The organism is Enteractinococcus fodinae (assembly GCF_031458395.1).
GTDB classification, from domain to species: Bacteria; Actinomycetota; Actinomycetes; order Actinomycetales; family Micrococcaceae; genus Yaniella; species Yaniella fodinae.
The window spans coordinates 1091510-1148953 of the sequence record NZ_JAVDYJ010000001.1 but is presented as its reverse complement, the minus strand read 5'-3'; the positions used below and the strand labels follow the sequence as shown (position 1 = coordinate 1148953).

At 58.5% G+C, this 57444-nt stretch carries 55 protein-coding genes, 1 tRNA gene and 1 pseudogene (2 of these 57 only partly in view); 19 read left to right on the top strand and 38 right to left on the bottom strand.

The window, feature by feature from the left end:
• A protein-coding gene (locus J2S62_RS05440; RefSeq protein ID WP_310172314.1) for an AI-2E family transporter crosses the window boundary here: on the bottom strand, positions 1-1225 show its 5' portion. It extends 41 nt beyond the left edge of the window; only the first 1225 of its 1266 coding nucleotides appear in the window; the start codon lies at positions 1223-1225; its stop codon lies beyond the left edge, outside the window.
• Between the two features lie 240 nt (positions 1226-1465).
• Here J2S62_RS05440 and J2S62_RS05435 point away from each other — a divergent pair, with 240 nt between their 5' ends.
• From J2S62_RS05435 to J2S62_RS05400, 8 genes are all read left to right on the top strand, one after another.
• Positions 1466-2233: a metal ABC transporter ATP-binding protein gene (locus J2S62_RS05435; protein ID WP_310172313.1), complete on the top strand. Its 768-nt coding sequence runs from the start codon at positions 1466-1468 to the stop codon at positions 2231-2233.
• Between the two features lie 2 nt (positions 2234-2235).
• Positions 2236-3126 carry a metal ABC transporter permease gene (locus J2S62_RS05430; protein ID WP_310172309.1) on the top strand — a complete coding sequence of 297 codons (891 nt, stop codon included), beginning with the start codon at positions 2236-2238 and terminating at the stop codon, positions 3124-3126.
• Positions 3123-4049 carry a metal ABC transporter solute-binding protein, Zn/Mn family gene (locus J2S62_RS05425; RefSeq protein WP_310172306.1) on the top strand — a complete coding sequence of 309 codons (927 nt, stop codon included), beginning with the start codon at positions 3123-3125 and terminating at the stop codon, positions 4047-4049. Before J2S62_RS05430 ends, J2S62_RS05425 begins: the two co-directional genes overlap by 4 nt.
• 17 nt (positions 4050-4066) lie before the next feature.
• The gene (gene bcp, locus J2S62_RS05420) at positions 4067-4543 is read left to right on the top strand and encodes a thioredoxin-dependent thiol peroxidase (protein ID WP_310172304.1); all 477 of its coding nucleotides are present in this window, start codon (positions 4067-4069) and stop codon (positions 4541-4543) included.
• Between the two features lie 65 nt (positions 4544-4608).
• Positions 4609-4692 (top strand) — tRNA-Leu (locus J2S62_RS05415).
• Between the two features lie 32 nt (positions 4693-4724).
• On the top strand, positions 4725-6350 hold the full coding sequence (locus J2S62_RS05410; RefSeq protein WP_310172301.1) for an ABC transporter substrate-binding protein: 1626 nt from the start codon (positions 4725-4727) through the stop codon (positions 6348-6350).
• Positions 6351-6422: 72 nt separating this feature from the next.
• Positions 6423-7907 carry a malate:quinone oxidoreductase gene (locus J2S62_RS05405; RefSeq protein WP_310175732.1) on the top strand — a complete coding sequence of 495 codons (1485 nt, stop codon included), beginning with the start codon at positions 6423-6425 and terminating at the stop codon, positions 7905-7907.
• A gap of 127 nt (positions 7908-8034) precedes the next feature.
• On the top strand, positions 8035-9639 hold the full coding sequence (locus tag J2S62_RS05400) for an HNH endonuclease (protein WP_310172297.1): 1605 nt from the start codon (positions 8035-8037) through the stop codon (positions 9637-9639).
• A 7-nt stretch (positions 9640-9646) separates the two neighbouring features.
• Here the strand turns inward: J2S62_RS05400 and J2S62_RS05395 are convergent, their stop codons facing one another.
• The 4 genes from J2S62_RS05395 to J2S62_RS05380 form a co-directional block, all read right to left on the bottom strand.
• Positions 9647-9928 carry a hypothetical protein gene (locus tag J2S62_RS05395; protein WP_310172294.1) on the bottom strand — a complete coding sequence of 94 codons (282 nt, stop codon included), beginning with the start codon at positions 9926-9928 and terminating at the stop codon, positions 9647-9649.
• Positions 9929-9937: 9 nt separating this feature from the next.
• Positions 9938-11194 carry a Na/Pi symporter gene (locus J2S62_RS05390; RefSeq protein ID WP_310172291.1) on the bottom strand — a complete coding sequence of 419 codons (1257 nt, stop codon included), beginning with the start codon at positions 11192-11194 and terminating at the stop codon, positions 9938-9940.
• A gap of 392 nt (positions 11195-11586) precedes the next feature.
• Entirely contained in the window at positions 11587-14688 is a 3102-nt protein-coding gene (locus J2S62_RS05385) for an SMC family ATPase (protein WP_310172288.1), read from the bottom strand.
• Positions 14688-15842: a metallophosphoesterase family protein gene (locus J2S62_RS05380; RefSeq protein WP_310172285.1), complete on the bottom strand. Its 1155-nt coding sequence runs from the start codon at positions 15840-15842 to the stop codon at positions 14688-14690. The genes J2S62_RS05385 and J2S62_RS05380 overlap by 1 nt, the downstream gene beginning before the upstream one ends.
• 47 nt (positions 15843-15889) lie before the next feature.
• Here J2S62_RS05380 and J2S62_RS05375 point away from each other — a divergent pair, with 47 nt between their 5' ends.
• A complete protein-coding gene (locus J2S62_RS05375) occupies positions 15890-16798 on the top strand; it encodes an ADP-ribosylglycohydrolase family protein (protein ID WP_310172282.1) in 909 nt (302 codons plus the stop codon).
• On the opposite strand, the gene J2S62_RS05370 is transcribed toward J2S62_RS05375, so the two are convergent.
• Genes J2S62_RS05370 through J2S62_RS05355 form a run of 4 tightly spaced genes read right to left on the bottom strand, consistent with a single transcriptional unit; the run spans position 16799 to position 20880 of the window.
• The gene (locus J2S62_RS05370; RefSeq protein ID WP_310172279.1) at positions 16799-18571 is read right to left on the bottom strand and encodes a DUF2334 domain-containing protein; all 1773 of its coding nucleotides are present in this window, start codon (positions 18569-18571) and stop codon (positions 16799-16801) included.
• Positions 18572-18597: 26 nt separating this feature from the next.
• Positions 18598-19311, bottom strand: coding sequence for a calcium-binding protein (locus J2S62_RS05365; RefSeq protein ID WP_310172277.1), 714 nt, complete (start codon positions 19309-19311; stop codon positions 18598-18600).
• On the bottom strand, positions 19262-20620 hold the full coding sequence (locus J2S62_RS05360; RefSeq protein WP_310172274.1) for a glycosyltransferase family 2 protein: 1359 nt from the start codon (positions 20618-20620) through the stop codon (positions 19262-19264). Before J2S62_RS05360 ends, J2S62_RS05365 begins: the two co-directional genes overlap by 50 nt.
• Entirely contained in the window at positions 20617-20880 is a 264-nt protein-coding gene (locus J2S62_RS05355; protein ID WP_310172271.1) for a hypothetical protein, read from the bottom strand. Before J2S62_RS05355 ends, J2S62_RS05360 begins: the two co-directional genes overlap by 4 nt.
• A 437-nt stretch (positions 20881-21317) precedes the next feature.
• Between J2S62_RS05355 and J2S62_RS05350 the strand changes: the two genes are divergently transcribed.
• On the top strand, positions 21318-22292 hold the full coding sequence (locus J2S62_RS05350) for an SRPBCC family protein (RefSeq protein ID WP_310172268.1): 975 nt from the start codon (positions 21318-21320) through the stop codon (positions 22290-22292).
• A gap of 11 nt (positions 22293-22303) precedes the next feature.
• On the opposite strand, the gene J2S62_RS05345 is transcribed toward J2S62_RS05350, so the two are convergent.
• Genes J2S62_RS05345 through clpS form a run of 7 tightly spaced genes read right to left on the bottom strand, consistent with a single transcriptional unit; the run spans position 22304 to position 27461 of the window.
• Entirely contained in the window at positions 22304-23341 is a 1038-nt protein-coding gene (locus J2S62_RS05345; protein ID WP_310172265.1) for an exonuclease domain-containing protein, read from the bottom strand.
• Positions 23338-23958: an RdgB/HAM1 family non-canonical purine NTP pyrophosphatase gene (rdgB, locus tag J2S62_RS05340; protein WP_310172262.1), complete on the bottom strand. Its 621-nt coding sequence runs from the start codon at positions 23956-23958 to the stop codon at positions 23338-23340. Before rdgB ends, J2S62_RS05345 begins: the two co-directional genes overlap by 4 nt.
• A gap of 3 nt (positions 23959-23961) precedes the next feature.
• On the bottom strand, positions 23962-24720 hold the full coding sequence (gene rph, locus J2S62_RS05335; protein WP_310172259.1) for a ribonuclease PH: 759 nt from the start codon (positions 24718-24720) through the stop codon (positions 23962-23964).
• A gap of 11 nt (positions 24721-24731) precedes the next feature.
• Positions 24732-25541, bottom strand: coding sequence for an MBL fold metallo-hydrolase (locus J2S62_RS05330; RefSeq protein ID WP_310172257.1), 810 nt, complete (start codon positions 25539-25541; stop codon positions 24732-24734).
• A gap of 18 nt (positions 25542-25559) precedes the next feature.
• Positions 25560-26468, bottom strand: coding sequence for a glutamate racemase (murI, locus tag J2S62_RS05325; RefSeq protein ID WP_310172254.1), 909 nt, complete (start codon positions 26466-26468; stop codon positions 25560-25562).
• Positions 26465-27142: a DUF2017 family protein gene (locus tag J2S62_RS05320; protein WP_310172252.1), complete on the bottom strand. Its 678-nt coding sequence runs from the start codon at positions 27140-27142 to the stop codon at positions 26465-26467. Before J2S62_RS05320 ends, murI begins: the two co-directional genes overlap by 4 nt.
• 22 nt (positions 27143-27164) lie before the next feature.
• A complete protein-coding gene (gene clpS / locus J2S62_RS05315) occupies positions 27165-27461 on the bottom strand; it encodes an ATP-dependent Clp protease adapter ClpS (RefSeq protein WP_310172249.1) in 297 nt (98 codons plus the stop codon).
• A 101-nt stretch (positions 27462-27562) separates the two neighbouring features.
• Between clpS and J2S62_RS05310 the strand changes: the two genes are divergently transcribed.
• The 6 genes and pseudogenes from J2S62_RS05310 (at position 27563) to J2S62_RS05290 (ending at position 31998) form a co-directional block, all read left to right on the top strand.
• On the top strand, positions 27563-28885 hold the full coding sequence (locus J2S62_RS05310) for a nicotinate phosphoribosyltransferase (protein ID WP_310172246.1): 1323 nt from the start codon (positions 27563-27565) through the stop codon (positions 28883-28885).
• A 54-nt stretch (positions 28886-28939) separates the two neighbouring features.
• Positions 28940-29605, top strand: coding sequence for an isochorismatase family protein (locus tag J2S62_RS05305; RefSeq protein WP_310172245.1), 666 nt, complete (start codon positions 28940-28942; stop codon positions 29603-29605).
• Between the two features lie 181 nt (positions 29606-29786).
• Entirely contained in the window at positions 29787-30518 is a 732-nt protein-coding gene (locus J2S62_RS05300; protein ID WP_310172242.1) for a DUF222 domain-containing protein, read from the top strand.
• A 15-nt stretch (positions 30519-30533) separates the two neighbouring features.
• Positions 30534-31127 (top strand): HNH endonuclease, encoded by a 594-nt coding sequence (locus J2S62_RS05295; RefSeq protein ID WP_310172239.1) that lies wholly within the window; start codon positions 30534-30536, stop codon positions 31125-31127.
• A gap of 243 nt (positions 31128-31370) precedes the next feature.
• Positions 31371-31532: pseudogene (locus tag J2S62_RS13610) on the top strand (variant leucine-rich repeat-containing protein); the annotation flags it as partial.
• 166 nt (positions 31533-31698) lie between these two features.
• Positions 31699-31998 carry a DUF4870 domain-containing protein gene (locus J2S62_RS05290; protein WP_310175730.1) on the top strand — a complete coding sequence of 100 codons (300 nt, stop codon included), beginning with the start codon at positions 31699-31701 and terminating at the stop codon, positions 31996-31998.
• Positions 31999-32018: 20 nt separating this feature from the next.
• Here the strand turns inward: J2S62_RS05290 and J2S62_RS05285 are convergent, their stop codons facing one another.
• From J2S62_RS05285 to J2S62_RS05260, 6 genes are all read right to left on the bottom strand, one after another.
• Positions 32019-33785 (bottom strand): DEAD/DEAH box helicase, encoded by a 1767-nt coding sequence (locus J2S62_RS05285; RefSeq protein WP_310172236.1) that lies wholly within the window; start codon positions 33783-33785, stop codon positions 32019-32021.
• A gap of 96 nt (positions 33786-33881) precedes the next feature.
• The gene (locus J2S62_RS05280) at positions 33882-34232 is read right to left on the bottom strand and encodes a DUF3039 domain-containing protein (RefSeq protein WP_407649905.1); all 351 of its coding nucleotides are present in this window, start codon (positions 34230-34232) and stop codon (positions 33882-33884) included.
• Between the two features lie 57 nt (positions 34233-34289).
• A complete protein-coding gene (locus tag J2S62_RS05275) occupies positions 34290-35888 on the bottom strand; it encodes a hypothetical protein (protein WP_310172233.1) in 1599 nt (532 codons plus the stop codon).
• Positions 35873-36652: an ABC transporter ATP-binding protein gene (locus tag J2S62_RS05270; protein ID WP_310172230.1), complete on the bottom strand. Its 780-nt coding sequence runs from the start codon at positions 36650-36652 to the stop codon at positions 35873-35875. Before J2S62_RS05270 ends, J2S62_RS05275 begins: the two co-directional genes overlap by 16 nt.
• 104 nt (positions 36653-36756) lie before the next feature.
• Positions 36757-37689 carry a tetratricopeptide repeat protein gene (locus tag J2S62_RS05265; RefSeq protein ID WP_310172227.1) on the bottom strand — a complete coding sequence of 311 codons (933 nt, stop codon included), beginning with the start codon at positions 37687-37689 and terminating at the stop codon, positions 36757-36759.
• Between the two features lie 56 nt (positions 37690-37745).
• Positions 37746-39779 (bottom strand): hypothetical protein, encoded by a 2034-nt coding sequence (locus J2S62_RS05260; protein ID WP_310172222.1) that lies wholly within the window; start codon positions 39777-39779, stop codon positions 37746-37748.
• Positions 39780-39926: 147 nt separating this feature from the next.
• On the opposite strand from J2S62_RS05260, the gene J2S62_RS05255 reads away from it, so the two are divergent.
• Entirely contained in the window at positions 39927-41168 is a 1242-nt protein-coding gene (locus J2S62_RS05255) for an AI-2E family transporter (RefSeq protein ID WP_310172219.1), read from the top strand.
• On the opposite strand, the gene J2S62_RS05250 is transcribed toward J2S62_RS05255, so the two are convergent.
• Positions 41165-41497 carry a hypothetical protein gene (locus tag J2S62_RS05250; RefSeq protein WP_310172216.1) on the bottom strand — a complete coding sequence of 111 codons (333 nt, stop codon included), beginning with the start codon at positions 41495-41497 and terminating at the stop codon, positions 41165-41167. The genes J2S62_RS05255 and J2S62_RS05250 overlap by 4 nt on opposite strands.
• Positions 41498-41574: 77 nt before the next feature.
• Here J2S62_RS05250 and nucS point away from each other — a divergent pair, with 77 nt between their 5' ends.
• Entirely contained in the window at positions 41575-42270 is a 696-nt protein-coding gene (nucS, locus tag J2S62_RS05245) for an endonuclease NucS (RefSeq protein WP_310172214.1), read from the top strand.
• On the top strand, positions 42248-43189 hold the full coding sequence (locus J2S62_RS05240) for a hypothetical protein (protein ID WP_310172212.1): 942 nt from the start codon (positions 42248-42250) through the stop codon (positions 43187-43189). Before nucS ends, J2S62_RS05240 begins: the two co-directional genes overlap by 23 nt.
• 115 nt (positions 43190-43304) lie before the next feature.
• On the opposite strand, the gene J2S62_RS05235 is transcribed toward J2S62_RS05240, so the two are convergent.
• From J2S62_RS05235 to rho, 15 genes are all read right to left on the bottom strand, one after another.
• Positions 43305-43757 (bottom strand): DUF2550 family protein, encoded by a 453-nt coding sequence (locus J2S62_RS05235; RefSeq protein ID WP_310172210.1) that lies wholly within the window; start codon positions 43755-43757, stop codon positions 43305-43307.
• Complete coding sequence (locus tag J2S62_RS05230; RefSeq protein ID WP_310172207.1) at positions 43758-44027, bottom strand: F0F1 ATP synthase subunit epsilon; 270 nt, start codon at positions 44025-44027, stop codon at positions 43758-43760.
• Between the two features lie 3 nt (positions 44028-44030).
• Positions 44031-45485: a F0F1 ATP synthase subunit beta gene (gene atpD / locus J2S62_RS05225; RefSeq protein ID WP_310172205.1), complete on the bottom strand. Its 1455-nt coding sequence runs from the start codon at positions 45483-45485 to the stop codon at positions 44031-44033.
• A gap of 56 nt (positions 45486-45541) precedes the next feature.
• Positions 45542-46438 (bottom strand): F0F1 ATP synthase subunit gamma, encoded by an 897-nt coding sequence (locus J2S62_RS05220; RefSeq protein WP_310172201.1) that lies wholly within the window; start codon positions 46436-46438, stop codon positions 45542-45544.
• Positions 46439-46501: 63 nt separating this feature from the next.
• Positions 46502-48151 carry a F0F1 ATP synthase subunit alpha gene (atpA, locus tag J2S62_RS05215; RefSeq protein ID WP_310172196.1) on the bottom strand — a complete coding sequence of 550 codons (1650 nt, stop codon included), beginning with the start codon at positions 48149-48151 and terminating at the stop codon, positions 46502-46504.
• Positions 48152-48224: 73 nt separating this feature from the next.
• Positions 48225-49037: a F0F1 ATP synthase subunit delta gene (locus tag J2S62_RS05210; RefSeq protein WP_310172193.1), complete on the bottom strand. Its 813-nt coding sequence runs from the start codon at positions 49035-49037 to the stop codon at positions 48225-48227.
• Entirely contained in the window at positions 49037-49612 is a 576-nt protein-coding gene (locus tag J2S62_RS05205) for a F0F1 ATP synthase subunit B (RefSeq protein WP_310172190.1), read from the bottom strand. The genes J2S62_RS05210 and J2S62_RS05205 overlap by 1 nt, the downstream gene beginning before the upstream one ends.
• A gap of 67 nt (positions 49613-49679) precedes the next feature.
• Entirely contained in the window at positions 49680-49895 is a 216-nt protein-coding gene (atpE, locus tag J2S62_RS05200; protein ID WP_022871288.1) for an ATP synthase F0 subunit C, read from the bottom strand.
• Between the two features lie 165 nt (positions 49896-50060).
• Entirely contained in the window at positions 50061-50906 is an 846-nt protein-coding gene (gene atpB, locus J2S62_RS05195) for a F0F1 ATP synthase subunit A (RefSeq protein WP_407649902.1), read from the bottom strand.
• A 330-nt stretch (positions 50907-51236) separates the two neighbouring features.
• The gene (locus J2S62_RS05190; RefSeq protein WP_310172179.1) at positions 51237-51644 is read right to left on the bottom strand and encodes a hypothetical protein; all 408 of its coding nucleotides are present in this window, start codon (positions 51642-51644) and stop codon (positions 51237-51239) included.
• Positions 51634-52809 carry an MraY family glycosyltransferase gene (locus J2S62_RS05185; RefSeq protein ID WP_310172177.1) on the bottom strand — a complete coding sequence of 392 codons (1176 nt, stop codon included), beginning with the start codon at positions 52807-52809 and terminating at the stop codon, positions 51634-51636. The genes J2S62_RS05190 and J2S62_RS05185 overlap by 11 nt, the downstream gene beginning before the upstream one ends.
• Positions 52806-53492, bottom strand: coding sequence for an L-threonylcarbamoyladenylate synthase (locus J2S62_RS05180; RefSeq protein ID WP_310172173.1), 687 nt, complete (start codon positions 53490-53492; stop codon positions 52806-52808). The genes J2S62_RS05185 and J2S62_RS05180 overlap by 4 nt, the downstream gene beginning before the upstream one ends.
• Positions 53493-53533: 41 nt before the next feature.
• Positions 53534-54424 (bottom strand): peptide chain release factor N(5)-glutamine methyltransferase, encoded by an 891-nt coding sequence (gene prmC / locus J2S62_RS05175; protein ID WP_310172169.1) that lies wholly within the window; start codon positions 54422-54424, stop codon positions 53534-53536.
• A gap of 5 nt (positions 54425-54429) precedes the next feature.
• The gene (gene prfA, locus J2S62_RS05170; RefSeq protein ID WP_310172167.1) at positions 54430-55515 is read right to left on the bottom strand and encodes a peptide chain release factor 1; all 1086 of its coding nucleotides are present in this window, start codon (positions 55513-55515) and stop codon (positions 54430-54432) included.
• 89 nt (positions 55516-55604) lie between these two features.
• On the bottom strand, positions 55605-57444 hold the 3' portion of the coding sequence (rho, locus tag J2S62_RS05165; protein ID WP_310172165.1) for a transcription termination factor Rho. Its footprint extends 203 nt past the window's final position; 1840 of the gene's 2043 nt are visible here — the last part of the coding sequence; its start codon lies off the right edge, out of view; it ends in the stop codon at positions 55605-55607.

Here is a 57444-nt window from a genome sequence, read left to right as displayed (position 1 = left end):
CGTCCTTCTTGGCTGCTTTGGCTGCCTGCCGCTCCTGTTTGCGTTCTTCAAGTTCGCGTTCGCGGTGGGCATTAACGGCTTGGATCTGTTCTTGTGCCCGATCGACGGGATCCACCTGTAAGGGCTCATCGCGTCCGGTCCAGACTTTAATAATGCTCCACGCCACGGCGACCAGTGGCACGGCCAGCACTGCGCCGATAATGCCGGCCAGCACGGTCCCGGCGGTCAGTGCCATCAGCACGACCAGGGCGTGCAAGCTCAGCGTCTGGGCCATGACCACCGGTTGTAAGAAGTTGCCTTCCAATTGGTTGACCAGGATCACCGCTGCCAGCACAATCAATGCAACCACGGGCCCGTTCGTTACGAGCGCCACGAGCGTGGCGAGAATTCCAGCCACGGTGGCACCAACAATGGGGATAAATGCACCTAGGAACACGACGACACCCAGTGGGATGGCTAACGGCACCTGCAAGATAAGCAGTGCCAGGGTGATCCCGATGGCGTCCACGGCTGCCACGATGGCGGTCCCTCGGATGTAACCACCAAACGTTTGAAGCGCCCGATCACCCGAAGCAATCCACTGGGCACGGAAATGCTCCGGGGTCCAGGAGACGAAAAATGCCCAGATCCGGTCGCCATCTTTGAGCAGGAAGAACAAGATCACCAGGAACAGGACCAGCCCGGTGATGAAGCTTCCTGCGGCACCGATGGTGACCAGCGCACCGGTGCCGAATTCTTCGGAGGTCAAAAAGCCTGTGACCGTATCGAGGGCTGTATCTATTTGCTCTTGGTCAATCGTCAGTCCCAGCTGGCCCATGATGTTCTCAGCCCATTCGCGCAGCTGGTTGAAACCTTGCACGGCCTGTTCGACCAGTGTTTCCCACTCGTTAATGACCGCAAAGACCAGACCTGTACCGACCCCGCCCAATACGAGAAGCGACCCCAAAAACACCGTCCAAGCGGCCAACATACTAGACATCACGCGACGGCATAGACGCACCACGGGCCACAGAGCACAGGCAAGGATGATGGCAATGAGAGTTGGAATCACAACCATGGTGAGGTTCAACAGCGCCAGGACGACAAATGCGACGACCGTCCCGATAATGAGCAGCTGTAACGCTCGTATGCCCATTCGCCCCATGGTGTCGGTCCATAAGTGCGAAAGGGACCAGCGGGGTCGATTTTGTCGCGACTCGCGAAGTTCGTCCAGGGTATTTGCCACGGGGCGCCTCCAGGCTGACATCGGCAGGTACTGCTGTCTCAGGATACCCCTGCGACCTTCGAACCGGAAGTCTCCTTCGTGCACTTCATCCATAGATTCGACAGACCATATTTGAAAGTTCGTCTCGACGAACATATGATCGAGACCAAATCTTCCGGCAGGATTTCAAGTCATGCCGCGTCGATTAGTACGCCGTTGCGCGCTAGCTGCCTAAGATGCGATGTACCGGTACTACAGCGTGTGGCCACCGCCACGCCCGATGTGAAAGGCCCAACCGTGACCACTGACGTGTTGACGATCGACAATCTGCACGTGTCGTATCGTGGTGTCAAAGCCGTCGATGGTCTCACGGTTACGGTGCCTGCCGGCACGATGACGTGCATTATTGGCCCCAATGGCTCCGGAAAATCCACCACGCTCAAGGCCGTGCTGGGGTTAGTCGAAACGAGCCACGGTCGCATCCGGTTTTTTGGTCAGCGCGTCGACAAAGTCCGCAGCCGCATAGCCTATGTACCCCAGCGATCCACCACCGACTGGGATTTCCCCATCAATGTCTTCGACACGGTGCTGTTAGGTACCTATCCCAAGCTTCGGGTCTTTCAGCGCCCCGGCGCCGTCGAACGCGAAGTCGCCCGACGTGCACTGAGGCGAGTACACATGGAAGATTTCGCCGACCGTCAGGTGGCTGACCTATCGGGCGGTCAACAACAACGGGTCTTTATTGCCCGAGCGCTGGCCCAGCAAGCCGACATCCTACTGCTCGATGAGCCGCTGATGGGCATCGATGCCGCCAGCGAAGCCAACATCATAGAGATCTTGACCGAGCTGTGCCGAGCCGGCAAAACCGTGGTCATGGTCCACCACGACCTATCGAATATTGAACAGTATTTTGACTACATCATCATGTTGAACCAGCAGCTGATCGCCCAAGGACCAGTCGCCGACCAACTCACCGCTGAACACCTCACAGCGACGTTCGGCGCGAATCTGTTGGGACGTCCGGAGTAGCCGTGGAATTTTTCACCGATCTGATCAACTACCCGCACCTGACTCGCGCGGCGATTACTGCCATGGTTATCGGCATCGTCTCCGGAGTGGTGGGGTGCCTGATCATTTTGCGCGGCCTGTCGCTGATGGGAGATGCGATCTCGCACGCTGTCATGCCCGGGATCGCGGTTTCGTTCTTTTTCGGCGCTAATATTTTTGTTGGCGCACTGATTTCGGGGCTCCTCGCCGCTGCCGGTATCGGTTTTGTGAACGCCAATACTCGACTCAAACGCGACACTTCCATCGGCATTGTCTTTACGGCATTCCTCGCCGCCGGAGTGATCCTACTGGCCCGCACCGAATCCTCAGTTTCATTGCAATCGATTTTATTCGGGGATGTGCTCGCCACCCGCACCACGGATATGTGGCAATCCATTGTCATCGCGGTGGTCATTACCATCCTGGTGGTCCTGTTCTATAAACAGCTGCAAATCACCACCATGGACGCAGAAATTGCCAAGGCCTATGGCTTTCCGACGCGCGCCATTAATTACGCGGTGCTGATCGCTTTAGCAGTTGTTACCGTTTCGGCGGTCCAGACCGTGGGCGTCATTCTCGTGGTCGCCATGCTCGTCACGCCGGCAGCGACGGCTTTTCTGTTGTCCAAGAAATTTTCCACGATGATGTGGCTAGCAGCGCTGTTCGGGATGTTCTCTTCAATTGCGGGCCTGTATTTTAGCTATACCTTCCAACTGCAATCCGGACCTGCCATCGTCTTAGTCGCCTTCAGCCTGTTCGTGCTGGCGTTTTTCTTCAGTCCATCCCAGGGATTTATCTGGACCCAGGCCCATAAGCGTCGCGAACGTCGTCTGATCGCCATCCACCCCGACTCCAAGGAGCAAACAACCCTATGACCAAACCCCGGACCGCTACGCTTGCCGCTCTCGGCGCGTTCGTCTTGGCCGGCTGCGCCGACCCCGACACCGCCGACTCTAACGGGTCAGACACCGTCCAAGCCGTAGCAACCTTTACGATTCTCACCGACATCGTGGAAGAAATTGGTGGCGAACACGTCGCAGTGCACAACCTGGTCCCGGTCGGTCAAGATCCCCACGAGTATGACTCCAGACCGGCAGACACGACCGCATTGTCCGATGCCGATGTGTTTTTCGTCAACGGTTTGAATCTAGAAGGTGGCGAGCAGGGCTGGGCTGCGCGCATGGCCGACTCGGTTGAGCTGCCCGAGGAGCATCGCATTGTGACCACCGAGGGGGTGGAACCGCTGTATCTGACCGAAGGGGTCGAAGACTCCGTGAACCCCCATGCCTTCCTGGATCCCAACGTGGGCGTTATCATGGCTGAAAACGTAGCAGCCGGGTTAGTTGAAATCGACCCGGATAACGCGGAGGCCTATGAACACAATCTGTCCGAATACGTGGCACAACTCAACGCCATCCACGACCGATACCAACAACAGATCGGCGATCTCGAGGAAGATCGCCGCGTGCTGGTCACCTCCGAGCGGGCCTTTCAGTATGTGGCTGACCGTTACGACCTGCTTGAAGGCTACATTTGGGCGGTGGATACCGACGACATTGGGACTCCAGACCAGATCATCTCACTCATCGACTTCGTCGAAGAACATCAACCACCGGCACTCTTTCTCGAATCCAACGTGACGCCGGCGCCCATGGAAACAGTCTCGGATGACACCGGTGTGGAGATTCACGCCATCCTCTACTCCGACGAACTCGCACCCGAAGGTGAACCCGGTGACACTTATGTGGGCATGCTCGAAGAAAACCTCAACAGAATAGCCGACGGTCTACAGCAGTAGCCGAAGAAAGGAACCCCATGACCAACCGCCTCAAGCCCGGCGATACCGCCCCCGAGTTCTCCCTACCCGATGCCAACGGCAACACCGTGTCGTTGTCCGATTATGCCGGTCAGAAAGTCATCGTGTACTTCTACCCCAAGGCCATGACCCCGGGCTGCACCACCCAGGCCTGCGATTTCCGCGACCGCATGGAGCGGTTTTCCGCCGACGGCTACACCGTCATCGGCATCTCCCCCGACGCGGTCAAAAGCCTGGATAAATTCACCGAAAAAGAGAACCTCAACTTCCCGGTGCTGGCCGATGAAGACCACAAAGTGGCCGAAGCCTACGGCGCCTGGGGCGAGAAGAAAAACTACGGCAAAGTCTTTGAAGGCCTCATCCGCTCGACGATCGTAATTGATGAGGAAGGCAAAGTTACCGAAGCCCAGTACAACGTTAAAGCCAAAGGTCACGTCGACAAACTCCGTCGTGACCTCGGCTTAGAAGCCGCCTAACAGATCAATTAGGTAATTCGTCGTCGATGGACTAAGCTTATTCCTCGGTCCATCAAGACGAATCCGCGGGCGTGGCGGAATTGGTAGACGCGCTGGATTTAGGTTCCAGTGTCTTTAAAGACGTAAGGGTTCAAGTCCCTTCGCCCGCACAATTGTTGCAATGTGCCACGGAAGGATTTCGATGCATCTTTCCCGTCGCACGCTTCTTGCCGGTCTGGCGTCCCTGGGGCTCGTTCCACTCGGCACGCCCTCCACCGCACTTCCAGCCACGGCCACGCGCACCCCGATCCAGACAACAAATACCACGTCGGAAACATTCCGCATCGGTGTGCCGTCTCGTGCGCTGACCACGGATCCGGCCGTAACCAACGATGTCGAAACGCTGCGACTGGCCCGCCAGGTGTATCAGAACCTCATCGGCGTCGACAACGAAACCGGCGAGAACATCCCGGCGCTCGCCGCTGACTGGACCATCTCCCGAGACGGCACCGAAGTGGTGTTCGAACTCGAAGAAGACGTCACCTTCCACGACGGCACCGAACTCACCGCCGAGGTCGTGGTTGAAAATTTCGCCCGCTGGGGCACGGCCAACGAACTGTTGGGCACCCAGCGCCTCCGACAAGCCGGCCGCCTGCCGTTTTCGGTGGTCTTTGGTGGCTATGCTTCCGAAGACTCATGCCTTGTAGATTCCGTTGAAGCTACCGGCGACCACGAGGTTACGCTGACCCTGCGCGAGCCCATCCCCCAGCTCATTGCCGCCCTGACCCATCCGGCGTTTAGCATCACCTCCCCTGCGTCGTGGGCTGATTTTGATGCCGCACTGGCCGAGGGACTACCGATGATTCCGCTGGCCGGGACCGGCCCCTATCGTTGGGGTGACACCTCGGACACCACCGTCGGGCTAGCAGCCGTTGATGCCAACCACGATGTTGAAGTGCTAACCATTCCGAATCTGCACGAACGCCTCTACGGGCTTCGGACCCAACAACTCGATGTATTCGATGGGGTGGCCCCGTCGGTGCTGCGAGAACTGGTCCAGTCTGGGTATCAGGTCCTGCAGCGTGACCCACTGGCCGTGCTGTATTTGGGCATCAACCAGGCCCATCCGGTGCTGGCCGATCTGCACGTCCGCCAGGCCGTAGCCCACGCGCTCTACCGCGGCGAGATGATCGCCAGCTTGCATCTGGAGGGCTCGTACGTCGCCCACCAATTCAATCCGCCATCGCTGCTCGAACGTTCCGATGCGGTGGTCACCTATGACGCCGACGTCGAACGGGCCCGCAACCTATTGGCCGCGGCAGGCTATGACGGCGAACCCATTGAGTTTTGGTATCCCACCGGAGCCGAACGCGTCTACATGTCCCAACCCCAAAAACTTTATGCACACTTGTCCGGGCGGTTAGCTGCGGCCGGGTTTAATATCGTGGCCAAACCAATCGCGTGGGATGAAGGGCAGTACTTGTCGCAAGTCATGAGCCCCTCGACCGACCGAGGCGTGCATCTGCTGGGGCGTAACTTCTTTATCCGCGATGCGTTGTATGTGCTGGCCGAACTGTTCGAGCGACCCACGGGTGAATTCGCCTGGGCCAACCCGACCGTGATCGAGGCGTTGGCTGCCGCGCGGATCGAAGACGACCCGGATGCCCGCACCGCATTGTTAACTGCTGTCGAAGAGGCCGCCAGTCTCGATATTCCCGCGGTGCCGCTGACCTTCCCCATTACGGCGCTGGCTTCGGGCCACAATGTTGACTTCTATCCAATTTCCCCGGTGTTGGACGAGCAGTACTCCCGAGTGCAGTTGTCCTAATTTATCCTTGGCCTCTTGACAGTAGTAGAGTGGCATGGTCATCAGTCGATCAATGAGGATCAGGAGAACGACGTGCAGCAGTCAGGATCATCCCCCGCATACGATGTTGTATTGATCGGGGGTGGGATTATGTCTGCCACCCTGGGCACGATGCTGACCGAACTGGAGCCAGACTGGTCCGTCGCACTGTACGAAAACCTTCACCAGGCCGGCCAGGAGTCCTCCGACCCCTGGAATAACGCCGGTACCGGTCACGCCGCGCTGTGCGAGCTGAACTACTCGCCTTCAGGCCCCGGCGGCGTCGTGGATATCACTAAAGCCACCAATATCAACGAGCAGTACCACATGTCGTTGCAGTACTGGTCTCACCTGGTCGAAAACGGCACCCTGACTGATCCGCGCAGCTTCATCAATGCGCTGCCGCACATGTCGTTTGTGTGGGGTGACGACCACGCCAAATACTTACAGGCTCGGTACGAGACCATGGTCCCGAACCCGCTGTTCGCCGAGATGGAGCACACCGAAGATCCCGACAAGATCGCTGAGTGGGCTCCCCTCCTGGCCGAAGGCCGGGCACCCGGACAGCGCGTGGCCGCTTCCCGCTTCGAGGCCGGCACTGACGTCGACTTCGGCGCACTCACCCGCCAGCTGATCAACAAAATGGATCACGACGGCGTCGAGCTGCACTACGGCCACAAAGTCACTAGTCTGTCGCGTGACACCGACGGCCGCTGGGAAATCGCCGTCCATGATCGTCTCAATGGTCGTAAATTTAGCGTCAAAGCACGCTTTGTATTCATCGGAGCCGGGGGCGGAGCGCTTGACCTCCTGCAGTCCTCTGGAATCCCCGAGGCCAAAGGCTACGGTGGATTCCCGATCTCGGGCCAGTTCTTGCGCGCAACCAATCAGCAGGTCATCGACCGTCACCACGCGAAGGTCTACGGCCAGGCCGCCGTGGGCGCGCCACCGATGTCGGTCCCACACTTAGACACCCGGTTTGTTGATGGCCGTCGGTCGCTGATGTTCGGGCCGTACGCTGGATTCTCCACAAACTTTTTGAAAACCGGATCAATCTTTGATCTGCCGAAATCCGTGCGCCCGCACAACATCGGGACCATGCTCAACGTCGCCAAGGACAACTTCGACCTCGTCGGCTACCTCGTCTCTGAGGTAGCTAAGACGCACGGCAAAAAAGTCGATACCCTGCGTGGTTTCTACCCTGCCGCTGTCGAAGACGAATGGGAACTCATCACCGCTGGCCAGCGCGTCCAAGTCATGAAGAAGGACCCCAAGAAGGGCGGCGTGCTGCAGTTTGGTACCGAACTTGTCTCCGGTGCTGACGGTTCTATTGCCGCTTTGCTGGGCGCTTCGCCCGGGGCTTCGACTGCCGCGCCCATTATGGTCCAGCTGTTGCAGCGCAGCTTCCCGGATCGCTTCACCGGCTGGGAGTCCAAGCTGACCGAGATGATCCCGACGCTGGGTCAACGCCTGAACGAGAATCCCAAGCTCCTGGCCGAGGTCACACAGGCAACCACCAAAACGCTGCAGCTCGCCTAGATAATCGCCTCGGGTCGACACCGGCCTGAGAGTTGTTGGGGATAACGTCGTCGTTGTCCACATTCTGGCCGTTGGTGCCTGCCCGGTCGCCGTCCTACGTCACACTAGTGACCAGGAGGTGAGACCCGTGACGACGCCACTGAACGCCCCGACAGCATTGTCGCTCGATTGGGCCGCCCTGACTGCTGAGGAAATCCATGAGCAGATTCGGGCCGGACTTGAGGCCCTGGCCGACCGTGAGCCCGACGCGCCCAGCAACGGGGCACTGCAGCGTTCGATGTTGCTGGAAGCAACCCTGCGGAGGGCAACCGCTGTGCAATACCAGTACACCGGGCTGCTCAAGGATGCGTTCAACGATCCCAAGCTGCGCCACACACTGGGCTTACCCGAGGGCAAGACCGCGTTCCGTGACGCCACCGATCTACTGGCTAAAACCCACGGGATTCGCGCTAACGAGGCGGCCGGCCGGATGCGACTTGCAGCGGCCATGACTCCCGCACGGGCATCCGATCCAGACCGTGCCGGCAGCATCGGGCACACGCGACTGCCGCTCCTGGGCGCCCTGCAGGGGCGCGTCAATCCCTCGAAGTTGTCGTCTGCGTTAGCGATGATTGATGAGGTTGAAGCCAACGCGGAGGCTGCGGGGAAAGATGAAGCGTTTCGAACAAAGCTGCGTAAGGTTATTGAAAAAGACTTCGCTGAGAAAATCGAACACACCACACCCGAGGAGTTCAGCCGATACGTCGGGCAACGCAAGAAAGACCTCTTGGCCTCGATCGACCCGTCAGATAAGCAATTTACCGCACGCCAGACCGAAGCGATGCATGATGTGCGCCGCATTGGGTTGGTCCGAGGTAATAAAAATGCGGTCGAATGGCGACTGATTACCGACGCCGAGGGCGATGAGCGGTTACAAACATTGCTGGCCGCTGCGCTCAACCCGCGTGGAAAAAATGATGGTTCTTTTGAAACCCGCAGTCGCGGTCAACGTCGGATGCATGTGCTCCGTGATGCGCTGAGCTTTGTGCTGGCGAACTTTGACAAGGCCGGTTTCCGCGGAGCCAGCGGTGCCCACACGCAGATGCTGGTGATAACCGACTATGCAACGCTCCTAGAAGGCTTACGCCGCGAGTTCGCAGACTTGCTTCCCGAGTTGCAAGTGAGCCAACGTGAAGCCCTATTGCAGGCACATGCTGAGTCCCACACCGGTGAGGCGGAGGTCGAGGTTCGGCAGTTGCCGAGTTTGCCCTCGGCTCAGACCACCCGCGTGGATGAACTGTTAGAGGACCAGAACCTGGATCGGTTGCAACAGCGCATTTCGCAAGGCATCTACAACAATTACATTCCGCCCGATGTTATTCTGCGCATGCGTTGCGATGTTGGGCTGACTCCGGTCACGCTTACGGGCCAGCGACAGGTCTTATCGGTTGGCCGGCAACAACGGCAATTCAATGATGCACTTCGACGCGCCATTATGGCTCGCGATCGCGGGTGTGCTGTGCCGGGCTGTCATATGCCAGCTTCAATGTGCGAAGTGCATCACGTGACATACTGGTCACGTGGCGGAGAAACCAGTACCGAAAACGGCGTACTCTTATGCTCGCACCACCACCAGGCGGTGCACGCCGGAGCGCTAAAAATTTCTCGAGTCGACGGCGAGTTCCGGTTTATTCTGCATCCGCTACTCGACCCAGACCAAGTGCCCCGTAAGAACTACTTCTATCAGACCTGATCACGCGTTAACGCTGACTGTTCCAGGGATCTTGCGACTCGACGATACTCTCCCGAAAGAAGTCACGAACTCTTTGCCAGTCGACTTTCGCTTGGTCTAAGTGCTCAACCATCCGCGAGATTTCTGCGTGCTGTTGCTGCCGGTGTTCAATCGCCGCTCGGTACTGCATGCGCCGGCGGATCTCATGATGGAGGTCCTCTAGCCGGAGATCGGTTGCGGTGAGTTCCTCCAACAGTTCCCGATCGGTAAGCTCTTGGAGCTCATTACCGGAAGAGTCTGGAGTCGTCATGACTCTAGCTTAGATGATCGCGCTCACGCCGATAACAAGTCCTGGGATGACCACGAAGAGCCCGGCCAGCCAGGCGACAACGTAGAGTTTATTCTTCGCTCCCAGGTTACCCAACCAGCTGGCCCCGATGACGGGCAGCGGGCGCAGGAATGGGATCAGGAAGATCAATGCGGCGGCTATGAGGTTGTAGAACAGGTGTACTGCGGCGGCTGTCATCGCGGCGGTGGCTTCGAAGCCGGAGAACCCGAATGCTGCGATCATGGCGGTCATCGTCGTACCGATGTTCGCCCCGACCGTGAATGGGTAGATCTGCCACAGCGAGAATTTTCCGGAAGCTGCCAGTGGGACGGCCAAGGATGTGGTGGTCGTGGAGGACTGAACCATAACGGTAATCAACAGTCCGGAGAAAATGCCGGAAAGTGGGCCACGGCCGATGGCTTTGTGGAAGGTTTTTTCTACATTGCCCACCAGCAACACTTTGAGCATGCTGGAGATGAATTTGATGACCATGAGGATCAACGCCACACCGATAGCGATCATGGCGATACCAGCCCATACCGGGGACAGAACCGCCATCGCGGTCGCTTCTACCAGGTCTGCTCCGGGATCGGTTACGGCGCTGACGCCGTTACCCAAGCCGGTAAAGACCGTGGCGACTACGCCGCCGTCGGAACCGGTGGTGATGCCCGCAAACCAGGTCCCGATCCGCTCGAGGAGTCCGAAGGCCCACTCCAGCGGGAAGAAGATGGCTACTGAGAGCAGGTTGTACATGTCATGAACTGACGCTGCAGAGAAGGCGCGTCGGAACTGATTACGATCCCCTGCTGCTCCCAGGGAGACCAGCGTGGAGGTCATGGTGGTGCCAACGTTGGCACCAAGCAGGATGGGGATAGCGGTGGCAAGTGGTAACCCACCGGCAACCATACCGACCACAATCGAGGTGGTGGTCGATGACGATTGGGTCAAAACGGTCGCGAGGATACCGATGACCAACCCGACCATGGGGTTCTGGGCAAAGGCGAAGATTTGTTCGGCTTGCCCACCGGTTGCCACACCGAAGCCAGAACCGATCACGCTAACAGCGGTGATAAGCACATAGACGGCGGCAACGACGGAGAGCCATTCAACGACTTTCCGGGTTCTTCCGGAGATAGGTAAGCGGTCCATGAAGCCTGGACGCTTCAGGTTCGATTCTTCCTCGATCTGAGGTTGCGTCGAAGCGCTGTATTGCAGAGGCTTGCGCTCCGTCGAATTATCTAGGCTCATACCTAAGATAGTCCCTTCCGTCTGGGCGGTGTCAGACCCAGTGAAACACTGGAAGGTAAACCAAAGGTTAACCTAGAACCAATGCACAGTTTCCCGGCGCGTCGAATGTCGCGAAACGTGCCGCTTTCACCCCGAATCTGAGGCATACCTCCTAGTCACGCGAGCCGATGAGGAGTTTGTCACACTGACAAATGAGACCCGAAAGTGAACACAGAGTTTTCAAAATACTTCAACGACAGGCATCCTGACTCCCTTACACGGGGTACTTCCGTAAGATGGGTCACTTTCTGGGCTGCGTAACGGTCGGATAGCCAACCTCGGGGAGCCGATGAATAACAACCAGTTAACCTGCTGTTCACCTTAGCGGTGCTCGAGGGGAAGATTTAAGGCTGCTACGCCAGGCCCGGGCCGAGGATATCGACGGTCGAACCGGCCTGACCCTTGGTCACCTGAATACGATGCGGGATCTGTTGTTTCATGGACTCCACATGCGACACTAGGCCGATCAGCCGACCGTCGTCTTGCAGTGTGGCGAGCACACCCATGACTTCCTCGAGCGTGTCGGCGTCCAGCGAGCCGAACCCTTCATCAATGAATAGCGTATCCATGGCGACCCCGCCAGCTTGGGCTTGGACGGCATCTGCCAGCCCTAGTGCTAGCGCAAGGGAGGCCATAAACGTTTCTCCCCCAGAGAGGGTGGAAGGCGTCCGGATCGTATCGTTGAGGTGATCGATCACCTCAAGATTGAGCCCGGCATGTCCTCGTCCGCCCTGGCCGACGGCATGTTGCAGTTCGTAGCGTCCACCGGTCATCCCGGTGAGTCGTTCTGAAGCGTTCAGGGCAACTTGTTCCAGCCATCCCGCCAAGACGAAAGAGCGCAGCGGCATGCTCACTGCATTTTCACCACGCCCCGCGACCACGTCGCTCAAGCCGACGAGTTCTTCGTATTCGGCGAGCAGTTCCGCGGAGCGGCGACTGACCTCTATCAGGGAGGCTTGCTGGGTGCGGCACTGGGCGTGAGTGGCCTGGATACTCCCATGTTCTCGGTTGGCGTCCGACAGCTGGGCTTCGGCTGCGCGCTGCGCTTCGTGTGCGCCATCGATGGTGTCTTGGGTGGGCGCTTCGACCCCGTCGTCGAGCAGTTTCAGACCCGCCTTGACTGCAGCCTGTCCAGCTTTTTCTTCGAGCCGGTCCTTTTCGGTAGTCCAACGGCGGATCAGGTCCTCGTGTTCGGCACAGAGTTCCGAGGCCATCACGTGCTCGCGGGCTTCAGCGATATCGGCGAAGGCGGAGTGTTCGTCTGTCGTCGAGGCAGCCAGGGCGTCGGTGACACGTTGCCGTGCGGTGTCGTGCGTCGCGACGGCCGCGGCGACCGCACCTGTCTGCTCGACGAGCTGCCCGACGAGTCGGCGGGCTGGCTCCACCGCCGCGCGGAAGGCTGCAACATCGTCATAGGTTCCAAGAGCTTGAGTTAAGTGTTGTTCAGCGTCTTCGAGCTCGGCGGTCAGCGTGGTAATTTGGGTGACGATTTCCGTCCGTTGCTGCTCGGCGACAGATTTCTCGTCACGCAACTGCTCAATCTGGGTTTCGTGGGTCTTAATGCGCGTACGTACGTCCTCGAGCTCTTTGACCTGGGCTTTTGCCGTAGTCACAGCCTGCTTGGTTTCTGTCACCTGATCGGTGGCGTCGTCCAGGCTGAGACCTCCCGCCTCGGATTTCAGCGACTGCAATGTGGCATGCTGCGCCTGATACGTTTCCTCGGCGTCATTGGCTGCGCGTCGTGCCTCAATGGCCCGTTGTTCCGCCTGTTGGACGGCTTCATTAGAGATGTCTTCCAGCCCGTGCGTGCTGGCCGGTTCTGGATGGCTGGTCGAACCACACACTTCACACGGCTGTCCATCTTGCAGCTTGTCGGCCAGAAAGCCTGCTGCAGCCTCAATCCGGCGACGCGTCAAGTCCTGAAACTTCTCGAGCGCGTTGTCAGCGTCCTGTTTGGCGGTCTCCCAGGCCTTCTTGAGGCGCTCAGTTTCGACTTGGGCAGCCTCGGCTCGTTTGGCAGCGGCCTGTTGAGTTTTGGCTTCCTCGAGACGTTGCGTGGCGGTGGTGAGGTGCTGTTCCACGCCGGAGAGTTCTTCGGCACGGGTCTTGTCCGCTGCGAGGTTTTCGCAGGCCAAGTCATACTGCTCCCCCAGCTTTGCGATCTTTTCGGCAAGCTCGTCGCGCGTTGTGAGCCACTGGGACAGTTGTTTCTTGCTCGCGGTGACGCTGGCCTGGGTCTTCTCCAATTGGGCCAGCTGTTCGAGCGCACGGATAGCTGAAGCTTCAACGCTCTTCCAACCATCCGATAACTGTTGCGTCGTATCTTCGGCAGCGCGAAACAGGTCTTGTCCGGCGGCCCATTCCACAATGAGCTCGTCTTGTTGTGCGGTGTCGCATTGGTCTTGGAGCTGCTCTAGGGCTGCAGTAAGTTGGGACTTAGCGGCATCACAATGCTGTTGGGCATCTAGCACCGGTTTAGCACGCTGGTGATGGGCCAGTTGCAATTGCGCTGCTTCAACGGCTGCAGCCTGGTCTTCGAGCGCAGTTTGACGACGCCGATACTCGCCGGCTTCGCGCACCTGTTCTTGTTGTTGTTCCAATCGCTGCACCGTTTTGCGCGCGGCCTCCCGGGCTTTTGTGAAGTGCTCAACGCGACGGAGCGCAGCGGCTTCGAGCTGGGTCATGATGCCGTCGACGTGATCGACTAATGCCTCGTCATCAAGCAAGTCGAGCTCTGGGTCATCGGTGTGTAACTCATCGTCTGGCTCAGCAGCGCCGTAGGTCTCAGCGGTCTCGATGAGTCCGGCGCGAAGAGTGTGACGACGCTCTTGGTCGGTTTCGACGGTGCCCCGTAACTTCTTGGCCCGGGCGTTCAGGTAGTCACCGATCTCATCGAAACGGTGGGTATTGAACAGCTGGCGCAGGATCGCTTCGCGGTCATTGCTCGAGGCCTTCAAAAAGCGCGCGAACTCGCCCTGCGGCAGGAGCACAACGGAGGTGAATTGTTCCCGGCTCAAGCCGATGACGCCGCGCAGGATCTGTTGGGCCTCATCCACCCGGGTGGTCAGTTGGCGGCGTTCACCTTCGACGATTTCGACCAGCGACATCGACGCCTGCCGGGCGACCACATCGCTGGGGTCTTTGGCGCCGCGGCGGGGCGCGTAGTGCTGTAAGGTGCGGTCGATGACAAACCGGCGGGTGCCAAATGAAACGTCCAGCTGGATGGTCGGGGGCACGCCGGGTTCAGCCAGAGTCGAGTGCAGTTCGGTGTTTTTGCGGTCGTCGTCGGCCTTGCCGTACAGCGCGAAGGTGATGGTGTCTAAGATGGTCGACTTGCCGGCACCCGTGGGCCCGTCCAGCAGGAACAGCCCGGCAGCGTCCAAACTTTCAAAACACAGGTGTTGTTGGGCCGCGTACGGGCCGATGGCCTGGAAGGTTAGTTCGTGGATGCGCATTATTTCACGTCTCCTTCTTTGACGCGGTTGACGTGGTCTAAGGCGTCCCGCAGCCAGCGCTGTTCGTTGTCCGAGGCCGGCCGGTTGCGGACGTGATCTACGAAATCCAACACCAGGTCCATATCGGTGGTGGCTTTGGCGATGCGATCCGAGTACGTGGTTTTCGCTTCAGTGCTACCGGTAGGGGCCAGGATAAAGTTCAGCATCCCGGGGAACCGAGCTTTGAGCCGGCGGAAGGCGTGCGGCGGACGTTTTGGGTCGGTCACGGTGATCTGGCACCACGCATCTTCGGCCCAGGTATATTCGTCGGATTCTAATAGCGGGGTGATCTCGTCTTTGAGCACCGCCAGGCGTTTGAGCTGTGGAATATCGATGGGTTCGACGGTCAACTCGTCACCGGTCTCGATCAACCACATGCCCTTTCGGTGGGCGTGTTCGGAAAACGAGTACGCCACCGGGGAGCCCGAATAGCGCACGGTGTCGCTCATTGTCTGGCGGCCGTGCAAGTGGCCCAGGGCGACGTAATCCATCCCCGCGAAGATATCGACCGGGACTTGACCCAGCGTCCCGACCTCGGTGCCTTCACCGATGTCACGTTCTGATTCGGAGGCCGACGCTCCGGCCGCGAACAGGTGGGCCATCATGATGTGGGTCGCATCGGTCAGCTCGCGTTGGGTCATCTCGGCGCGTACTTGGTCCATGACGTGCGTCATGATGCTGTAGTGGTTAGCCGCCACCTCAAAGTCTGCCGCGTGTAGGCGTGGTTCCAGATACGGTACCGTCCAGATGCACACCGGGTGCTCGTCACCAAAGATCAGCGGGTCAGTGATCGCCTCGGGCATCGTGCGGATGTGTACTCCGCGCATCATGCGCGACATAAAGCCCAGCCGGATCGCGGAATCGTGGTTGCCCGAGGTCACAACGACTTCGGCTCCGGCGGCGTGGAGATCCACCAGCGCCTGGTCAAACATCTGCACGGCGTCCACCGGGGGCAGCGCACGGTCATACACGTCCCCGGAAATCAGCACGATGTCGATGGCGCGTTCGGTCACGGTATCCACGATAAAATCAATGGCGTGTTGCTGGGCATCGAGCATATCCGTGTTATGAAACGAGCGGCCCAGATGCCAGTCCGAAGTGTGAAGTAGACGCATGCCATCCAGTGTAAGGCCCCGGGTGGGACACGCTAAGGTGGTGGACCATGGATAACTTCTCTTCGCGCATTGCCGGGGTGTTCTACGGGGGTGCCGCGGCCGAAGCCGCCGCCCTTGAACCAGAAGGTACCGAATATTCCACCGGCACCCAGCTGACGCTCTATGTTGCTGACGGGTTGCTCGAAGTGCTGGAATGGTCCGCCCGGGGTGAGGCCGCCGACCCGCCAGCCGCCATCTGGTTGGCACTGCTGCGCTGGTATAAAAACCGTTTCGGGACTCTCCCCGAGGGACTACCGCCCGCCCCCGCGCGTCGCATTGATGACCATCAGCTCTACCCCGGCGATGTCGAGCCTGCGACCACAGCAGGATTAGAAGAAGTGGAGATGGGGCTGCCGCGCAAACCACACGGCGTGGATGCCACCGGGACCGATGCACTAGTGCGTGCCGCCCCGCTGGGTATGCTCCCGCAGGTCGATACCAACTGGGTGGCCACCATGTCTCGCCAGGTCGCCGTGTTGACCCACGCTGACTGGCTCACCCCGACGGCATACAGTCTCGTTATGCACCACATCATCACCGGCAAGAGCCTGATCACCGCGGTGACCGAAGTCCTGTCGTGGCTGGGCGAACAGCAAGATGGTGACGACCTGGCCCAGCAGATCCGCACCGGATTATCCGAGGATCTCAACTCTCCGACAACGGCCCGCCAGGTGTTCCCCGCGGCGATTCGCGCGGTGGCTGACGTTCTAGAACAACCGGTCGCACCCGAACAGCTGTTTCGTGCCGCAGTGACTCAGGCGGTACATTTCGGGGGAAACACGCAGGCTACCGCCTTACTTGCCGGCCAGTTGATCGGTGCGATATTCGGAAATACCGCCACCGGGACGCCATCGTATCTGAACAACTACGTTGCCTTAGAAGAGACCGTGGACCGGTGGATCAGCCACACCACCTAATTATTCCAGCTCAGTTACTGGTACGAATTCGTATCCGAGGTCTTTGATCCCATCGACGACTTCAGCCAGATAGTCGAGGTCCAGAAACGGGTGGAAATAAAAACTTGCTGTGGATTCGGTGACCGCCAGGTTTGCTTCGGCACGATCCACCAGCAGTTGCGGTGGCCGAGCCGGATGATTATTTTGTTCTTTCTCGGTGGGGTTTTGTAGGTTCTCTGGATACACGGTTGACCCATAGATATCGTGCACGGCATAGGGGAAGATCTGGCCATAAGAATGTTCGGAAGTGAACTCCCCGCCCGAGAGCATGCCGGCATAGTACTCGACCTGTTCGTAGCGGGCGTCATATTCTTCGGCCATCGCCGTGTAGGCATTCACCGACGCCGTGTAATGCGGTGTTTCGAAGATCTTGGGTTCTCCCAGCCCGGCTTCGATCATGATCTCGCGGCCGTGGGCCAACCGGGCACGATGATCATCGATATCGTCTTTAGGCAGCGGATCCTTTTTTCGCACCCAGGAGCTGTTATCGCATTCTTCCCACTCAAATGGTGGTAGTTCAGTTGCCGAACAGCCATACCCGTAGAACTCATAGTCGTCACCACTGCGCCCGCTGTACGGGTTATCAGCGGCACCGTATTGGTGAGTCGTACCGTGCTGAATCAGGGTACCACCGCGTTGCTGCATGTATTTGAGTGCTTCAACAACCTCGGGAGAATCCTGCAGGCTCAGTCCGTAGAAGTCTTCCTCGTCAGGGGTGCGATCAATCATGACCGGAATGACAGCCACCTGAAATGGCACATTTTCAGCGTGTAAGTAGTCCGCGATGGCACGAAGCTGTTCGGGACTGGACTCGGCGTTGACATCCTCAAGCCGGACCGCCGCGCGTTGGCTTTCCTTCGTGTCCGGTGCCAATAAATCGTAATATAAATCCGCAAAAACTAGATACAGTTCGTTCCGGTCGATGAAGTGATACGGCAGCTCGACCAGGTGGGTGAGGTTTTCGGACCGAATGACCCACGGATGTTCATCGGTCCCACCTTCTTCTGCGCTGCTAGCGGTCGCCACGACCTCAACGCGATCCTGATCGGTAATCACCGGGGTATCCACCGTCCGTGGAATTTTGGCCCCGTTGGCATCTCGAGCCTCTTCGGCACCGTCAAAGCGGCTCAGCACTGCGTCATTATAGAACAGCTGATTGACGTCGCTGCTCTCCACGGTCTCTATCGTGTTGGGGTCCCAGCCATATCGCGCCACAAATTCAGCTTGGTTCCCCTCGGAAGCTAAGGCTTCGACGTTTTCACCGACCCACAGGACTTTGGTATTCCCCGTGAGTACGTCATCGACCAGAGCTTCCGGGACGTCCGTTCGATAATCGGTACCCACATAGACTGCTCCGTCGTACTCGGCAAGGTCCCCGGCGGAGTATTCGTCAAGGGGCTTGATCTCGACCGAGCCAAAATGCGTTGCCAGGTTTCCCGACACAATGGCATACATTTCGGCACTTTCAGCCTCGGCGGCCTCATCGTCATAGAGCACTAACGTTTCAGTGCCCTCGGATTTCCCATATGAGGCCGAAAAGGTGCGCGGGTCTGCCGCCGAGCTTCCCTCGAGACTGGCTTGAGCGTACTGCTCGACCAGTGCCGAGTTCTCGTGCGGGACGATCCCGTCGTCGGTGATGAGGAAAAGCCCGGCAACGGTTGCAGCAGGGACCGCTACCAACACTGTGCCAAACAGGGCACGCGCAGCGGGAGACAACTTATAAGTCTTGGACATGTGTGATGAGTCTTTCTCAAGGTGGGTTACTGTGAGCGCGCGCAGTCGGGTAGGTCAAAGTCGAAGAAGTGCACCCGAGCATCTTCGGTGTACAGCCCAACGGCACCGTCACGGTAGGGTGTTTCTTTGTCGGTGACGGTGGCCAGTTCTTGTCCGTCGGCAGACACGGTCATCGTGCCGTTGTCTTGGGTGACCGTCACTCGGTAATCTTTACCAATCGGAAAGGTCGGGCTATCTCCGGAGGCAAGGAAGCGTTGGTTTCCCTCGTAGTTGGGATCTTGCTTGGATATTTCCCAGCCATTGGGTTTCAGCGCAACAGCATAGAACTGGGTATCAGATTGGAAATTCCAGAGCACCCAACCGACTTCCCAAATATTGGGGCTGCCCTGGCGCACCTGGGATTCGGTGTTGAGACTGACGGCGAAATCGGCCTCTTGGCACTGGCCCGTGGTGTGCACCAATCCCCCGTGGGTGATGGCATGGTCTGCTGCGGCTTGAGGTTCTAGGGTGATGCGTTCCCCGTCGGAGGTGACTGTCCCGTAGCCGGTGTAGCGGACCACCCAGTCGCCATAGGTCTCACCCTGGGCCCATGTCGCCTCATCGCCCGTTGGTCGCATGACCCACATCACTCCGATCACGATGGCAATGGTGGCGACTCCGAAAATCACCCATCCGATGAGTGCACGTCGTTTAGGCGAGGTTTGAACTGCCCGACGCGCTCTGCGAGACGGATGTGACATCGGTGAGGTCCTTTGCTGGTTCTTTCATGCGGTCTGTTTTGGCCCAGCCGTTGCGACCCGTCAGCATGCGGTAGGCAGCTCGCCAGCCGGCGATGTACCAGAGGGTGGCATACAGCGCAAACAGGTGGAACACCAACACTGCATGCAGCCAGCTGATACCCGAGTCACGCTCTTGTTGCCAGTACAGGGTCCCGAAGAGCAGGATCGGACCAAATGCGACGACATAGGCGGAAACCCACCATGCGGAAAACGCCAGGGTTCCAGTAGCCAGGTCGAAGCCCAGGTCGACCGTCCACAAACCAAAGGCGACAGTAAATAGCGAGGCCACGAGCAAGAGGTACGGGCTGGTGATGTGATATCCCAGGTCTAGGCGGCGTGTGCCGCGCAGCGTGCCCAGCACCCAGGGCATCAATTCCCAAGACTGCAGGTGACCTTGAAACCAGCGGGTGCGTTGTTTGACCCAGCGTTTGATATCGACCAAACCTTGTTGATGAACCGAGGTTTCAGAGCAAAATTCAGTGGTCCATCCGGCGAGCATAAGCCGGATTCCTAAGTCGAGGTCTTCGGCCAGTGAGTCCGTCCAGGGTTTGGTGCCGAGGCTGTTGAGCGCATTCAACCGAACGAACTGGCCGTTGCCCCCGAGCCCAACGGAGCCCAAGTGGCGTCGGCCTCGTTGAAAGACCCTGGTATATAGGACGAACTCGATATCCTGCATTCGTGCCAGGAGGTTGGCTTTGCGGTTGTTGATGCGCACCCCGATTTGTATCCCGCCCAGTTGCGGGTCGTCGAAGCTTGGCAGCACGACGTCTAGGGCGTGGGGTTCAAGCCTTCCATCAGCGTCAACGACGACGATAATGGCGCTCGAGGGGTCAAAATCGGGGCCTAGCGCCCCCTCACGGATATGTTGGATGCCCGCGTTGAGCGCTTGACCTTTGCCTTGTCGGGCATTGGGAAGCATACGACGCAGCAGTTTGACGCGCGGGTCGGGATTCTCCATCACGAGCTGCGCCGTGGAATCATCCGAGCCGTCATCAATGACCAGAATGTGTATCTTTTGGTGGTCCAAGGCGGTGAGCCGTGCCAGGCTGGCGCTAATGACTTCTTCTTCGTTGAGACATGGAATGAGGAAGACGACATCGCGGTCTTTGGGGTGCGTCATCAGGTGGGAGCGCAGTCGGTTTTCCAGTGGTCTTCTGGGTTCAAAGCGCGACAGGATGAACAGCATCACTCCGTAGGCGACACCGCCCAGGATCAAGACCAGAGCGATGATGAGTATGAGATCAATGGTTTGTCCGAAAACAGCGATCATGCGGCTTCTCGTTCCATGGCTCGAGCGACACCGGCCACCTGGGCCTGGTGGGCTGGCGCCTTGCCTTGACGCTGAATGTTTTTGGTACGACGGCCCTGGATGACGAGTCGGTGTATCACGCCGACCATATTGGCCCCGACAAGCAGCACGATATACGCCAGGAAAAGTCCCACTCCGACGGTCAAGAGTAATCTGCTGGTGTCTTCTATGACGGCCAGTGCAGGGGTGACATCAATGATTGCCGAGTAATCTAACTTCACAGTGCACCACCTTTGGATGTGAGACGAGTTGTGGTGCGGGTGTGCGGACTTCGCGGTGTGAGGTCAATGAGGGGCATGGATCGGGTGCCTGTCTGTGTCATGGTCGTAGCTGACCGCAGGGTCATGTGACTCGCGGAGGCCTCGGTGCAGTGAAATGGCCCACAGGACAGCCTAGAGAAGGATTCGTGTTTTACCGGGGGTCAAGGTGATTTTCACCCCCGGTTTCAACCCCCGAAATAAACCCGCAAGTCAGAGGTCATAAAATTCCCTCACCCTAGTTACCGAACGGTAATAAAGGTTGAAAGTGCGTGTTTTTCCAGCTTCCAGATCTCTTGACCGCTACCGGTCGTCGGCGTAGCGTCAAAGCTCCCAAAGCGGCATGCTGACACCCCGAGTCAGGGAGGTCGCGCGTGGTTCTTGCACGGAAGGTCCCGACGATGACGATCAGATCCCTCGACACCGATCCGACTGCACTCACCCTCACTATTGTGGCGGATTTTCCCGTCCCGGTGCATCGGCTCTGGGACGCATATGTGGATCCACGGCAGTTGGAAGCATTTTGGGGTCCACCCACCTGGCCGGCCACCTTCACCCGTCACGGGTTCCGCCCCGGCGGCCGGTCGGAGTATCTCATGACCGGGCCCGACGGCGAACAAACCTTTGGGTACTGGCAGTTCAACAGCGTGGACCCACCGCACGGATTTGAGGTCCTCGACGGATTTGCGCACGCCGATGGCACCGCCAACGACCAGTTGCCTACCGTCCGCACGGTCTATGCCTTTGAAGAGTCGACCTTGGGTTCGCTCGTGACGGCGACCTCGCACTTCTCCTCCGCCCAGGAGATGGAACAGCTCATGGCCATGCAGATGGTTGAGGGCTTACGCGAAGCGCTGGGGCAGCTGGATGGGGTCGTGACCGATGAGTCGACCTATTCGGCCAGTCATATCGCCCAGTTGCAGTATCTGACCGACACCGTGATTCGAATCAGTCGTGTCATCCGGGCACCCATCGACAAAGTGTGGGCGGCCCACCACACCCCGGAGTTGGTTCGCCAGTGGATGCTGGGACCCGACGGTTGGGTCATGACCACCTGCGATGTTGCCCAGCAGGTCGGTGAATCATACCGGTATGAGTGGGAAACCGTCGAAGGCACCGACCGGTTCGGTTTTACCGGCGAGCTCTTAGCCTTCGAGGCGCCGTATCATTTCATCACGACCGAACGGCTGCTGGGCGTCGAGGGTGCCAGCACGACCAATGAAGTCAATCTGGCCGAGGTCAGCCAGGGCACCCTGGTCACCACCGTCATTGAGTATCCGACGACTGAACTGCGCGATGTGGTCATCGATACGGGGATGGTCTCCGGGATGGAAGACAGTTACTCGCGGCTGGAGTCCAACATCGTCGCGTTCTAACGGGATCTCAGCTACACCACACTGGCGTGCGGCCAGTTCTCGTTGAGCATCAGTAAGAATTCCGGCTCGGTGACCAACACGATGTTCTGGCCCTGTTTGCGACGCTGGATCACCTCACGCATCTTGCGTTGTTGCATTCGCGGGTCGGTTTCGACATTGACCAGATCTTCGGCCCGGATCCCGTCGCCAATCACCACCATGGTGGTGGAGGCGCCGATCCGAGATTGGGTTTGGGCCCCGTGGGCGGCGGCCTTGTTCTTGGCTTCCTGACGCGACAGGCCCATCATGCCGGTGAACACCACGTGGTGACCATACAGCGGGTGCCGCGGATCTGCTTGTTCATTGGCCGGGGGGTTAATGCCCTCGTTGGGCCAGCGAATCAGATCGGGCAGCTGATCGACGGAGACTGCACCGTTGTTGGCGTCAAACATGCCGGGCATGGTCATTGCGTGTCTGGTGGGACGCGATAATTGGGTGCCGACCTCGCGCGGCCGGAGCACTCTGCGTTGCATGCCCGAGGCGTCCAACAGCGCATCAAATGAGGCGGCGGCCAGTCGTTTGGCGACATCCACGACGATGGCCGCGGCGGCTTTGGCGTCTTCCAGCGCGTTGTGGTGGTTGTTGATGACATAACCGGCCTCGGCTGCCGCAGAGGGCAGCGCGTGGGAGGCCAGTTGATAGTTTTTGCGCGACATGGTCAGGGTGCAGGCAAATTCCATGTGCGGGATCGATCGGTTGGAGACTTCCAGCCCGGACTCGATCACACCGATATCAAAACCGGCGTTGTGGGCCACGACCACATCATCGTCGATAAAGGCATAGAGGTCGTCGAAGTGTTCGGCAAATGCCGGTGCCTCGGCGACTGCCTCGGGGGTAATGCCGTGGATGGCCACGTTGCGCGGGTCGAACCGGTCAAAACCGGCCGGGGGCTTCAACAGGCTGTAGTGGGTGTCGACGAGTTTGCCGTTGCGGTATTTGACCGCGCCGATGGCGCAGGCCGAGCCGCGAAACCCGTTGGCGGTTTCGAAGTCGATGGCGGTGAAGTTCATGCCTTGTTGAGCACACCTGCCAACACTGGTGCTAACGCGCGGAACGCTTTGCCACGATGGGAGATCTCGTTTTTCGTTTCGGGGTCGAGTTCGGCTGCGGTTTTGCCCAGGTGCGGGATTTCGACGATCGGGTCGTAACCAAAGCCGTGCTCACCGCGGGGTTCGAAGGTCAGGTCCCCGGCCATTCGGCCCAGCTCCACGTGCCGGGTTTCGCCGTCTGGAGTCGCGAAGGCAGCGGCACAGACAAACGCCGCGCCGCGGTGCTCAGCATCGATATCTGATAGCTGGGCCAGCAGCAGCTCCATGTTGGCCTGATCATCGCCGTGCTTGCCCGCCCAGCGCGCCGAGAAGATCCCCGGAGCACCGTGCATGACATCCACGGTCAGCCCCGAGTCATCAGCCACGGCGATCAGCCCGGTGGCCGCGGCGGTTTGGGTGGCTTTTTTCAGCGCGTTGGCCTCGAACGTGACGCCGTCCTCAACAACATCCGGGGCATTGACGGTTGCCGCGTCCACGATCTGGGTGGGATCCAACGTCGGGATGGCTTCGGTTAAGATCGCCCGAAGCTCTGCAAGTTTGCCGGCGTTATTCGAAGCCAGCACAATGACGGGGTCCATGAGCTACTCCTGTTCAGCCGGCTGGGCTTGGGCCACTGCGCTCAGAGCTGCCTGCTGGATTTCGGTCAGCCGGGCGGTCCCGGCGACCGCCAAGTCCAACATCTCGTCCAGTTGAGTTCGACTAAACGGCTGTTCTTCGGCGGTCCCCTGAATCTCGATGAACTCCCCGTCGCCGGTTGTTACGACGTTCATGTCGGTGTCGGCGCGCACGTCTTCTTCATAAGGCAGGTCTAACAGCGCGGTGCCGTCGATCATCCCGACGGAAACCGCGGCAACCGAGCCGGTCAGTGGCGTGGCGGTGGACCGAATAATGCGTTGGTCGCGCGCCCATTCAACGGCCAAGGCCAGTGCGACCCAGGCCCCGGTGATGGCTGCGGTGCGCGTCCCGCCGTCGGCTTGAATGACGTCACAGTCGACCACGATGGTGTTTTCACCGAGTGCTTTGGTGTTGACCACGGCGCGCAAGCTCCGACCGATGAGCCGGGAGATTTCTTGGGTGCGACCCGAGACTTTCCCGCGCACGGATTCGCGCGCGGTGCGCGAACCGGTGGCTCGGGGTAGCATCGCGTATTCGGCGGTAACCCAGCCGCGGTTTTTGCCTTTAAGCCAGCGCGGCACACCTTCGGTGAAGCTGGCGGTGCATAAGACTTTCGTGTTCCCGAAGGTCACGATGGCAGAGCCTTCGGCGTGAGCGGACCACCCGGTTTCAATCGAGACCTCTCGGAGTTGGCTGGCGGTGCGGTCATCGGCGCGAGTGAACAAACGTGCTCCTTTTAGACGGTGTAGGTGACGCCCGAGACGGCGACGGCCAATTGTCCATCATACGTCGTGCGGGCTTCTTGCGAGGTGACCAACGGGTCATTCCACACCGGGATATGGGTCAGCAACAACCGTCCGACGCCGGCTGCGGTCGCCATTTCGCCGGCGCGTTTGCCGGTCAGGTGCACGCCATCAATGTCATCATCGCGGCCTTCATGAAACGCGGCTTCGCATAAAAACAGATCGGCGCCGGTGGCGGCTTCGACCAGCCCTGGGGCCGTGTCGGTGTCGCCCGAGTAGGTCAACACGGAGGTCTGGTCACCCTGGGCGGTCGGTTCGGTGGCCTCGACTCGCAGTGCGTAGGCCTCATCGATGGGGTGGCGCACCGGATACGGGGTGATGGTGAACGGCCCGATGCGCACGGGTTGGCGAACTTGCCAGTCGCGGAAGTCAAAGTCTGGGTGCATTCCAGGGTCGGGGTCGAGGCCGTAGGCAATGGCGATGCGATCGGCGGTGTCTGCCGGACCGTAGACGGGAATGCGACCGACATCCCAGCCGTTGGGGTTCCAACGCACCACAATGTGTAATCCGCACAGGTCCATGAAGTGATCGGGATGCAGATGGGACAGCAAAATCGCGTCGATGTCTTCAAGTGCCACGTAGCGCTGGAGTGTGCCTAGTGCTCCGTTGCCCATATCGAGGATGATGCGCCAGGTTTTGGGTGCGCCGTGTTCATCAACCCCGTTGGCTGAGACCAAATAGCACGAGGCCGGAGAGCCCGGACCGGGAAATGAGCCTGATGCGCCAATAATGGTGAGCTGCATATCCTCGATTCCTTTGCGCTAGCGTGCCGCAGATTGACTGCGTGGTGCGGCGATTACCGATAGTGTACCGGTCGGGAATTGCTCAGCGACCGTACGAATCTGCGTTACGCCGCCGACTTCCGGACCAAGGAATCGCTGGGCCAGGTGGGCGAAACTGCCCGGGTCACCGGTGGACATGAACTTATGTCGTGAGCCTGCAGGCGGGTTGTGGCTGGCTGCGCCGGCCGGGTTCTCCAAGCCATGACGAACTAATTCGCGATACACCGCCCGCGCCGTCGACTCCGAGGATGTGACTAAGTTCACCTGCTCCCCCATGACGTAGCTGATGACTCCGGCCAGCAGCGGGTAATGCGTACAACCCAAAATCAGGGTGTCCACGCCGGCGGACTTGAAGGGCGCCAGGTACTGTTCTGCCACGGACAACAGCTCCGGACCGGTGGTGATGCCCTGTTCTACGAATTCGACGAACCGCGGGGCGGCCGCCGAAGTGATCTCTAATTGCGGTGCGGCGGCAAACATATCTTCATAGGCGCCCGACGAAATCGTCGCTTCGGTGCCAATGACACCTACTTTGCCGTTCTGGGTGGAGGTCACGGCCCGCTGGACCGCCGGCTGGATGACCTCGACCACGGGGATCCCGTACGCCTTGGTGTATCGTTCACGGGCGTCGCGCAGGACCGCGGCGGTGGCCGAATTGCACGCGATGACGAGCAGTTTCACCCCGGCGTCGACCAGTTCGTCCATGATCGTCAGCGCCAGGCGACGGACTTGCGCGATGGGTTTGGGGCCATACGGGGTGTTGGCCGTATCGCCCACGTAGACGACGTCCTCGTCGGGAAGCTGATCAATGACGGCCCGCGCCACGGTCAGCCCGCCCACGCCCGAATCGAAAATACCGATGGGCGCTTGAGGGTTCGGCTTGGTCACGATAAATCTCCGATCATTGCCTGCATCAAGGTTTCTTGCAGCCAAGACACAAAGTTGTACAACAACGCCATGTAGCTTTCCACGTCGGTCGCTTGGTCCACCGATCCAATGCGGTGTACCCGTTCGGCGTCGCGTTCGGTTTCAATGTTCAACCGCGACGATAACACCAATCGCACCTGGTTCAAGGCACGGCTAAACGCTTCTGCTTCCTTTTGTGTCAGCATCAGCGACCCGGATTGTATCAGTGCATAAGCTCGCTGGAGGTCTGCAATTTTTTCCTGGCGGATATCGTCTTGGGCCAGTTGACGGAACTGCTCGGAGCCGGCGTCTTCGTCCTCATCAGAGCGAGCATCCGGTAACAAGCGTTTGACGGCTGGATCCGACAGGTCGATGTGGACTTCGTCGTCGGTCAGTGATCCGACAAGATCCCAGAATGCGGCATCGGTGGGTGAATCGTTGTCTTGAGCCGGAGCATCCGGCAGTTGTGCGGTCTCAGCGGCTGGCCGAAATCGGTCGAAGAATTTGGGTTTATCGTCTTCCAAGGGCTCATCGGCGGGGCTGACGCCGCCCAGAAGGGTCAGCACGTCGGAAAATAACGAGCGCAGAATCTGGCGTTCGGGTTTCTCAAGGTAGGCGGAGTACCCGCGCAGCGTGGATTTAAAAGCTAGTGCCATAAGGTGTTCGGTGTCGCATCCTCTAGTTGTTCTGCTCGTAGGTCGCCCACAAACCATACCCGTGCAGCGCGGCGACGTGTCGTTCTGCCTCTTCTTTGGTGCCCTGGGCTACGACGGCTTTACCTTCGTTGTGCACTTGCAGCATCAGCCGATGCGCCACCGCCGAGGAGAACCCAAAGTAGGTGCGAAACACATACGTGACATAACTCATCAGGTTCACCGGGTCGTTCCAGACGATCACCTGCCACGGCTGGGTCGTGGCGGACAACTCTTCGACGGCAAGATCTGGGTCGACATCAACTGCACTGGTAACGGACATGCCCCATATTCTAGGCAACAAGTCGGCACTACGTGGGCTAATTCGTTACCGGCAAGGCCAAAATGTGTTCTCAGTGGGTACAACGGGCTAGTGTTGGATGTGTGAGTAACACACATCGTGGCGACAGCCCCACCTCGTTTTTCACCGACCACTACGAACTGACCATGGTGGACGCGGCTCGCAAAGCCGGTACCGCCGACCGCAAAGCGGTCTTTGAGTTATTCGCTCGCCGACTCCCGACGGGCCGAAGATACGGTGTCAGCGCAGGTCAAGGGCGGTTCTTAGAAGGATTGGCCAATTTTCGTTTCGATGATGAGCACCTAGGATTCCTATCCGATCACCAAGTGGTCTCCGAGGACACCCTGAATTGGTTGGCGCAATACCGGTTTACCGGCGACATCTACGCCTATGCCGAAGGTGAACCGTATTTCCCCTATTCGCCGATCATGCAGGTCGAAGCAACATTTGCCGAAGCCGTGATCTTAGAGACCTACTTATTGTCGGTACACAATTACGACACCGCAGTTGCTTCGGCGGCTTCCCGCATGACGCGTGCTGCCGGTGGTCGTCCTTGCATCGAAATGGGCTCCCGTCGAGCCCATGAAGAAGCCGCTGCCGCTGCCGCTCGAGCAGCCGCCATCGCCGGTTTCGCTTCAACGTCAAACTTAGCGGCGGGGTTACGGTACGGCATCACAACCGCCGGGACTGCTGCCCACTCCTTTACCTTGCTGCACGATGATGAGCGAGCGGCTTTTCAAGCCCAAGTAGATGCCATGGGAAATAAGACCTCCCTGTTGGTCGATACCTACGACATCGAAACCGGTATTCGCAACGCGGTGGATATCGCCGGTCCCGAGCTGGCGTTTGTGCGCATCGATTCGGGTGACCTGTTAGAAGAGGCCCACCACGCCCGTCGGCTGCTCGATGACCTCGGCAACACCAACACGGGTATCGTGGTCACCTCCGATCTTGACGAGTACGCCATCGCCGGGCTGCGTTCTGCTCCGGTCGATTCCTACGGGGTCGGCACCCAGCTGGTCACCGGCTCGGGCGCCCCCACAGCCTCGCTGGTCTATAAGCTCACCACCCGCCAGGACGCCAACGGGAAATGGGTTGATGTCCACAAACAGGCTGAGGGTAAGGCCAGTCGTGGCGGACGCAAATACGCAACCCGGCGCTACGATGACGGCGTGGCGGCCGCAGAAGTCGTCGTTGCCAGTGACGAACCGCAGTGGGATAAACATCACCGTCCCTTGGTCCACAAGGTGGTCGACCAGGGTGAGGTGGACACAGATCACATCGGTGCGGGCGCCGTTGAGCGGGCCGCAGCACGCCACGAAGAAGCAGTCTCCGAGCTTCCACCGACCGCGCGTCGACTACAAGATGGTGAACCCGCCATTCCAACCGAATTTCAACTACACTAGGCTTCCCGGTCACCTAAACCGGGCACTACACTCCAACACAAAGGATTTATCACCATGCACGCTCTGATCATCGTGGATGTCCAACAGGACTTTTGCGAAGGCGGCACTCTCGCTGTAGAAGGCGGGGCACAGACGGCTGCATTGATCACCGAATATATGAACCAGTGCGGCAACAAATACCATGTTGTTGCCACCACACGTGACTGGCATATTGATCCGGGTCCGCATTTTTCTGAGACGCCTGACTACGAAAACTCTTGGCCGGTGCACTGCGTGGCCGGCAGCCCCGGAGCGGAACTCCACGAAAACCTAGATACCGAAGATATCGTGGCCGAATTTCTTAAGGGCCAATATAATGACGGCTATTCGGGCTTTGACGGTGTGCTCGGTGAGCCCGATATCGTCCGAAGCCAGGACGGTATGGCTGGCCCGTATGGAGCGACCGCTGCTGCAGCAGCCGCTACCGACGACAGCTCCATCACCATGGACGATTGGTTGCGCGAACACGACGTAGAACGCATTACCGTTGTGGGCATCGCGACGGATCACTGTGTGCGAGCCACCGCGATCGATGCTTCTGATGCGGGTTACGAAGTCCGGGTTTTGACGAACCTAACCGTCGGCGTCTCCGAAGACTCAACCGAGGCCGCATTAGAAGAAATGGAAGATGCCGGCGTGATGCTTTCCGAGTGGCCGGGGGCAGGCGCCTTCGCGCACTAAATATCAAAAAAAGATCGGGACCGTGCTGGTTGCAGTTTAAGCTCGCACCAGCACGGTATTTTCTGAACACAGTCCCTGGCGCTCTGTGAGTCCCTCCTGCTAGGTGTGGATTCCGCCTTTGCTTTTCCACAAAACACTGTTTTCCCTTATCATGTCCCACCCGGTGGCTAGCATTAAGGGTATGGAAACAGCAGTTGAGATGGCAGATCTGGTCCAGGAGTTCATTGATTCCCTGGCCGAGTTGCCGCCTGCTGCGTCCGAAGAAGAGAACATTGACCGGTTGCAGCATCTGGAGCGCGCCAAGCGGGCGTTGGCTGCTGCCCAAGCCACGGCGACGAATGCGTTTGTCGAACAGCGCAAGGCCCATGAGGCCGGCATGCGGATCACCACCTCAGAGCAACTCAAAGGCATTGAAGCTGAAGTCGGCCTAGCCCGTGGGGAGTCGCCGTTTGTTGGGGCCGCCCTGACGTATACGGCCACCGCCTTGTGTAACGTCCTCCCGAATACCTATGCGGCGCTAGCTGCTGGGCGCATGAGTGAATATCATGCCCGGATCGTGGCCGAACAAACCAGCCATCTCTCGGATGCCCACCGCCGGGAGATTGATGGGCTAATTGCCCACCGGTTAGGCAAAGCCTCTTCTTCCCAGCTACGCAAACTCATCCAAGGCCACGCCTACCGGCTAGACCGCAAAGCGGCTGAACAACGCGCCGCGCAAAATCAGCGAGACCGCCGAGTGTGCTTGGATCCGGGCAGCGACGGCATCTCGTATCTGACCGCCGAACTGCCGACTCACCAGGCGGTAGCAGTCATGGACGCGCTGCAGCAACAAACGAATAGGCGCTTGGCCGCCCAACGCCGGCGTCAGACTCAGGCCGCAGCCGCCGGTGACACCCCCGAGGCTGAGCCCTGAAGCCGGGATCAGACCATGGCTGATCTCTTCGTCGAACTGCTCACCGGGCAGACCACCGCCGACGGGGTCACCGCTGAAGTCGTGGTCGTGATGCACGATAGCAGCTTGTTTGGTGATGATGATGTGCCGGCCTGGATTCCCGGCCACGGACCGCTACCCGCCGGGATGGTCAAACACTGGTTAGCCGACCCGCAAGCGGCGAAGTTTTTCCGACGCATGTACACCCGAGCCACCGATGGCCAACTCGTGGCACTGGAGTCCAAACGCCGCCACTTCCCTGAGGGGTTGTCGAAGATGTTGGCCATCCGGGATGATACCTGCGCCACCCCCTGGTGCAATAGCCCGGTCGAGGACGCTGACCACCGGAAACCCTGGGCACACGGTGGCACCACCAGCTGGGCCAATGCCACCGGGCTGTGTAAACGCTGTAACCAACGCAAAGAAAACCGAGGCTGGTCCTATTCGGGCACTCCAGACGAGCTGACCGTCACCACTCCGACGGGGCATCAATACACGGTGCCCACCCGGCCGCCGATCAGCCAGCTGCGCCATGACACTACCGATCCACCCATCGGCCCCATCGACATCGCCTGGCCCGCCGCAGCCTAACCCCACCATGCCACCATGCCCTTCTGAGGGTGCGCCTCTCGGAATACTGCAGACGCGGTGGCACAAGCATTACTGTCTGAATCATGACACTGCTCGTCAACTTACAACGGTGCCGTAAGTTCGACACGTTGTCGCATCCCCTGCGTGGGAGATTGCTAGAAAATGTTCTGCTGCCCCGCCGCTTCGAGCAATGCTGTCCTAGACTTATGAGTCCAGGCGGTCTGTATCGGAAAAGAGCATGCGATGGCGTACTACCAAAAAGATCCAGCTGATTTTACTCCCGATGATTTGCGCGATCCGCTAATAGATGCAGCAACTCTCTATCGACTCGCGGAGCAACGCCCTGACCTGTGGCCCTATATACTGCGACATCCGCAGGTATATCCCGACTTGGCGGATTATATTCAGCAGAGCAATCCGGACTTTCCGCCACCGCCACCACCAGGTGGCACCCAGTCTTACGGTTTACCATCTGCGTCGCCACATGATTATCAACCGTACGACACCTCGCTGGGCCTTGATGTCCAACCACCGCTCACGCCCACCGAGGAAAAGACCTGGGGGTGTGGTGATGCCCCTGGGTGCGATTTTCATCGGATTTATTTCCCCGCTGCTCGTGTGGTTAATCTTTCGCGAGCGCAGCCGCCTGGTCGACCTCCAGGGACGGCACGCACTGAACTGGACTATCAGCTATGCAATTTACTGGATCGGCGCTTGGATTCTGACGAGCATTCTCATCGGCTACCTGATCATGGCCGCGCTGATCATCTTCGATCTAGTGGTCTTGATCATCGCCGCAGTAAAGGCCAGCGACCGTCAGGCATGGCGTTACCCACTAGCTATCCAATTCTTCAACACACCTGGACGCTAGCGCTTCCCTAGAATGCGGGACTACTTGCGGCCGACGAACCAACCCTGAACTGTCTCTAAACGCTTTTCGATCTGTTCCTTGGTTGCCTGTGCCACCGCAGGACCACCGGATATTTCACGCAATTGGTTGTGAATGACCCCGTGTGGAGTTCCTGAGCGTGCAGACCATGCGGCCACAGAGGAAGATAGCTTTTTTCGCAGCTCTTTTAGCTGGCGATGGTCTACCACGTCCGCTTGAGCTTTTGCACGGGGTTGACGCTTGAGTTGTTCGGCCTGCCGCTGCTTCAACAAAGTGGACACCTGGTCAGCGTCAAGCAGCCCGGGAATACCAAGGAAGTCGAGTTCCTCTTCGGAACCAACCGCTCCCCCGGTCCCGAATTCGCCGCCGTCAAAGAGCACCTTATCGAACAGAGCTTGGGATTCCAGCGCCTGGAATTTTGCGCCCGTTAGCGACGAGGAGGCAGAGTCTTCCCGGTTGGCTTCGCGCAGCAGATCTTCTTCCGGGGCATCTTCAAGGTCTTCAACCGACACTCCGGTATCAATTTCTAGTGCGTGATCGCGTTCTTCTTCCATCTCGTTGGCCAACTCCATGAGCTTGGGCACCGATGGTAAAAAGACCGACGCGGTTTCGCCACGTTTCCGCGAACGAACGAAACGGCCTACGGCCTGCGCGAAAAACATCGGAGTTGAGGTGGAGGTCGCATACACACCCACGCATAGGCGCGGGACGTCGACACCTTCCGACACCATACGTACCGCGACCATCCACCGCTGGTTACCCTCAGCAAACTCTTCGATCTTGCTCGACGCGGTTGGGTCGTCGGATAAGACCGTGGTGACTTTCTCGCCGGAAAGTTTTTCTAAGATCGCCGCGTACGCTCGGGCGTCCTCATGGTCGGTAGCAATAACTAGCCCGCCAGCATCAGGCACATTGCGCCGGACTTCGGTCAGACGATGATCAGCGGCCTTGAGCACCGACGGGATCCATTCGCCTTTGGGGTTCAGTGCGGTGCGCCAGGCGTTAGCGGTCATATCCTTGGTGGCGGCTTCACCCAGTTGGGCTTCCATGACCTCACCGGTGGAAGTTTGCCAACGCATTTGCCCTGAATAGGCCATAAAGATGACCGGACGCACCACGTAGTCACGCAGAGCCGGGCCATAGCCATAGGTGTAGTCGGCTTTCGAGCGCAACACCCCGGTGCCGTCATCGACGTAGTCTACGAACGGAATTTGGGCATCATCAGAGCGGAACGGCGTACCGGTGAGCGACAGGCGCCGTGCCGCGGGTTCAAACGCCTCACGAATGGCCTCACCCCAGGACAAGGCATCCCCACCGTGGTGCACTTCGTCCAGGATCACCAGCGTTTTTGCCGCTTCGGTCCGGTTGCGGTGCAAAATGGGTTTCGACGCGACCTGCGCGTACGTCAGGGCCACACCCATGTACTCGGCGCCGTGACGGCCATCCGCGTTTTTAAAGTTTGGGTCAATCGCGAGGCCGATACGAGCTGCCGAATCGGCCCACTGGCTTTTGAGGTGCTCAGTGGGGGCTACGACGGTCACCCGTGAGATGACACCGGATTCGTACAACATCTTGGCTACCCGCAGCGCGAAGGTCGTTTTACCGGCGCCGGGGGTCGCTACGGTCATGAAGTCTTTGCGCGGTTTTTCAAAGTAGAGTTCCAGGGCTTCTTGCTGCCACTGCCGAAGTTTGGGTGCGGTGCCCCATGCGGCCCGTTCCGGTAGGGCGGGTGGGAGGTCTTCTCCGATATGAAACAGCGCATCACTCATGAGTGATTACACAGCCTCCTTCATGGCCTGAGATGTTGTAGACATAACAAATAATGACCACCAGGGTATGGTGGTCAAAATTTGTGTGGTGCTATCTTATTTGTTGCGACCAAACCCGAAGAAGCCACGGCCTTTGCCGGAGCCTTCGGAGTCGTCCCCTGATTCTAGCTCGTCCCAAATCTCTTGGCAGGAGGGACACATGGGGAACCGTTCTGGGTCGCGTGATGGCACCCAGACTTTTCCGCAGAGCGCAACGACGGGGGTGCCATTGATAATGGCTTCCGTCAGTTTGTCTTTAGGAACGAAGTGCTTGAAGCGTTCATGGTCACCGGGTTCGGTGGCTTGGAGCTGTTCTTCGCGCTCCAGCACGCCGGTTGCGCCACCGTTGGGATCTTCGTGTGGATCGTGATCAGTGGATGAAGCGTACACGGAGTTCATCGGATTCATGCCTTCCATTGTAGTCGGAGACGCAGCAGAGACGCCTCTAGGACAGACTGTGTGTGCTCAGTATAACGCTGTGACCTTGACGATGGACTGATACGTTTCTGGAAGCGACCGTTCGTACCATTTTGCCCCAAGGCGGACCCCGACCCACAGGATCCCGAGACCGTAGACCGCACCAACCAGCAGCGTCACGATGCCCCACAGCTGACTGTCGGTCACAACGGCTACGATGGCCAAGACGATTACCGGCGCTGACAGGAGGATCTGGGCGGTCATGCCGAGTGTTTGGACGAGCATGGTACGCCCCAGTCCACCTTCGGGTGAGGCCATCACTGAGGTGCCCGGCGGCGGCACCGGGTAGATGTAGCGTGCAGAAAGCACCGCAGACAAACCAGTCCCCACAAACAACACGCCGACGCTCAGCCCCAACCAGGCTGCTAACTGATGTGGCACACCGGTGCCAATCGTCATCGCGATCGTCACGACCACCACCAGCGGCAACGCCCAGGTCAACAACGCAAGCACCCGCCCGAGCCGGTCGTCGATGCCACGGACCCCGGAGGTGATGTGCAGCGAGAAACCGGTGGAGTCATAGGACAGGTCCGCTGAAATCGAAAACGCCAGCATGTAGGCAATCAGCGCGGGCAGAATTTTGATGAAACTCGAGAGGAAATCGATATCCAGCACGGTTGTTTCTAACACACCAAAGAGGATGAAAATCCCGACGATCACCAAGCTGGCGGAATACCGGGGATCTTTGAACCAGTACAGCAAAGCGCGCGCCCAAATGGCTTGCATCGGGGTTTTGGTCCGCCCGATCAGGCCCAGCCCGGCTTGTTCACGCTGTTGCTCCCCAGCGGTGCCTGCGGTACGGGTAGCGCGGTTGAGCAGCGCTTCATAGGCCAGGACGAGAACGGCAAGATACACCAGCATGACTACCATATGCAGGCCGGCCAATCCCCATTGACCTTGGGCAACGAACCACGGCAGGGCCAAGAAGCCGCCCGGGGTAAAAGCCACCCACATCGCTATGGTCGGCAAGATGTCCACGAACTGTTGGATAGTTTCAATCGCGCCGAAGAGCACGAAACCACCCAACATCAACGGCACCAAGACGATCAGTTGCAGCGCATCGCGGACTGCTCGTTTGGAGATGACATTGGTCATCAGCCCAACAAAGACTTGCATTGCCATGACACACAGCAAGGTTCCCAGGATGGTGGCGATCACCCCGGCCAGGATTGCGGCCGGGTGCCAGCCCCACAGGACCGCGCCGGTGAAGAGCAGCACGAACGTGCCGATCCCAGTGGGTGCCACTACCCCACCGAGCACCACGCCACTGATGAATTGTTTATTCGGGATGGCGAATGGCAAAAAGTTTTTGGGGTTAGTAAAGGGATTACTGGCTGACGAGACGATTGGGCCCACGATCCACACGACCAGTACTAGCGCGGCGGCCAGTACCAACACCCCACCCCGGTTCGCGTAGCTGAGTTCATCGATGGGCGTTATCGCGACCACGATGGCTACCAGATAGGCCAGAGCAATCAAATACAAATAACCCAGGACCGAAAAAATCGCTCCGATGGTGGCACCAACGGAGCGGCGCAAACCGTTCCAGGTCAGCCGGTATCGCAACCGGATTAGGTGTGAAACCATGACAGGCCCTCCCCGGCATGTTCGGTGGAGACCATCGACACGAAACGATCTTCTAAGGACATGCCGGCAGTGACGTCTGCCATCGGGCCGGAAGCAAGGACTTCACCGCGATCTATCACAGCTACGTGATCACAGGTGCGTTCCACGAGGTCCATCACGTGTGATGAGATCATCACGGTACCGCCCGAGGCGACGTAGTCGTTGAGGATTGCCCGGATGCGTGCCGACGATACGGGGTCGACGGCCTCAAATGGCTCGTCCAAGACCAGCACATGCGGGGAATGAATCATGGCTGCGGCCAGACCGATCTTTTTCGTCATGCCCGCTGAGTAGTCGGCCACCATCTTGTTGGCGGCATCTTCTAAGTCCATAACTCGTAAGAGGTCAGGGACGCGTTCTGCTACCACTTCGGCATCCATGCCGCGTAGTAGACCCGAGTAGGTGATCAGTTGGGCTCCGGTGAGTCGAGGGAACACGACTGCCCCGTCGACGAGCACTCCCAGAATGGCTTTAGCATCATGGGGCGCTTGCCACATGTCAAAGCCGTGGAGCCACACTTGACCGTGGTCGGGCCGCAACAGTCCGGTCATCATGGACATGGTGGTGGTCTTGCCGGCGCCATTTGGGCCCACGAAACCATAAAAAGACCCGGCCGGGATGGTCAGGTCGATGCCGTTGACGGCGACTTTCTCGCCGAATTGTTTTCCCAAAGCTCGGATGACCACGGCGTGGTGCGGATCCACCAGGGCTGCTTTTTCTAACATGCCTCCAGTGTAAAACGACTTGGGGCAAAATTATCCCCTGTCCGAGAGAATTCTCATCCGGACAGGGGACGTCAGCATTGTGTAACTCAGGTGAGCATCTCGATTTAGAACAATGCAGCAGCAAGCTTCCGGCGCGAAGCCGAAACCCGCTCATCGTGGTCGCCCACGACGGTGTAAAGCTCCAACAGGTGTTTTCTGGCCGTGTCTTTATCGTCACCAGCACTGCGAGCAATGAACGACACCAGACGATCGAAGGCATCTTGGACATGACCGCCGTAGAGGTCCAGATCAGCTACCGCGATCTGGGCTTGAACGTCGTCTGGGTGGTCAGCAGCATTTGCTCGAACTTGCTGGGCATCGACGTTTGCGGTGCGTTGCATCAAGGCCACCTGGGCCTTGCCCGAGATGGCCTGTTCGTCCTGCGGGTTTTCGGCCAGTGCTTTGTCGTAGGCGGCAATGGCGGCATCGAAGTCGCCTGCCTGGAGCGCGTCAGCGGCTTCTTGATGCAGCGGTGGCAGCACTGCTTGGCCCTCGGCATTGGTGGCTTCAACGAGCGGTGGGACGGTGCCGGCAAGTCCGGCTTGAACTGCTGAGGCGTTAATTTCATCCAGCAACTTTTCCAGCTGGTCGGCGCTGACTGCCTCGTTGAACAGCGGTAGGGCTTGTTGACCCATGAGCGCAATGACCATCGGGGCCGAGGGCACACCGAACATCTGGAGTAGTTCCGGATGTCGTTCGGTATTTATTCGCCCCATCACCATACGCCCGGCGCGTGCATCAATTGCCGGCTGCAGTACCGCGTCAATCTGGTTGGATGCTGGATTCGAAGGGGCTGCCAGGTGGATAATCAGCGGCACGCTGGCTGCGTGTTGCAACAAGGTCTGCAAGGACTGCTGATCGACGTCATCCAGGACCCAAGACTGTTCGGACCCGCCGGTCGAGCTGTTCGACGATTGGGCTGGGATGTTCGACAGGTCGATGGCGTCGCGAGAATGCGACGGGGTCGAATCTGGTGAATTGTTAGGCTGCTGCGTCATAATCCTCTTCTTGTCAGATCGAACTCGTGGAATTACTGTCCAGTCTAGTGGCCCGGTCAGTCAACGGTAGATTGGACGGTCTCATATCCGACCAGCGAAATTTCCCCTTCGGCCGGAATGTGGAGGGCAAACTGTTCGCGGTAGCGAATGCGAACCTGGTCTTCAGCCTCATCGGTTGAGAAGTCGCCCATTTCTTGCGTGAGCGGGTTTAACGTCACCGTGGCGTCCTCCTCCGGCATCAACGATTCCAGCGAGTTCATCGCACCAAAGACCAAGGCCGAGCCATCTTGCAGGCGCACCGCGTTCACGGAGTCATCGAACACTGACCGAGATATCGAGACGTCGGTATCGTGCTCGCCGTGGGTTTCTTCCAGCTCGGCTTGATGATTGTGAATCAGGTCGATCCATTCGTTATCCGCGATCGAATCGGCTGCCTCTGCGTCGGGGTCGGTGAGATAGTCAGCTAGCGCTTCGATCGCAGCATCTGGGCTCATAACTAAGCCGGCTGCTTCATCCCCGGGGATTTCTTCGACTTCTTCGTCGGAGAGATTCCCGGCGGGAATTTCGGCCCCCGGAGCAAAGGGCGCGTTACTAATGAGCTGATATTGCGCACGAGGATCCTGTTGACGCAGCACCAGCAACTGGATCTCAGCACCGTCTTCATCGGTGGTCACTGCATAGATCGTGCGGGGGAACGAATCGTCGCGTTCCATCCACGCGGCCAAGATTTGGTCCGATGCGATCGTATTTGGCTGAGCATAATCGTCTTCGATGCCCAGGTTGCCGTAGAAGTTTTCCCGAACTCGTAACGCCTGACCCGCTACGCGGCCGGTCAGGACGTCAGCATCGAGCTCGTCATCGCCGCGCTGCACCGTGGCCGCCACCGCGTCGAGGATGCGCTCAAGCTGCGTATCGACAACGACCGGGAAGGTCTCGGTCTCTTCAGCATCGGCTTCGTCTTCAATTTGTTCTTCATCGATCTGTTCTTCGATGTCTTCGTTTTCGGGTTCGGTCGGCTCTGCGTGGGCAGGACCAATTCCCAAGCCAGCTGCGAGCCCCAGAGCGGTTAGCGCTGTGACGGTACGACGCAGAAATCCACTGTCTCGAGGCTTACCGTCGTCGTCCGTGTCATCTTGGACCGGCAACGTCTCGGTCGGCTCGTCCGCATCTGGCGCAGTCGACCCACCACTGAAGTCGTCGGAATCATTAGGTGTATCGCTGTCGTCCGGGTCTGCTTCCGGGGAGGTCTCCTCCGGTGTGGCAGGATCGGAAACAGCAAGGTCGGGGTCGTCGCCACCGGCTTCCTCGATCAGGGTGGCATCCTGGGTCTTGGTCACCGGTTCGCCCGTCTGAACCTGTTGAATCGACATGATTTCTTGGGTCGAGTCGGTGTCAGCCCGCACATCCGCTGCGGTCAAGCCGGTGTAGTCGCCTCGGACCGCGGCACGGCGCCCTGAAGTGCGCTTGGCGCGGCGACGGAATTCCAGAAAGCGCCAGATGAGCAGCGCTATCCCGACCAGTATCAGAACGATGCCGGCGATCATCAGCGGGGTAATCAGCGGCGAGTTCGGTTCGACATTGACCCAGGAGACACTGAAATCTGCGGGTGCCGGCGCGGTACCGTCAGCAGCGATCAACAGCGCCCACTGTCCGGCGTCGCTACTGGTCCAGCGTTGGGTCACCTCATCGGTGACGTCTTGAGTAGCCAACCAAAGATCCGAGTTGACCGGATTTGGGACCTCAGCTTCACCATCGACGTACGTGATGTTGACGGTTGGATCTTCGCCACGCGCCACATCGGTGTTGACCCCGTCGATACGATTATGGGCGGCATCGCCAACCCAGGCTTCGACGTCTCGGAGCTGGCCGTACATGAGGGTGAACTCGCCGTCTCCCGTGACGGTGTATTCGATCGAATCATCCGGGTCGACATCGATACCTTCGGTGACGATGGTCAGCGGAGCCTCTTGCGTGTCTTGGGTGGTGGCGTTGAATTCAGCTGGCGGCGCCCAGATTGTTTGGAGTCCAACGGATACTAAGATCGCCACCACGCCAAGGATGATGGCGCCGATACCGCCCAGAGATTTCAAAACCTGCCACCTTTGTTCATACGCTTTTCGGTTTGGCGCACCTGTGCAGATGCCACCCGGCTAGCTTTCCATCATAGTAGCAATCCGGGCTCCACCGCGCCGGTTGGGTCTGCCCGGTTGACCCTGTGCTGCCGTAATGTATTAAGCGTGGCCGAAAAACCAACACCACGCCAGAATATGGCGAATGCGCTCAAGAACCTCAAGGGGCGCATTACTGGTGCCCGGGGGCGATTGGCCGGCCGACGTGCACAACAACAGTTCACCCTGCCCGATCCCGAGGACTACCCAACCACGCCGATCGTCGAAGGGGTCGAAGAGATAGCCTCCGATTCGCCGGTCGTGGTCGCGGCCGAAGTCGTCTCCCGCCCCATCCGCACCGGTTTTTTGCTCACCGTCGGGGTGGGGCTGGCCCTGGCCCTGTATGTGTTGGTCTCATCCAACGTCCAATTGTTGGTGTGGATTCTGGCCGCACTCTTTATTACCTTGGGGTTGGATCCCGTCGTATCGAAGATCCAGTCCTGGGGTGCGCCACGAGGTGTGGGGGTCTTAGTCGCAGTGGCGCTCCTCGTGGGTATCGCGACGCTTTTTCTTTCCGCGTTGGTCCCGGTCATCGTGGAACAGGCCAGCGAATTTGTGCAAAGGCTGCCGACCGTGGTCTCGGACTTTATCGAATCCGAGTTCTTCCGGTCGATTGACGACGAGTTCGATGTCGCCACGGTTATCACCACCGAGGTCAACCGGTTTGTCGCGGACAGTACCAACCTCAGCAATCTGCTGGGCGGCATTTTGGGTGTCGGTACCGCCATCTTGAATGTGGGCTTCTCCGTGCTGATCGTCGTGGTGTTGACGCTGTACTTTTTGGCATCACTACCCACGATCAAAGCCTGGATGTACCGACTGGCGCCTCGCTCGCGCCGCCAGCGCCTTGAGTATTTATCTGAGAAAATCACCGGTTCGGTGGGACATTATGTGGTCGGCCAATCGCTGGTGGCCACCCTCAATGGCGTCGTGGCCTTCATCGCGGTGTCGGTTGCGGGGCTGCAATACGTCGCATTATTGGCGATTTTTGCAGCGTTTATGGCATTCATTCCGTTGGTGGGCGCGGTGACGGGCGGGATTGTGATCACCGCGTTAGCGTTCCTTGCCGGATGGCAATCCGCGTTGATTTTCGCCATCATCTACTTTATTTATTTACAAGTTGAGGCCTATCTCATTTCGCCGCGTATCATGCAACGCACCGTCGCCATCCCGGGCTCGCTCGCTGTTATCGGGGTCATTGCGGGCGGCTCGCTGTTAGGGGTGTTGGGCGCGCTAATGGCTATCCCCACCGTGGCCGGCATCTTGGTGTTGGTTCGGGAGCTCTATGTCCCGTATCAGGACGCGCGCTAGCGTAAATCCTGCTGACGGTTTTTCCAGCAGGCGGAGTGCCAGTGTCGCCGCTGCTGCCCGGCATCTTCGTCGCCCATCAACCAGTCCGATCGCCAGGCCACCACGTGCGGTTGTCCCTGCGGGATCATTCCCAGACAGCCCGGACACGTATACTCTTTGACCGCACGCCAGGACGTCACGTGCCGGACATGCCACCCTCCGTCGAATGCTTGTTCGTGGGTGTAATTCGTATCGCCGAGGGCCCGGGAGACTCCTGAGGAAGCGCTGCTGCGATGCTTTCTGCCACGTTTCGGGTTCTGATCCCGACGGCGCTTGTTCTTCCGAGCCATGACACTATTGTCACATACTCGCGGGTCCCCAGCGCTGGGCTACGAAGCGTAAAACACCCACTAGACTAAAGCTCGTTATGCGACTTGTCATTGCCGAATGTTCTGTCACTTATGCCGGCCGGTTGGACGCCTATCTCCCACCGGCTAAACGCCTGGTCATGTTCAAAGCCGACGGGGCCGTCCTCGTCCACTCCGACGGCGGCTCATATAAACCGCTGAACTGGATGACCCCACCGGCCAAAGTCTTGGTGTCTGAACCGACCCAGACGCAGGCGGATGAAGGCATCACCGAGGTGTGGACCGTCCAATCCCAGAAAGCCGATGACCGGCTGATCATTAGCGTGTATTCCGTCGAACACGACTCGTCTCACGAGCTGGGGGTCGATCCAGGGCTGGTCAAAGACGGCGTCGAGGCCGATCTGCAGCGGCTCTTAGCCGAGCAGATACACCGACTCGGCGACGGGTACCAGCTCATCCGTCGCGAGTATATGACCGCCATTGGCCCGGTGGACATTCTGGCGAAAAATGGTACCGGTGAAACGGTTGCCGTCGAGCTAAAGCGCCGCGGTGACATCGACGGGGTCGAACAGCTCTCGCGGTATGTGGAGCTATTGAACCGTGATCCGCTACTTGCACCCGTCCACGGGATTTTTGCGGCCCAGCAAATCAAACCACAGGCCCGGGTGCTAGCTGAAGATCGCGGGTTCACCACCGTCACGCTTGATTACGATGCCATGCGAGGCGTCGACGATGCCGACTCCCGACTCTTCTAACTCCTGCGCCCAAACCTTCATCGACCGCCACATCCACGGCATCGCGGGCGTGGATTTCGCGACCTCCCCGCTCCCACACATCCGTGATGCGCTCACGTTACTGGCAACGCGACGTACCGCAACGGTCACCGCTTCCCTACCGACCCTTGATTTACCGGCCCTGAGCGACGCCTGCGAACGTCTCCAAGAACTCCACTCCGCTGGACTGGTAGCCGGGGTGCATCTGGAGGGCCCATTTCTTGCCCCAGACTTTTCCGGCGCACACCCGCACCATGCCCTTCAAACCCCCAACTCGGACTCAGGGCAGCGCTATCTGGAGTACGTTCTTGGGCAGCAGCGGGACACGGGTATATTCACCATGATGACCTTGGCACCCGAACTGCCCGGAGCCCAAAAGCTGATCGAACAACTAGTGCAGCATGGCATTGAGCCGGCGCTGGGACACACCGGAGCCAACTACGAGCAGATGCGAAAGGCAATCAGCCAGATCCATGCGCTCACCGGCCGCCCGGTGATGATCACGCATGTCTATAACGCCATGCGTGGGTTCCATCATCGCGATCCCGGCCCCTTGCTTGCGGTGGTCGAAGCAGCACAGAACCAACGGGTGACCGTCGAGTTGATCGCCGACGGGATCCACGTCGACCTGGGCCTCGTACGCTGGTGGTTTCAACACTATCCTGAGACCGTGCGGTTGGTATCGGACGCGTCAGCAGCAACCCCCGTCCCGGGACACGCGGCGATTCCTGATGCCACCTTCCGGCTCGGGCACGCTGTGCTCAGCGGGAATGTGGATAATGGTCCCCGGCTTTCAGACGGACGAACGATCGCGTCGGGTGGCAAAGACTTGCTGGCCATTCACGACGATCTCGTGGCGGCAGGGTTCGACCACGCGCTTGTGTGCGCGGCGATGCGCTGAGTTAAAGGACAATGCCCTCCGGACCAGGTTGTACCTCATCCGGAGGGCATGTAATCAAAGGACCCTCGGTTAGCGGGCCATCCACGTACCAACTAACCAACGGTGCAATGTGTTCTTAGAAGTAGCGTCGTCGCTGACGCCTGCGGGGCGCTTCCCGCCAATGGCCGATCCCGACTGCGGGACCGGATTCATACCAGGTAGTCAGCTCGGACGCGTGTTCTTGCGCGGCAGCGATCGTGATGTGGCGCCCGGTCTCCACGTTCTCCAACTGTAGCCACGCCCGCATGCGGGTGCGGCGCGGAGCACGAGTCACTTCCAGATAGTGCCGCGGCACGGTCAAGCGCGGTCGTGGCCAGATCGAATACACCGAGAAAATCTCCACGGAGTATTCGTTATAGGACACGACCACGGGTCGACCGGGTTGGTTTGTCTCATGGTCCGAGACCAGACGCGCATTGAAGGACCCCGGCGTTCGTAGCAGCGTGAATAGTCGCCAAGCGAATATCACTACGACTACGAACGCTAACAGGGCGGCTGCAAGAAGCGTCCAGGCCAGCCACGACGGCATTTAGGCTGACAGCTCCGCTTGTGTGGCAGCGATGGTCACCCGATCGTTGTCCACGGAGAAGAACCCACCATTGGCCTGCGCGGTGATGGCCTCACCATCGGCTGCTTCGATCACGACTTCGCCGTCACCCAGCACTGCAAGCAGCGGTTGGTGACCCGGCAGAATCCCGATCTCGCCGTCAATGGTTCGAGCTGATACGGAGCGGGCTTGCCCGGACCACAAGAAGTGGTCCTCGGCTACGATTTCGACATTCAGAAGGTTATCGGCCATAGGTTAGCCTTCCTTCTGGATTTTCGCCCATTCGCGCTCAACGTCTTCCAGGCCACCAACGTTGTAGAAGGCCTGCTCAGCAACATGGTCAAGGTCGCCGTCAGCGATGGCCTTGAAGCCTTCGATGGTGTCCTTGATCGGTACGGTTGAGCCTTCAACACCGGTGAACTGCTTGGCGGTATAGGTGTTCTGGGACAGGAACTGTTCCATCTTGCGTGCACGACCAACGGTCACACGGTCTTCTTCGGACAGTTCGTCCACACCCAGAATCGCGATGATGTCTTGCAGTTCCTTGTTCTTCTGCAGGATCTGCTTGACGCGGGTGGCGGTTTCGTAGTGCTCCTGCCCAACATACTGTGGATCCAGAATGCGCGAGGTCGAAGCCAACGGGTCAACCGCTGGGTACAGACCACGCGAAGCCAGGTCACGAGTCAAGTTCGTGGTCGCATCCAAGTGGGCGAACACGTTGGCTGGGGCAGGGTCGGTGTAGTCGTCAGCTGGTACGTAGACGGCCTGCATCGAGGTAATCGAGTGACCACGAGTCGAGGTAATACGTTCCTGCAGGATGCCCATTTCGTCAGCCAAGTTTGGCTGGTAACCCACAGCGGAAGGCATACGACCCAGCAGGGTCGAAACTTCCATACCGGCCTGCGAGAAACGGAAAATGTTGTCAATGAACAACAACACGTCCTGCTTCTGGATATCGCGGAAGTACTCGGCCATGGTCAAACCGGTCAAGGCCACACGCAAACGGGTGCCAGGTGGTTCGTCCATCTGGCCGAACACCAAAGCGGTGTCCTTGAGCACGTCGGCTTCATCCATTTCAACCCAGAGGTCGTTCCCCTCACGGGTACGCTCGCCAACGCCAGCGAATACGGAAGTACCACCGAAGTTGCGAGCAACACGGGTGATCATTTCCTGAATTAGAACGGTTTTACCAACACCAGCACCACCGAACAGACCAATCTTTCCACCCTGAATGTAGGGGGTCAGCAGGTCGATGACCTTGATACCGGTCTCCATCATCTGGGTGGAGGCTTCAAGGTCAGCGAAGTTTGGTGGCTGACGGTGAATCGGCCAGCGTTCCTGAACATCAAGTTCAGAGATATCAACGTCCAGGGAGTCGCCCAGGGCGTTGAAGATGTGACCCTTGACGACGTCGCCGACAGGAACCGAAATTGGGGCGCCGGTGTCGACAACTTCCTGGCCACGAACCAGACCGTCGGTGGCCTGCATGGCGATCGCGCGGACCATGTTTTCGCCCAGGTGCTGGGCGGTTTCGAAGGTTACCGTGGTGGTTTTGCCTTCGAGGGTTAGTTGTACTTTGAGCGCGTTGTAAATCTCCGGCATCGCATCGGCTGGGAATTCAGCGTCGATGACCGGACCGGTAATGCGGGCGATACGGCCCACGGCGCCGGTGGTGGCCCCGGTACCGGATTCGTTAATGGTGGCAGTCATGTAACTCACTTCTATGTGGATGTTGAAATATGGGTCAGTGAGGCTGTGTCAGCCCGTTAGGAATCCGCCAATGCGTCTGCACCGGCGATGAGTTCGGTGAGCTCCTGAGTAATGGAAGCCTGACGGGCGTTGTTCATCAGCAAAGTGTATTCACGGATGAGGTCTTCGGCGTTATCACCGGCGGAGCTCATGGCCCGCTGGCGGTTGGCCAATTCAGATGCGGCTGCCTGCAGCATCGAGGAGAAGATTCTCGATTCAATGTATTTCGGCAGCAGTGCATCCAAGACTTCTTCTGGTGCTGGTTCGTATTCGTAGAGCGGGAAGAGTTCCGTTTCATCGGTAACTTCCTCATCTACAACTTCTAGCGGCAGAAGACGCACGACCATGGGGTCCTGTTTGACCATCGATTTGAACTCGGTGTAGACAATATGAATCTCGTCTACTCCCCCATCTTCGTAGTCGGTCAAAAACGCTTCGACGAGTGTCTCGCCGACGTCTTTGGCGACATCGAATTCGGGGCTATCGGTTGAACCGGTCCAGAATTTCTTATACGAACGACGACGGAAATCGAAGTACGCCTGAGCCTTGCGCCCGATCAGGTACAGATCAGCGGATTTGCCCTCATCTGAGAGGCGTTCAATCAAGGTCTCGGCGTGGCGCAAGATGTTTGCGGAATACGCTCCGGCCAGGCCGCGGTCACTGGACATGATGAGCACGGCGGCCCGACGTGGATTTTCTGGTTCCGACGTCAGGACGTGCTCGATGTCTTGTTGTGACGCGACCGCTGAGACGGCCCGAGTAATCGCATTCGCATAGGGCATCGAAGCTGCCACACGCTGGCGTGCCTTACCGATACGCGAAGTAGCGATCAGTTCCATCGCGTTGAAGATCTTTTTCATCGACGTCGTCGAATCGATCTTATTGCGAAAGACCCGAATATCGGCTGCTGACATGCTTTTCCTTTCTGTGACCTATAGCGGGTGCCGGGAAGACCCGGCACCTGGTGCTAGGGTCGATCAGCGTTTCTGGCGGACGATGCGCTCTTGCTCGACAGCGCCCTCTTCGATGGCGTCGAATTCCTCGTGGCCTGGTTCGACCTGTGAGTCAGAACCCTGGGCGAGGAAGGCCTTCTTGAAGCTTTCGACTTCGCGGACCAGTGCTTGTTCGGTGTCCTCGGACAACAGACCGGTTTCGGCGATGTCCTGGAGGGCAATATTGTTCAAGCGCAGGTGCTGGATGAATTCGGATTCGAAACGCTGCACGTCAGAGACTGGCACGTCGTCCATGTGACCACGTGAACCGGCCCAGATGGAGACAACCTGGTCTTCGACCGGGTACGGGGTGTACTGCGGCTGCTTGAGCAGTTCCATCAGACGAGCACCGCGATCCAACTGGCGACGCGTGGATGCATCAATGGATGCATCAAGGTCAGAGGCGAACATCGAGAAGGCTTCCATATCGCGGTACTGTGCGAGGTCAATACGCAACGTACCGGAAACCTTCTTCATGGCCTTGATCTGGGCGTCACCACCAACACGCGATACCGAGATACCAACATCAACCGCTGGACGCTGGTTGGCGTTGAACAGGTCGGACTGCAAGAAGATCTGACCGTCGGTAATCGAAATGACGTTGGTCGGGATGTAGGCCGAGACGTCGTTGGCTTTGGTCTCGACGATTGGCAGACCGGTCATCGAACCGGCACCCATCTCGTCAGAGAGTTTTGCACAACGCTCCAACAACCGGGAGTGCAGGTAGAAGACGTCACCTGGGAACGCTTCACGACCCGGTGGACGACGCAGCAACAGCGAGACTGCACGGTAGGCTTCGGCCTGTTTGGACAGGTCGTCAAACACGATAAGAACGTGCTTGCCGCCGTACATCCAGTGCTGACCGATAGCTGAACCGGCGTATGGTGCCAGATACTTGAAGCCTGCTGGGTCAGATGCTGGTGCAGCAACGATCGTGGTGTATTCCAGAGCGCCTTCGCGTTCTAGAGTTCCGCGAACCGATGCGATCGTGGAAGCCTTCTGGCCAACGGCAACATAGATACAACGTACCTGTTTGTTCGGATCCCCCGAGTCCCAGTTGGCTTTCTGGTTCAGAATCGCATCGACACCGATCGCGGTTTTACCGGTCTGACGGTCACCAATGATCAGCTGACGCTGGCCACGACCGATTGGGATCATGGCGTCAATGGCCTTCATACCGGTCTGAAGTGGTTCGTGTACCGACTTACGTTGGGTGACACCTGGTGCCTGAAGTTCAAGGGCGCGGCGGCTCTCGGCTTCAATCGGACCAAGGTTATCGATTGGCTCGCCAATCGGGTTTACTACGCGACCCATGTAAGCGTCACCAACCGGTACGGACAGAACGTCGCCGGTGCGGTATACCTTCATGCCTTCGCGAATGCCTTGGAAATCGCCAAGAACAACGACACCAATTTCACGTGGGTCGAGGTTTTGTGCCAGTCCGGTGACGCCGTTGTCGAAACGCAGCAATTCGTTTGCCATGACCGAAGGAAGTCCTTCGACGCGGGCAATCCCGTCGGCTGCGGTGGTTACGTAGCCAACCTCGACACGTTCGGTGTCGGCCGGTTCGTACGACTCCGCAAACTCGTTTAGGGCATCACGGACGTCGTCAGCGTTGATGGTCAAATCGGCCATCTGCAGTCCCTGCTCTCTTTAATGCCACATCATATTCTGATGGGCCTAGTTGTGTATGTTTCGAGTGCCGGTTTCAGCCGGCCAGTTTAGTGTTCAGATCGTTCAGTCGGCTTGCGACCGAGGAGTCAATGACTTCGTCACCAACTTGGATCCGGATTCCGCCGACCAGCTGCGGGTCAGTTTCGACGTTGAGTGTCAGTTCACGGCCGAACGTAGCCGATAATGATTTCCTCAAACGATCTCGCTGAGCTTGCTGGAGTGGACGGGCCACCGTCACATCGGCGATCCACTGACGTTGTTGCTGTGCGCTCAGATCAGCGAAACGACGAACAAGATCAACAGGTTTCCCGCCGCGAGGCTGTTCTACAGCCTGACGTACCAGCAGCTTGGCTGCCGGCATGGCCGCACCTGACATCAGGTTGGCAGCCAGGTCTCCGCGGGAGGATACTGGTGCTTGTTGCTCGGTCAAAGCCCGTTGTAGCTCGTGGCTAGATTCAACTGAACGGTTGAATTCCAGCAGTTGCTGCGTCAGGGTCTTTAGACCGTCAAGACCGTCCTGTTCGGCGCTATAGACAGCAGCGGTTGCAGCCATTTCTTCGACTGCATCCCCGAACTCGCGTTCGGTTGTCCAGCGAGCACCGGCAAGGCTTTGCAGCACAGTCACAGCCGCAGCTGAGATCTTGGTGGCAAAGATCTTGCGAATGAGTTCTTGACGTCGGTTGGCTTCAACCGTTGGGTCGGTGAGCGACCGGCGCAGTGCGCCGTTATCGTCGATCACTTTCAAAGCCGCAAACAGTTCGGCGCCGAGTTCGACTCCTCCGGCTGAAAGGGTAGCTTTCAGCTCGGTGTGCAGTTGTGCCAATGAATCACGCGATGCTTGTGACATTACTCAGTTGCACCTGCACTCGTGGTCGAGGCCTGTTCTTTTTCCAGATCTTCCAGGAAGCGATCGACCACACGCTGTGAGCGTGCATCGTCGTTGAGCGCTTCGCCCACAATCTTGGACGCCAGTCGAGTGGCGAGAGTACCGACTTCGGTACGCAGCGCTGCTACGGCCTGTTGGCGTTCGGCAGCAATTTGAACGGAAGCCTGCTCAGAAATACGGGATGCTTCTGCTGAAGCATTCTGGCGAGCTTCTGCAACAATTTGTGCTGCTTCGGTACGAGCCTGCTCGCGAATCTGGCTGGCTTCGGTCCGGGCTTCTTGCAGTAGCTGCTCGTAATTGTTTTTCAACTGTGCAGCTTCTGCTTGTGCAGCCTGAGCGCGCTCGAGTCCACCTTCGATCGCATCACGGCGTTCGACATAGGATTTCTCCATTGCCGGAACGACGAATTTGATGACGATGAACAAGAGAACCAGGAAGCCAACCGAGGTGACCAGAATTTCCCATGGATTCGGGATAAGCGGGTTCGCCTGTTCCTGTTCCGCGGCGGCTGCCATGATCATCATGCTATTGATCATTTCAAACCATCCTTAAGTGTTCATAACTGACATACGTGGTCGGAAGGTCACCGACCGTGGATGGCGCCTACGCTCCGATGACGAAGGCGAAGACCAGACCCAGAATGGCAAGTGCTTCAGCCAGGGCGAAACCGAGCAGCGCAATTGGCTGCAGCTGTGACTGGGATTCAGGCTGGCGAGCTACACCGTTGATGTATGCAGCGAAGATCAGACCCACACCAATAGCGGAGCCAATTGCGGCCAGACCGTAACCGATCATGTTCAATGAACCATGCAGTTCCATTGTGTTCCTTTCAAGATGCCTAACAGGCAGGTTGTGGAGGGTTCCCGGCGGGGATCCGATGGGTACCGGTACCAGGAAGTTATCTCACGGCGTGTATCACGCCGTTCCGACTCAGACGTACAAGTCGGTAAGTTTTTCAATTGTGGTGGAAACAGCGGGGGCAGCTTAGCTGGCAACCGCTGGCTGTTCCTTATCGAATACAGGTTCAGCTTGCGCATCGATGGCGCCCTGAATGTAGAGCGCGGTCAGCAGCGTAAAGACGAAAGCCTGCAAGATCATAATCAGCAGTTCCAGGAAGTACAGCGCTACCGAGCCGATGATCACACCGACACCCAGCCCTGCATTCCAAATGCTGTCTGTTTGCGTGATGAGGTATTCAGCACCTGAACCGGCCAGCATCACGATCATGTGACCGGCAAGCATGGTTGCCATCAAACGCAGCGAGTGAGTCAGCGGTCGAACGATGAAGTTCGAGATGATCTCTAGTGGCACCAGCAACGGGAGGATCCAGCCGGGGACACCTTCCGGAACGACCGCGAGTTTGAAGTATTTGATGCCGTGGTGACGCAGTCCCACGCCAATCCACACGATGTACATAATGATGGCGATGGCATAGGCCGCGCCTGCGTGGGAGAAGGACGGCAGCTGCAAGATCGGGATGGCGCCGAAGAGGTTATTTAACAGCACAAAGAAGAATGTGGCGAAGAGCAGCGGTACCCACTGGCGGAAATGCTTTTCCCCAAGGATGTCTTTACCCATGCCATTACGCACGAAGGCATAACCGGATTCAGCAATCCACTGCACTCGACTCGGGACCAGTGAGCGTTTGCGCATCGCCCAGCTGAAGAATGCCCAGATCAAAATGACCGACAGGATGATCATCAGCATTTGTTTGCCGAAACCAGTCCCGTAATATGCTCCCCACGGGATGATATCTGGCGGGTGGGCATCGTCAATCGTAGGCGGCACGTATCCCTGCGTGGGGAGATAACTTAGCACGAGTGGAAGCACGCAAATCCTCTCTGAAGAATCCCACAGGAAAGATTCAGGTAGATGAATCCAGACTCGGGGATGTTGCCGGAATGTTGTAGGCAATTGCGATGTTCAACGCGTTTTTGCCCTTGGTTAGTCTAGCAAAAACACTAACTGGTGTCGCATTGAGTCCTGGGTTGGGCCAGGCACTAAGAGTTCAATCTAGCAAATGCCATGAGGCCTTGCTCACAGAAGTAGTGCTTTATCAGCCATATTTTGACGAAACATCCTTGTCAGCACCAGGTTCTACAAAATGTAGAATTTCATTTTTCGTTGAAATTGTTGCCTTTATCACAGTATTAGTAAAAGCTACGAGTAAATAAGCCGCCGGGTATTGATAAAGACGATGACCTCAGCAACTTGCCACACTACGATGCCTACAAGCGCGCCGATCGCAGCACCGGTGGTGTGCAACCATTCGGGCTGGGGCACCACCGTTAACAGCAACCCCAGGATGACGAGCTTGGCGACAAACGCTCCCATGGTCAGCGGGATCGCGAGATCCCGACGCTTGCGCCACACCAGCGCGATCAGCAAAATGCTGATGGCGGATAAGAACCACACAATGGCCCCTGCTACGGTCGCTGACCAGCCAGCCTCGGGTCCTTCTACGGTCCCAAAGATCCCACCGGTAATGGCCACTGCGATTAGCGTCGGCCAGGTGGCATGGAGCAGGATGCCCCACCAGCCACGTTTATTGACTTTTTTAGCCGCCAAGAGGGTCTCCTGTTTCACTGGATCGTTGGGCTGCGCGTTCGGCTGCTTTGGCTTCTCTGAGCCGGTTCAGCTTGCGATAGTAGGTCCGGCGCATAATCCATGGTCGCAGGGTCAGTAGCACGAGCAAAGCCATGGCCACCAGGGTGACGGTGATGACGATTTCTGCCGGGAAGTACGTCAGGGAGACGGCACCGTAGCCGACTACGAAGGTCCACAGATACAGCAGCAGCACAGCCTGACGGTGGGTATATCCCCCGTCGACGAGTTTGTGATGGATGTGTCCGCGATCGGCCGTGAAGGGTGAACTTCGTCGGGCAGTCCGGCGTAGTACCGCCATGAATAAGTCCAACAGCGGAAGCAACATCACCGCTAGTGGCAACAGGATCGGCATGTAAGCCGGCACGTTTCGGAAGCGGAAACCCTCGAGTGCGCCGAGGTCTGCGGTCACGGCCACGGCTGCGGTGGCCATGAGCAATCCGATGAGTTGGGCGCCGACTTCTCCCATAAAAATGCGCGCGGGATGGAAATTGAAGGGCAAAAACCCGATGCACGCCCCGATAAGGAGCGCTGTCAGCAGTGTGGCCAGGTTCGAATAGTCGTAGGCGTTGATCGTGCGCGTCAGAATGTAGCTGTAGATAAAAAACGCGGAGCCACCGATGACTGCGACGCCTGCTGCGAGCCCATCGAGGCCATCAATGAAGTTGAAGGCGTTGATGGTGAGGACGATGACAAAGATCGTGATCACAATCTGAGCAAGCTCGTTATCAACGTGAATCCACCCGACGGGCATCGCTTCGACACGGATTCCAGCGGCGGCCACGATTCCTGCCGCAACGATCTGACCGGCGAATTTGACGATCCAGTGCAAGTCCCACAGATCGTCTGCAACACCCATGATAAGGACGACCAGGATGGCCAGCAGAATGCCCAGGATGGGGGCCTGGTAAATGCCGGAGAGAAACGGCACGATCGAAGCGGCACCCATCACAATAATGACTGCGATCGCCATCGCCGCTCCCCCAAGTTTTGGGATCGGTTCGCGGTGCATGTCGCGTTTGCGGGAGGGCGTATACACGCGTCCGCGAACACCCAACATCCGCGCCATCGGGGTCAGTGCAAAACTGATCAGCGCGGTGAGGGCCACGATGGCGAGATAGACCTTCATGAGGCGGCAGAGTCCTCTGGTGCAGGATCATCGAGATCCAACATCTCAGGTACGACGTTGCGGAGCTGTTCGATGGTGATGGCACCAGCACGGAGCACGCGGTGCGGTATGACCGTGCAATCGACGATGGTCGAGGCTTGTTGGTCGGCACGTGTGCCGTCATTAATGTAGACGGCCACGGCCTCGCCGAGTGCGTCTTGGGCCTGGTTGATGGACGTGGCCGCGGGCTGGCCATGTCGATTCGCTGACGAAACAGCCAAGGGCCCGGTCTGGCGCAAGATCTGTTGCGCTAGCTCATCGTTGGGTAGCCGCAGGGCCACCGTGCCTCGCGTTTCACCCAAATCCCAGGTGAGCGAAGGCTGGGCCTGCAGCACGAGCGTGAGGGCACCTGGCCAAAACGCTTGCGCCAGCTGGCGGCCCGTTGCGGGAATGTTGACGGCCAGCGCATCCAAGACATTGGTGCTGCCGATCAGGACCGGCGGTGGCGATTGCCGGGAACGACCTTTGGCGGCGAGCAGCACGGCTACAGCCTGCGGGCTGAAGGCATCGGCTCCGACCCCGTACACGGTATCGGTCGGCAGCACGATCAGCTCTCGTTGACTGATGGCTTCGGCGGCCTTGGTAATGGCGGCGGAACGTTGATCTGGTTGTTGGGCGTCGAACAGCTGTGTCACGTTAGTCATTGTGCCAGGGTTGTGGGTGCTTTCGGGGTTAGTTGCAGCAGTTATGCCCGCACAGCGGACACGAACCGCTGAGTGCCGGTGAGATCTTGAACAGTCTCAACCTGGTGCCACAGCGGGTTTTTGTGCAATGCGTCAGCGATCTCTGCTGCATGCGTATGATCGTGTTCCATCATGAAGAAGCCTCCCGGTGCCAGCCATTCGGCAGCCACGGCCGCGATCTGTTGTGGCACGGCAAGACCGTCGGGTGACCCCCCATAGAGCGCTACGTGAGGATCTTGTTCAGCTTCCGGTTGGGTCACCGGTGTTGCGGTGGGGATGTATGGCGGGTTGGACACGACCACGTCGAAAGAGCCCAGCTGGTCAGCAAGGGTCGGGTCGGCCGCGACGATCGCCTCGGTGTCTGTCGCATCTGCGCACAAGACGCTGACGTTGTAGTGGCGCGTATTGTGTTGGGCCAGTTTGACCGCGTCTGGGTCGACGTCAATAGCCCAGGTCCTTGTGGCGCGGGCACGTTGGGTGAATTGGTCGGCCAGGGCGGCGGCAATAGCCCCGCTGCCGGTGCAAAGGTCCAGCATCTTCAGCTGGCCGGTTCCACCTTCGAAATGCTGCAGCGTTGTTTCTACAAGGATCTCAGTTTCGACCCGTGGGATAAACACTCCGGGCTCGACTTTGAGATCAACTCCGTAAAAGGTGGTCTCCCCCGTGAGATGCTGGAGCGGCACACGGGTGGCCCGTGCGCGAGCCAGCTGCTCAATGCGCGCGGCAGAATCCTCCGCAATGTCCTCCCCCAGCGCCCGCATGACCCCGAGCTTTCCTCGAGTGACCTCGAGCACGTGGGAGACGATGATGGCGGCTTCGGCCGTAGGTGAGTCGATGCCGGCTCGGTGCAATTGGTGTTGCACCGCAGCCAGCACGTCGTTGACGTTAGCCATGGAGGTTAGTTGGTCTGGCCCAGTGCTGCCAAACGCTCAGCTTCATCCATTTCGATCAACGAATAGATGACGGGATCCATATCGCCTTCCAGCACCCGGTCCAAGTTATTGGCTTTATATCCAGTACGGTGGTCGGCGATCCGGTTTTCCGGGAAGTTGTAGGTGCGAATCCGCTCTGAACGATCCATCGTCCGAACCTGGGACGCCCGTGTTTCAGCTGCGGCTGCATCAAGTTGTTCTTGCTGATGGGCCAGCAAACGTGAACGCAAAACGCGCATGGCTGCTTCACGGTTTTGGATCTGCGACTTCTCGTTCTGCATCGCCACGACGATACCGGTGGGCAGGTGCGTAATACGGACCGCCGAGTCGGTGGTGTTAACGTGCTGACCACCCGGGCCGGAGGACCGGTAGACGTCGATCTTCAGATCGGTTTGGTTGATCTGGATTTCTTCAGGGGCGTCGACTTCTGGGAAGACCAACACGCCGGCGGCTGAAGTGTGAATGCGTCCCTGTGACTCGGTGACGGGTACGCGCTGCACGCGGTGGACTCCACCTTCGTATTTCAGGTGGGCAAAGACGCCCTCTGCCGGGTCATTTGAATTGCCGGTGATACCAATGTGGACGTCCTTGTAGCCGCCCAGGTCTGACTCCGTGGCCGAGATGAATTCAGTTTTCCAGCCCTTGCGTTCGGCGTACCGCAGGTACATGCGCGCTAGGTCGGCGGCAAATAGTGCGGCTTCCTCGCCGCCTTCGCCACCTTTGATCTCCAAGATGACGTTTCGGGCATCATCCGGATCACGTGGGATCAGCAGGCGGTGTAGGGTTTCGGTGGCCTCTTCATAGCTGGCTTCTAAACCTGGGATTTCAGCGGCAAAGTCCTCGTCCTCTTGGGCGAGTTCCTTGGTGTCTTCCAGGTCCTGTCCCAGCTGCTGCCAGCGTTTGTGGGCTTTGACAATTTTTTCGAGCTCAGCAAAGCGTCGGCCAACTTTCCGTGCCAAGGCTTGGTCGGCGTGCACGGCGGGATCGCCCATTTTCTCGGTGAGGTCTGCGTGCTCGGCTATCAGGTTGTCGATGGAGTCAAACGTACTCATGTGTTTTACCTTAGTCGTAGAAGTCTTAGAACAGAATCAAAAAACCATCGCGCAACCGGTTGGTTGCGCGATGGTTTGATGTCAGGGAGCTAAGACTCTGACTGGCCTCGCAGCGTGGTCTTGGAGACTAGCATCAAAAATTCCGCGTTCGTTTCGGTTTCTTTGAGTTTGGAGGTCAGCAATTCCAGGGCCTGCTGGGTCTCGAGTCCGGAGAGCACACGGCGCAGTCGCCACATGATACCGATCTCTTCTTTGGTCAGCAGGTTTTCTTCGCGACGGGTGCCCGAGGCGTTGATGTCGATGGCTGGGAAGATGCGGCGTTCGGACAGTTCGCGTGACAGTCGCAGTTCCATGTTGCCGGTGCCCTTGAATTCTTCGAAGATGACTTCGTCCATGCGCGAGCCGGTTTCGACCAGTGCGGTCGCCAGGATGGTCAGCGAGCCGCCACCTTCGATGTTGCGTGCGGCACCAAAGAATTTCTTGGGTGGGTATAGGGCTGCCGAGTCAACACCACCGGACAGGATGCGTCCTGAAGCCGGGGTCGCGAGGTTGTAGGCACGGCCCAGACGGGTCATGGAGTCCAAGAGGACCACGACGTCGTGGCCAAGTTCGACCATGCGCTTTGCGCGTTCGATCGACAGTTCGGCAACGGTGGTGTGATCTTCGGCTGGACGGTCGAAGGTCGAAGCAATGACTTCACCGCGCACCGAGCGCTGCATGTCGGTCACTTCTTCTGGCCGTTCATCCACCAGTACCATCATGAGTTTGACCTCAGGATTATTGATGGTGATCGCGTTGGCGATCGATTGCAGCATCATCGTCTTACCGGCTTTTGGTGGTGAGACGATCAGACCACGCTGGCCTTTACCAATGGGCGCCACCAGATCAACCAGACGTGGAGCCATGTCCTTGGACTGGTGTTCTAACCGCAGGCGTTCCTGGGGGTACAGCGGGGTGAGCTTATTGAATTCCACACGCTTGGGATTCTCAACGGCCTCTTGACCGTTGAGCGAGTCAATTTTGACTAACGCGTTGAATTTCTGACGGTTGGTTCCTCCGCCACTGCCGCCTCCGCTGCGACGGTTGCGTCCACCGCGGCCGCCTCGGCCGCCGCCGCGACCACCTTGCTGGTTTTGTTGTTTATCGTCATCGGCTTGCGGCGCACGGACACGGCCACGAATGGCGTCCCCCTTGCGCAGTCCGAAGCGCTTGACCATAGCCATCGAGACGTAGACGTCATTTGGTCCGGGCAGGTACCCCGAGGTGCGTACGAATGCGTAGTTATCTAACACATCGAGAATGCCCGAGATCGGGACGAGCGTTTCGTCTTCACTGACCTCTTGATCCTGATCATCGTCGTCTTCTTGCTCACGACGACGGTCACGGGAGCGGTTGCGATCACGCTGGCGTTGACGGCGCTGATTGCGCTGATCGTCGTCGCGACGCGGGCGACTCTCCGACTGCTCATCTGTGGAGCTGTCGTCGGAATGTTGGTCGTCCTGGTCTTCTTGGTCCTCTTGCTGATCGCGACGTTGACGGTTTTGGTCCCGACGCTGCTGATTGCGGGTACGGCCGCGCTGGCGGTCTTGACCATTATTGCCATCCGATTCCTTGGAGGAATCCTGGGCTTTGTCGGCAGTTTCAGACTGTGCCTCGGCTTGGCCATCAGCGGTTTTATCGTCACGACTTTGCTGCTCGTCACGCTGCTGTCCGCCGCGCGAGCCACGTCGACCGCGTGACTGCTGACCGCGTTGTTTCGGCTGATCGTCTTCGGGGTGTTGCGTGTCATCGGTGGCATCCGGTGTGCGCTCAGCCTTGTCGGCTTTGTCCGAGGTGTCTTGACGAGCTGATTGCTTGGCCGGCGGCTGCTGGTCTTGTTGCGCTTGCTCGGGGGCCTTGTCAGCTTTGTCTTGTGCGGTGTCGACAGCG

What these genes read in the sequence shown, in the direction of transcription:
- J2S62_RS05185 (WP_310172177.1), bottom strand. Translation starts at nt 52,809, where the DNA reads ATGAAGGTCTATCTCGCCATCGTGGCCCTCACCGCGCTGATCAGTTTT.
- J2S62_RS05385 (WP_310172288.1), bottom strand. Translation starts at nt 14,688, where the DNA reads ATGCGCATCCACGAACTAACCTTCCAGGCCATCGGCCCGTACGCGGCC.
- J2S62_RS05395 (WP_310172294.1), bottom strand. Translation starts at nt 9,928, where the DNA reads ATGACGACTCCAGACTCTTCCGGTAATGAGCTCCAAGAGCTTACCGAT.
- clpS (WP_310172249.1), bottom strand. Translation starts at nt 27,461, where the DNA reads ATGTCCGTTACCAGTGCAGTTGATGTCGACCCAGATCTTGCCGTCGAA.
- J2S62_RS05380 (WP_310172285.1), bottom strand. Translation starts at nt 15,842, where the DNA reads ATGCGTCTACTTCACACTTCGGACTGGCATCTGGGCCGCTCGTTTCAT.
- atpD (WP_310172205.1), bottom strand. Translation starts at nt 45,485, where the DNA reads ATGACTGCCACCATTAACGAATCCGGTACCGGGGCCACCACCGGCGCC.
- J2S62_RS05265 (WP_310172227.1), bottom strand. Translation starts at nt 37,689, where the DNA reads ATGACGCAGCAGCCTAACAATTCACCAGATTCGACCCCGTCGCATTCT.
- J2S62_RS05300 (WP_310172242.1), top strand. Translation starts at nt 29,787, where the DNA reads ATGGAAACAGCAGTTGAGATGGCAGATCTGGTCCAGGAGTTCATTGAT.
- J2S62_RS05425 (WP_310172306.1), top strand. Translation starts at nt 3,123, where the DNA reads ATGACCAAACCCCGGACCGCTACGCTTGCCGCTCTCGGCGCGTTCGTC.
- J2S62_RS05360 (WP_310172274.1), bottom strand. Translation starts at nt 20,620, where the DNA reads ATGATCGCTGTTTTCGGACAAACCATTGATCTCATACTCATCATCGCT.
- J2S62_RS05305 (WP_310172245.1), top strand. Translation starts at nt 28,940, where the DNA reads ATGCACGCTCTGATCATCGTGGATGTCCAACAGGACTTTTGCGAAGGC.
- J2S62_RS05370 (WP_310172279.1), bottom strand. Translation starts at nt 18,571, where the DNA reads ATGTCCAAGACTTATAAGTTGTCTCCCGCTGCGCGTGCCCTGTTTGGC.
- J2S62_RS05365 (WP_310172277.1), bottom strand. Translation starts at nt 19,311, where the DNA reads ATGTCACATCCGTCTCGCAGAGCGCGTCGGGCAGTTCAAACCTCGCCT.
- bcp (WP_310172304.1), top strand. Translation starts at nt 4,067, where the DNA reads ATGACCAACCGCCTCAAGCCCGGCGATACCGCCCCCGAGTTCTCCCTA.
- J2S62_RS05250 (WP_310172216.1), bottom strand. Translation starts at nt 41,497, where the DNA reads ATGGCTCGGAAGAACAAGCGCCGTCGGGATCAGAACCCGAAACGTGGC.
- J2S62_RS05180 (WP_310172173.1), bottom strand. Translation starts at nt 53,492, where the DNA reads ATGACTAACGTGACACAGCTGTTCGACGCCCAACAACCAGATCAACGT.
- prfA (WP_310172167.1), bottom strand. Translation starts at nt 55,515, where the DNA reads ATGAGTACGTTTGACTCCATCGACAACCTGATAGCCGAGCACGCAGAC.
- J2S62_RS05240 (WP_310172212.1), top strand. Translation starts at nt 42,248, where the DNA reads ATGCCGACTCCCGACTCTTCTAACTCCTGCGCCCAAACCTTCATCGAC.
- J2S62_RS05390 (WP_310172291.1), bottom strand. Translation starts at nt 11,194, where the DNA reads ATGAGCCTAGATAATTCGACGGAGCGCAAGCCTCTGCAATACAGCGCT.
- J2S62_RS05210 (WP_310172193.1), bottom strand. Translation starts at nt 49,037, where the DNA reads ATGTCACAAGCATCGCGTGATTCATTGGCACAACTGCACACCGAGCTG.
- atpA (WP_310172196.1), bottom strand. Translation starts at nt 48,151, where the DNA reads ATGGCCGATTTGACCATCAACGCTGACGACGTCCGTGATGCCCTAAAC.
- atpE (WP_022871288.1), bottom strand. Translation starts at nt 49,895, where the DNA reads ATGGAACTGCATGGTTCATTGAACATGATCGGTTACGGTCTGGCCGCA.
- prmC (WP_310172169.1), bottom strand. Translation starts at nt 54,424, where the DNA reads ATGGCTAACGTCAACGACGTGCTGGCTGCGGTGCAACACCAATTGCAC.
- J2S62_RS05235 (WP_310172210.1), bottom strand. Translation starts at nt 43,757, where the DNA reads ATGCCGTCGTGGCTGGCCTGGACGCTTCTTGCAGCCGCCCTGTTAGCG.
- nucS (WP_310172214.1), top strand. Translation starts at nt 41,575, where the DNA reads ATGCGACTTGTCATTGCCGAATGTTCTGTCACTTATGCCGGCCGGTTG.
- J2S62_RS05270 (WP_310172230.1), bottom strand. Translation starts at nt 36,652, where the DNA reads ATGTTAGAAAAAGCAGCCCTGGTGGATCCGCACCACGCCGTGGTCATC.
- J2S62_RS05205 (WP_310172190.1), bottom strand. Translation starts at nt 49,612, where the DNA reads ATGATCAATAGCATGATGATCATGGCAGCCGCCGCGGAACAGGAACAG.
- J2S62_RS05230 (WP_310172207.1), bottom strand. Translation starts at nt 44,027, where the DNA reads ATGGCCGATAACCTTCTGAATGTCGAAATCGTAGCCGAGGACCACTTC.
- rdgB (WP_310172262.1), bottom strand. Translation starts at nt 23,958, where the DNA reads ATGGACCCCGTCATTGTGCTGGCTTCGAATAACGCCGGCAAACTTGCA.
- J2S62_RS05295 (WP_310172239.1), top strand. Translation starts at nt 30,534, where the DNA reads ATGGCTGATCTCTTCGTCGAACTGCTCACCGGGCAGACCACCGCCGAC.
- J2S62_RS05345 (WP_310172265.1), bottom strand. Translation starts at nt 23,341, where the DNA reads ATGAACTTCACCGCCATCGACTTCGAAACCGCCAACGGGTTTCGCGGC.
- J2S62_RS05290 (WP_310175730.1), top strand. Translation starts at nt 31,699, where the DNA reads ATGCCCCTGGGTGCGATTTTCATCGGATTTATTTCCCCGCTGCTCGTG.
- J2S62_RS05280 (WP_407649905.1), bottom strand. Translation starts at nt 34,232, where the DNA reads ATGAATCCGATGAACTCCGTGTACGCTTCATCCACTGATCACGATCCA.
- J2S62_RS05330 (WP_310172257.1), bottom strand. Translation starts at nt 25,541, where the DNA reads ATGCAGCTCACCATTATTGGCGCATCAGGCTCATTTCCCGGTCCGGGC.
- J2S62_RS05350 (WP_310172268.1), top strand. Translation starts at nt 21,318, where the DNA reads ATGACGATCAGATCCCTCGACACCGATCCGACTGCACTCACCCTCACT.
- J2S62_RS05275 (WP_310172233.1), bottom strand. Translation starts at nt 35,888, where the DNA reads ATGGTTTCACACCTAATCCGGTTGCGATACCGGCTGACCTGGAACGGT.
- J2S62_RS05375 (WP_310172282.1), top strand. Translation starts at nt 15,890, where the DNA reads ATGGATAACTTCTCTTCGCGCATTGCCGGGGTGTTCTACGGGGGTGCC.
- J2S62_RS05320 (WP_310172252.1), bottom strand. Translation starts at nt 27,142, where the DNA reads ATGGCACTAGCTTTTAAATCCACGCTGCGCGGGTACTCCGCCTACCTT.
- J2S62_RS05410 (WP_310172301.1), top strand. Translation starts at nt 4,725, where the DNA reads ATGCATCTTTCCCGTCGCACGCTTCTTGCCGGTCTGGCGTCCCTGGGG.
- J2S62_RS05285 (WP_310172236.1), bottom strand. Translation starts at nt 33,785, where the DNA reads ATGAGTGATGCGCTGTTTCATATCGGAGAAGACCTCCCACCCGCCCTA.
- J2S62_RS05220 (WP_310172201.1), bottom strand. Translation starts at nt 46,438, where the DNA reads ATGTCAGCAGCCGATATTCGGGTCTTTCGCAATAAGATCGATTCGACG.